50 protein-coding genes and 1 pseudogene (2 of these 51 cut by a window edge) are annotated in these 57,671 nt (G+C 62.5%); 22 read left to right on the plus strand and 29 right to left on the minus strand.

The annotated features are described in order from the left end of the window. The 3 genes from chlG to ACLGGT_RS00365 form a co-directional block, all read right to left on the minus strand. Nucleotides 1-289, minus strand: partial view of a chlorophyll synthase ChlG gene (gene chlG / locus ACLGGT_RS00355; protein ID WP_151979524.1) — the beginning only. 623 nt of this gene lie to the left of the window's left edge; the window shows 289 of its 912 coding nt (coding positions 1-289); the start codon lies at nt 287-289; its stop codon lies off the left edge, out of view. A 68-nt stretch (nt 290-357) separates the two neighbouring features. Continuing rightward, nucleotides 358-1,788: a transcriptional regulator PpsR gene (gene ppsR / locus ACLGGT_RS00360; protein WP_237183535.1), complete on the minus strand. Its 1,431-nt coding sequence runs from the start codon at nt 1,786-1,788 to the stop codon at nt 358-360. Between the two features lie 36 nt (nt 1,789-1,824). After that, nucleotides 1,825-2,619, minus strand: a complete 795-nt coding sequence (locus tag ACLGGT_RS00365; RefSeq protein ID WP_232279176.1) for a cobalamin B12-binding domain-containing protein — start codon at nt 2,617-2,619, stop codon at nt 1,825-1,827. Nucleotides 2,620-3,016: 397 nt separating this feature from the next. Between ACLGGT_RS00365 and bchF the strand changes: the two genes are divergently transcribed. From bchF to ACLGGT_RS00440, 15 genes are all read left to right on the plus strand, one after another. Next, nucleotides 3,017-3,505 (plus strand): 2-vinyl bacteriochlorophyllide hydratase, encoded by a 489-nt coding sequence (gene bchF, locus ACLGGT_RS00370; protein WP_008280366.1) that lies wholly within the window; start codon nt 3,017-3,019, stop codon nt 3,503-3,505. Then, entirely contained in the window at nt 3,502-4,782 is a 1,281-nt protein-coding gene (locus ACLGGT_RS00375; protein WP_437194800.1) for a ferredoxin:protochlorophyllide reductase (ATP-dependent) subunit N, read from the plus strand. The genes bchF and ACLGGT_RS00375 overlap by 4 nt, the downstream gene beginning before the upstream one ends. Next, a complete protein-coding gene (gene bchB, locus ACLGGT_RS00380; protein ID WP_437194801.1) occupies nt 4,779-6,311 on the plus strand; it encodes a ferredoxin:protochlorophyllide reductase (ATP-dependent) subunit B in 1,533 nt (510 codons plus the stop codon). Before ACLGGT_RS00375 ends, bchB begins: the two co-directional genes overlap by 4 nt. Continuing rightward, nucleotides 6,301-9,858, plus strand: a complete 3,558-nt coding sequence (locus ACLGGT_RS00385) for a magnesium chelatase subunit H (protein WP_437194802.1) — start codon at nt 6,301-6,303, stop codon at nt 9,856-9,858. Before bchB ends, ACLGGT_RS00385 begins: the two co-directional genes overlap by 11 nt. A gap of 112 nt (nt 9,859-9,970) precedes the next feature. After that, a complete protein-coding gene (gene bchL / locus ACLGGT_RS00390) occupies nt 9,971-10,867 on the plus strand; it encodes a ferredoxin:protochlorophyllide reductase (ATP-dependent) iron-sulfur ATP-binding protein (protein WP_037297426.1) in 897 nt (298 codons plus the stop codon). After that, entirely contained in the window at nt 10,867-11,589 is a 723-nt protein-coding gene (bchM, locus tag ACLGGT_RS00395) for a magnesium protoporphyrin IX methyltransferase (protein ID WP_151979528.1), read from the plus strand. Before bchL ends, bchM begins: the two co-directional genes overlap by 1 nt. A gap of 22 nt (nt 11,590-11,611) precedes the next feature. Next, on the plus strand, nt 11,612-13,027 hold the full coding sequence (locus tag ACLGGT_RS00400) for an MFS transporter (protein ID WP_081506580.1): 1,416 nt from the start codon (nt 11,612-11,614) through the stop codon (nt 13,025-13,027). 27 nt (nt 13,028-13,054) lie between these two features. After that, entirely contained in the window at nt 13,055-13,828 is a 774-nt protein-coding gene (gene puhA, locus ACLGGT_RS00405; RefSeq protein ID WP_008280373.1) for a photosynthetic reaction center subunit H, read from the plus strand. A gap of 15 nt (nt 13,829-13,843) precedes the next feature. Then, on the plus strand, nt 13,844-14,476 hold the full coding sequence (gene puhB, locus ACLGGT_RS00410; RefSeq protein ID WP_008280374.1) for a photosynthetic complex putative assembly protein PuhB: 633 nt from the start codon (nt 13,844-13,846) through the stop codon (nt 14,474-14,476). A 15-nt stretch (nt 14,477-14,491) separates the two neighbouring features. Then, nucleotides 14,492-14,959, plus strand: a complete 468-nt coding sequence (gene puhC / locus ACLGGT_RS00415; RefSeq protein WP_008280375.1) for a photosynthetic complex assembly protein PuhC — start codon at nt 14,492-14,494, stop codon at nt 14,957-14,959. Between the two features lie 15 nt (nt 14,960-14,974). Continuing rightward, the gene (locus ACLGGT_RS00420) at nt 14,975-15,271 is read left to right on the plus strand and encodes a hypothetical protein (protein WP_008280376.1); all 297 of its coding nucleotides are present in this window, start codon (nt 14,975-14,977) and stop codon (nt 15,269-15,271) included. Further along, a complete protein-coding gene (gene acsF / locus ACLGGT_RS00425) occupies nt 15,268-16,392 on the plus strand; it encodes a magnesium-protoporphyrin IX monomethyl ester (oxidative) cyclase (RefSeq protein WP_008280377.1) in 1,125 nt (374 codons plus the stop codon). Before ACLGGT_RS00420 ends, acsF begins: the two co-directional genes overlap by 4 nt. A gap of 62 nt (nt 16,393-16,454) precedes the next feature. Continuing rightward, on the plus strand, nt 16,455-17,267 hold the full coding sequence (puhE, locus tag ACLGGT_RS00430) for a putative photosynthetic complex assembly protein PuhE (protein WP_008280378.1): 813 nt from the start codon (nt 16,455-16,457) through the stop codon (nt 17,265-17,267). After that, the gene (gene hemA / locus ACLGGT_RS00435; RefSeq protein ID WP_008280379.1) at nt 17,257-18,471 is read left to right on the plus strand and encodes a 5-aminolevulinate synthase; all 1,215 of its coding nucleotides are present in this window, start codon (nt 17,257-17,259) and stop codon (nt 18,469-18,471) included. The genes puhE and hemA overlap by 11 nt, the downstream gene beginning before the upstream one ends. Nucleotides 18,472-18,598: 127 nt before the next feature. Then, nucleotides 18,599-19,045, plus strand: coding sequence for a c-type cytochrome (locus ACLGGT_RS00440; protein ID WP_437194803.1), 447 nt, complete (start codon nt 18,599-18,601; stop codon nt 19,043-19,045). A gap of 2 nt (nt 19,046-19,047) precedes the next feature. Here the strand turns inward: ACLGGT_RS00440 and dxs are convergent, their stop codons facing one another. The 14 genes and pseudogenes from dxs to ACLGGT_RS00510 form a co-directional block, all read right to left on the minus strand. Further along, complete coding sequence (gene dxs / locus ACLGGT_RS00445; RefSeq protein WP_151979530.1) at nt 19,048-20,976, minus strand: 1-deoxy-D-xylulose-5-phosphate synthase; 1,929 nt, start codon at nt 20,974-20,976, stop codon at nt 19,048-19,050. An 88-nt stretch (nt 20,977-21,064) separates the two neighbouring features. Then, nucleotides 21,065-22,159 carry a photosynthetic reaction center cytochrome PufC gene (gene pufC, locus ACLGGT_RS00450; protein WP_008280382.1) on the minus strand — a complete coding sequence of 365 codons (1,095 nt, stop codon included), beginning with the start codon at nt 22,157-22,159 and terminating at the stop codon, nt 21,065-21,067. Nucleotides 22,160-22,162: 3 nt separating this feature from the next. Continuing rightward, the gene (gene pufM / locus ACLGGT_RS00455; protein WP_008280383.1) at nt 22,163-23,152 is read right to left on the minus strand and encodes a photosynthetic reaction center subunit M; all 990 of its coding nucleotides are present in this window, start codon (nt 23,150-23,152) and stop codon (nt 22,163-22,165) included. Between the two features lie 3 nt (nt 23,153-23,155). Beyond that, nucleotides 23,156-23,995: a photosynthetic reaction center subunit L gene (gene pufL / locus ACLGGT_RS00460; protein WP_008280384.1), complete on the minus strand. Its 840-nt coding sequence runs from the start codon at nt 23,993-23,995 to the stop codon at nt 23,156-23,158. A 113-nt stretch (nt 23,996-24,108) separates the two neighbouring features. Next, nucleotides 24,109-24,270, minus strand: a complete 162-nt coding sequence (gene pufA, locus ACLGGT_RS00465; protein WP_008280385.1) for a light-harvesting antenna LH1, alpha subunit — start codon at nt 24,268-24,270, stop codon at nt 24,109-24,111. A gap of 15 nt (nt 24,271-24,285) precedes the next feature. Further along, on the minus strand, nt 24,286-24,435 hold the full coding sequence (pufB, locus tag ACLGGT_RS00470) for a light-harvesting antenna LH1, beta subunit (RefSeq protein WP_008280386.1): 150 nt from the start codon (nt 24,433-24,435) through the stop codon (nt 24,286-24,288). A gap of 124 nt (nt 24,436-24,559) precedes the next feature. Further along, the gene (pufQ, locus tag ACLGGT_RS00475; RefSeq protein WP_008280387.1) at nt 24,560-24,787 is read right to left on the minus strand and encodes a cytochrome PufQ; all 228 of its coding nucleotides are present in this window, start codon (nt 24,785-24,787) and stop codon (nt 24,560-24,562) included. A gap of 4 nt (nt 24,788-24,791) precedes the next feature. After that, nucleotides 24,792-26,266 (minus strand): annotated as a pseudogene (gene bchZ / locus ACLGGT_RS00480) (chlorophyllide a reductase subunit Z). After that, a complete protein-coding gene (gene bchY, locus ACLGGT_RS00485; protein ID WP_008280390.1) occupies nt 26,266-27,816 on the minus strand; it encodes a chlorophyllide a reductase subunit Y in 1,551 nt (516 codons plus the stop codon). Before bchY ends, bchZ begins: the two are co-directional and overlap by 1 nt. Continuing rightward, nucleotides 27,813-27,977, minus strand: a complete 165-nt coding sequence (locus tag ACLGGT_RS00490) for a hypothetical protein (protein WP_157132400.1) — start codon at nt 27,975-27,977, stop codon at nt 27,813-27,815. Before ACLGGT_RS00490 ends, bchY begins: the two co-directional genes overlap by 4 nt. Further along, nucleotides 27,964-28,968 (minus strand): chlorophyllide a reductase iron protein subunit X, encoded by a 1,005-nt coding sequence (locus ACLGGT_RS00495; protein ID WP_008280392.1) that lies wholly within the window; start codon nt 28,966-28,968, stop codon nt 27,964-27,966. The genes ACLGGT_RS00490 and ACLGGT_RS00495 overlap by 14 nt, the downstream gene beginning before the upstream one ends. After that, nucleotides 28,965-29,906: a chlorophyll synthesis pathway protein BchC gene (bchC, locus tag ACLGGT_RS00500; RefSeq protein ID WP_037297512.1), complete on the minus strand. Its 942-nt coding sequence runs from the start codon at nt 29,904-29,906 to the stop codon at nt 28,965-28,967. The genes ACLGGT_RS00495 and bchC overlap by 4 nt, the downstream gene beginning before the upstream one ends. A gap of 114 nt (nt 29,907-30,020) precedes the next feature. Then, nucleotides 30,021-31,154 carry a methyltransferase gene (locus ACLGGT_RS00505; protein WP_151979533.1) on the minus strand — a complete coding sequence of 378 codons (1,134 nt, stop codon included), beginning with the start codon at nt 31,152-31,154 and terminating at the stop codon, nt 30,021-30,023. 1 nt (nt 31,155) lies between these two features. After that, nucleotides 31,156-32,025: a polyprenyl synthetase family protein gene (locus tag ACLGGT_RS00510; protein WP_081506585.1), complete on the minus strand. Its 870-nt coding sequence runs from the start codon at nt 32,023-32,025 to the stop codon at nt 31,156-31,158. A gap of 93 nt (nt 32,026-32,118) precedes the next feature. On the opposite strand from ACLGGT_RS00510, the gene crtD reads away from it, so the two are divergent. After that, a complete protein-coding gene (gene crtD, locus ACLGGT_RS00515; protein WP_437194804.1) occupies nt 32,119-33,669 on the plus strand; it encodes a 1-hydroxycarotenoid 3,4-desaturase CrtD in 1,551 nt (516 codons plus the stop codon). Beyond that, complete coding sequence (gene crtC / locus ACLGGT_RS00520) at nt 33,666-34,547, plus strand: carotenoid 1,2-hydratase (RefSeq protein WP_437197382.1); 882 nt, start codon at nt 33,666-33,668, stop codon at nt 34,545-34,547. The genes crtD and crtC overlap by 4 nt, the downstream gene beginning before the upstream one ends. Nucleotides 34,548-34,571: 24 nt before the next feature. On the opposite strand, the gene lpdA is transcribed toward crtC, so the two are convergent. From lpdA to ACLGGT_RS00545, 5 genes are all read right to left on the minus strand, one after another. Then, nucleotides 34,572-35,966 carry a dihydrolipoyl dehydrogenase gene (gene lpdA / locus ACLGGT_RS00525; RefSeq protein ID WP_008280398.1) on the minus strand — a complete coding sequence of 465 codons (1,395 nt, stop codon included), beginning with the start codon at nt 35,964-35,966 and terminating at the stop codon, nt 34,572-34,574. A gap of 135 nt (nt 35,967-36,101) precedes the next feature. Then, complete coding sequence (locus ACLGGT_RS00530) at nt 36,102-36,680, minus strand: DUF924 family protein (protein ID WP_008280399.1); 579 nt, start codon at nt 36,678-36,680, stop codon at nt 36,102-36,104. 102 nt (nt 36,681-36,782) lie between these two features. Next, nucleotides 36,783-38,036, minus strand: a complete 1,254-nt coding sequence (locus ACLGGT_RS00535) for an MFS transporter (RefSeq protein ID WP_437194805.1) — start codon at nt 38,034-38,036, stop codon at nt 36,783-36,785. A 66-nt stretch (nt 38,037-38,102) separates the two neighbouring features. Next, nucleotides 38,103-39,191: a tRNA preQ1(34) S-adenosylmethionine ribosyltransferase-isomerase QueA gene (gene queA / locus ACLGGT_RS00540; RefSeq protein WP_437194806.1), complete on the minus strand. Its 1,089-nt coding sequence runs from the start codon at nt 39,189-39,191 to the stop codon at nt 38,103-38,105. Further along, a complete protein-coding gene (locus tag ACLGGT_RS00545) occupies nt 39,188-42,592 on the minus strand; it encodes a YhdP family protein (RefSeq protein WP_437194807.1) in 3,405 nt (1,134 codons plus the stop codon). The genes queA and ACLGGT_RS00545 overlap by 4 nt, the downstream gene beginning before the upstream one ends. A gap of 107 nt (nt 42,593-42,699) precedes the next feature. Between ACLGGT_RS00545 and ACLGGT_RS00550 the strand changes: the two genes are divergently transcribed. The 4 genes from ACLGGT_RS00550 (at nt 42,700) to ACLGGT_RS00565 (ending at nt 46,008) form a co-directional block, all read left to right on the plus strand. Beyond that, on the plus strand, nt 42,700-43,161 hold the full coding sequence (locus tag ACLGGT_RS00550; protein WP_437194808.1) for a peroxiredoxin: 462 nt from the start codon (nt 42,700-42,702) through the stop codon (nt 43,159-43,161). 20 nt (nt 43,162-43,181) lie between these two features. After that, on the plus strand, nt 43,182-43,985 hold the full coding sequence (locus ACLGGT_RS00555; RefSeq protein ID WP_437197383.1) for a ferritin-like domain-containing protein: 804 nt from the start codon (nt 43,182-43,184) through the stop codon (nt 43,983-43,985). 183 nt (nt 43,986-44,168) lie between these two features. Then, nucleotides 44,169-45,488 (plus strand): DUF5930 domain-containing protein, encoded by a 1,320-nt coding sequence (locus ACLGGT_RS00560; RefSeq protein ID WP_437194809.1) that lies wholly within the window; start codon nt 44,169-44,171, stop codon nt 45,486-45,488. Continuing rightward, nucleotides 45,478-46,008, plus strand: coding sequence for a bactofilin family protein (locus ACLGGT_RS00565; RefSeq protein ID WP_008280406.1), 531 nt, complete (start codon nt 45,478-45,480; stop codon nt 46,006-46,008). Before ACLGGT_RS00560 ends, ACLGGT_RS00565 begins: the two co-directional genes overlap by 11 nt. Before the next feature lie 195 nt (nt 46,009-46,203). Here ACLGGT_RS00565 and ACLGGT_RS00570 read toward each other — a convergent pair whose 3' ends face one another. From ACLGGT_RS00570 to ACLGGT_RS00590, 5 genes are all read right to left on the minus strand, one after another. Continuing rightward, complete coding sequence (locus ACLGGT_RS00570; protein WP_437194810.1) at nt 46,204-47,403, minus strand: HlyD family type I secretion periplasmic adaptor subunit; 1,200 nt, start codon at nt 47,401-47,403, stop codon at nt 46,204-46,206. Between the two features lies 1 nt (nt 47,404). Continuing rightward, complete coding sequence (locus ACLGGT_RS00575; RefSeq protein ID WP_437194811.1) at nt 47,405-49,621, minus strand: ATP-binding cassette domain-containing protein; 2,217 nt, start codon at nt 49,619-49,621, stop codon at nt 47,405-47,407. Beyond that, nucleotides 49,618-50,178 carry a TolC family protein gene (locus ACLGGT_RS00580; RefSeq protein WP_437194813.1) on the minus strand — a complete coding sequence of 187 codons (561 nt, stop codon included), beginning with the start codon at nt 50,176-50,178 and terminating at the stop codon, nt 49,618-49,620. Before ACLGGT_RS00580 ends, ACLGGT_RS00575 begins: the two co-directional genes overlap by 4 nt. After that, entirely contained in the window at nt 50,175-50,882 is a 708-nt protein-coding gene (locus ACLGGT_RS00585; protein ID WP_437194814.1) for a TolC family protein, read from the minus strand. Before ACLGGT_RS00585 ends, ACLGGT_RS00580 begins: the two co-directional genes overlap by 4 nt. 117 nt (nt 50,883-50,999) lie before the next feature. After that, nucleotides 51,000-54,770: an Ig-like domain-containing protein gene (locus tag ACLGGT_RS00590; protein WP_437194815.1), complete on the minus strand. Its 3,771-nt coding sequence runs from the start codon at nt 54,768-54,770 to the stop codon at nt 51,000-51,002. A 315-nt stretch (nt 54,771-55,085) separates the two neighbouring features. Here ACLGGT_RS00590 and argE point away from each other — a divergent pair, with 315 nt between their 5' ends. Beyond that, nucleotides 55,086-56,249 carry an acetylornithine deacetylase gene (gene argE / locus ACLGGT_RS00595; RefSeq protein ID WP_008280411.1) on the plus strand — a complete coding sequence of 388 codons (1,164 nt, stop codon included), beginning with the start codon at nt 55,086-55,088 and terminating at the stop codon, nt 56,247-56,249. 36 nt (nt 56,250-56,285) lie between these two features. On the opposite strand, the gene trmB is transcribed toward argE, so the two are convergent. Then, nucleotides 56,286-56,999: a tRNA (guanine(46)-N(7))-methyltransferase TrmB gene (trmB, locus tag ACLGGT_RS00600; RefSeq protein WP_008280412.1), complete on the minus strand. Its 714-nt coding sequence runs from the start codon at nt 56,997-56,999 to the stop codon at nt 56,286-56,288. 44 nt (nt 57,000-57,043) lie between these two features. Next, on the minus strand, nt 57,044-57,671 hold the 3' portion of the coding sequence (gene metK, locus ACLGGT_RS00605) for a methionine adenosyltransferase (protein WP_437194816.1). Its footprint extends 539 nt past the window's final position; 628 of the gene's 1,167 nt are visible here — the last part of the coding sequence; its start codon lies off the right edge, out of view; the stop codon is at nt 57,044-57,046.

The raw sequence follows: 57,671 nt of genomic DNA on the forward strand, positions 1-57,671 counted from the left end.
GCCCCGGCACCCGGCCAGAGGGAATCGGGCGATGCGGTTCGTTGATCGCATCCACATGCCGGTCACACCAGTCATTCGCCGCCTGGCTCATGCCACAGACAACCGGCCCCGCCAGCACCATGCCCAGGATCACCAGACCCCAGTTATTCAAAGGAGAAACGCCCGAAGAGATCACACCGCACAGGTAGGCCCAAATGGGCGGAAACCATGTGATCGGCTTGATCAAAGTCAGCAGGGCCCGAGGCTCTGGCAGGCGGCGCACGATGTGTAAGGACTCTGTGACACTCATAGTGTCAATTAAACTATACAATCCATCGCGAGGGAAGAGGATTCTCGAATGCAGGCGCGCAAATCGGCCTATTCATCATCCTGTGCGTTGATCAACCCGAACTTGCGCAGCTTGACATAGAGGCTCTGCCGCGACAGGCCCAGCATTTCGGCGGCGGCGACCCGGTTGTTGTTGGTCAGGCGCACAGCGGTTTCGATGCACATCTTTTCGACCACGTCCGAAGTGGCAGATACCAATTCCTTGAGCGAGGCTGTCCCGACAAGGTCCATCACATTGCGCATCGCTTCTTCGCTGACCACGGCCGAGGCTTCTTCGACATTGGGCAGATCGCGGGGGCTGGTATCGCGAATGATCAGGCCAACACCCAGATCAGCATTGCGCCCACGCAGGCGTGCGGCGGAAATATCCACGGACGTGCGCGTGCCAACGATGCTCTGGACCTGTGCGGCATAGCTGCGCATCCGGCCTGTCTTGCGGGTGTTATCCAGAATAAGCTTGAGATCGACACTGCCCCGCGACAGGAAATCCGCCATCGAACGGCCCTGCACATCCCGCAATTGCGCGGCATCGGACAGCACCAAAAAGCCCTCGTTCGCATCCCGAACCAAACCATTGGCATCCAGCAGCACGATTGCATCGCTCGCCGCTTCAAAGAGCGCCGTCAGCGATTGCGCAGACTCAGGGCGCGCCGCCTCTTCATCCTCGACCGGTGCCATGCGGCACAGCATCAGCACCTCGCCCGAGGCGCGAAAGAAATCCGGGCTCAGCTGCACCAGCCGCCCATTGCGCCGCGCCACAGCCTCTACCCCGGTGATTTCATCCGAGGCCGCCGCAGCGCGCAACTGATCCATGAACCCGCCCCGCCGCTGCCCTTCAAAGGCCTGCGCAAAAGCATTGCCCGCCAGCACATCCCGCTTGGACCCAAGCAACAGCGCCCCGGCGGAATTGATGTCACGAATGCGGCCCTGATCCGGCTCGACCAGAACCAGCGGCGTCTCGGACGCCTCTAGCACCACCCGGTAACAGGTCTCAATGCCGCGAAACTTTTCAAGCTCTCGCTCGCGCGCCATCTGCTCGCGCACCAGACGCTGCTGAATTTCCGCCAGCGGCTGCATATCGCGCCCCAGCAAAAGAACGCCACCACTGTCCGGATCACGATGCAACGTGTAGCGCACCGGGAATTCCCAATTGGCATTGTCTCGGTGATTCATCTCCAGCGGGCGCGGCAGGGCATCAGGATCAGCCCGCATCTCTAACAGACGGGCATCAAACTTGGTGCGGCTTTCAACCGTGAGGAAATTGCGGAAATCCCGCCCAACCCAATGCTCCAGACTGCCCAATTCAGGCAGGTCCGGGCTAACCGATATGGCGACCACAAGAGATTTGTCGTCAAGCATGACCGCGATGTCAGAGGCTTGCTCGATCAAGCGATCAACGCTCGATGATCCGGGCAATCCACCCGTTAGGGGCCGCTCAGACGTCCTGTTCTGCTTCGTCACGCTGCTATCCCAACTCTCGCGCGCAGGGCGCGCGGATTACGTATTCGCGTCGATTGATAACGGATCAACCACGGATGCAAGACCGCACAGCTCAATTGCTTCTCGTGCTGTCCGTACTGCAAAATCCGCGCCAGTCCGCTTTTCAACTTCTCTCGGCTTGTCCACCAACCGCCCTCCGATAACGATGGGCGGACAGCTGTCCAAATTAGAACGTAGGTAATCTATCAATTCCGTCAATTGTTCAAGCGTTTTCAGACTTCCCGCCGTGATACCGGCCATGGCGAACCTGCCAGACCCAAGCAGATGTTTCAGCTCCTCAACCTCCAGCCCGATGGCCATGTGGACCCAAATACCATGTCGGCGGAACTGATCCGCCGCGACAAAAGCGCCAATCGAGTGATCCTCAAAGGTTGGCACAATCATCAACACCGACTGACCAAGCGGAATACTGCGATCCATCCAGCCGCCCAGATCGGCCGCGTCCCGCGACCGGAACAGCGCCTGAAGCCGGGCCGCCCCAACAGTCACATCGACAAAGCTTGCCTTGTCCTGCACCCACATCTCTCCAAGAAAGCGCGCGGCGTCGGGAACATAAGTCTGATAGATCTCATTTGAGGAAATCCCGTTGGCCACCATCGAGGCGATGACCCGCTGATGCGCCGCTTCGGATTCGTCCGTAAGCGCGGCGCACAGCCGTGCAATCCACTCACCGCGGCTCTTGGGAATATCTCCGCCCTGCTTGTCGAGCGCCACCTTTCGCAAGGCGGATTCGACAAGAAACCGTATTCCTGATGCTTGCGGACCAGACCCGCTGTCGTCGGGTTCCCTCATGCGTTGCCCTCCCAGGCGACCCTACTATCCCGCGATCCTCTGCGTTTCACTATACTGCGAATCGCGCACGGGACAAAAGGGCGGCGCGTTTTCTGCTCCGTATACCTAGTGTGCGGGCGCAGAGGTCAAATGTCAAATTATCCTGACAGACCAAGGCAACAAATCTGCCCCGCGCGCGGAATCCATGCGTATCGGGGTAAAATTAGGCAAACCACACGCAGAATGGGCGATCAACCGCCTAAAAAAGCCGCTGAAGCCGCGCCGCAAAGCCGCCGCACGACACGCGTCCAGATTTCATTACAAGTTAACCGCGCCCAAAAGTGTAAATTATAATTGACACATTTAGCCCTCAGGTCGTAGCATCAGGACAGGCCAGAGACACGGGACCGGAGGGGATATGGCGCGGCAGGCGCATCATCAACAAGCGACCGGAGCGCTCTACACCGCCGCAGAGCGCGCGCGCCGCGATGCCACGGTCTGGACGCTTGTGCAGGGCATTCTCGCACCCGTGCAATTTCTTGTCTTTCTCATCTCGCTCGGCCTTGTGCTGCGTTACCTCATCACGGGTGACGGTTTCGCCGCGGCCACCTGGTCAATCGTAATCAAGACCGGCGTTCTTTATCTCATCATGGTCACGGGCGCCGTCTGGGAAAAGGTCGTGTTCGGCCAATACCTCTTTGCGCCTGCGTTCTTCTGGGAAGATGTGTTCAGCTTTGGCGTCATCGCCCTGCACACCGCCTATCTGTGGGCGCTCTGGACCCATGCCCTGACCCCTCACGCGCTGATGGGTCTCGCACTGGCGGCCTATGCGGCTTATGTCATCAACGCCGGACAATTCCTGTGGAAACTGCGCATGGCGCGCCTTCAAGCAGGAGAGGCGGCATGAGCTTTGACACCCCCCCAAGCACTGGCTGTCGCGAAGCCCCTGTTTTGCGTGAACGCGGTCAGCACGAGGTGTTTTGTGGTCTGACCGGCATCATCTGGCTGCATCGCAAAATGCAGGATGCCTTTTTTCTGGTGGTCGGCTCGCGCACCTGCGCGCATCTGCTGCAATCCGCCGCCGGCGTGATGATCTTTGCCGAGCCACGTTTCGGCACTGCCATTCTGGAAGAAACCGATCTTGCCGGTCTCGCCGATGCTCAGGTCGAACTTGAGCGCGAGGTTGGCCGCCTCATCGCGCGGCGTCCTGACATTCGCCAACTTTTCCTCGTCGGCTCTTGCCCCTCCGAGGTGATCAAGCTGGATCTCGCCCGCGCCGCCGAAAAGCTGAGCGTGCAGCACGCCCCACATGTGCGCGTGCTCAACTATTCCGGCTCAGGCATCGAGACCACCTTTACCCAAGGCGAGGATGCCTGTCTGGCCTCCATGGTGCCTTCCCTGCCCGAAACCGACGCACGCCAGTTGATGCTGGTGGGGGCCCTGCCCGATGTGGTCGAGGATCAGGCCCGTGATCTGCTGGCCCAGATGGGCATCACCGATGTGGCAATCCTGCCCGCGCGCCGGGCGGATGATCCGCTCAGCGTGGGATCAAACACTGTTTTTGCCCTGTTGCAACCGTTCCTTGGCGATACGCTGGCCGCATTAGAGCGGCGCGGCGCGCGGCACCTGCCCGCCCCTTTCCCCTTTGGCGCTGAGGGCACGACCGGCTGGTTGCGCGCCGTGGCCAATGAGTTTGGCGTCGATGACGCCACATTCGAGCGTGTCACCGCCGCCCCCCGCGCCCGCGCAACCCGCGCCGTGGCCCAGGCCGCCGAGAGCCTGAGCGGCAAGTCGATTTTCTTCTTTCCCGACAGCCAGCTGGAAATTCCACTGGCCCGGTTCCTGACCCGCGAATGCGGCATGCGCGCCATCGAAGTGGGCACGCCCTTCCTGCACAAGAACATCCTCGGCCCCGATCTCGATCTGCTCGAGGCAGGCCCGCAACTGACCGAAGGGCAGGATGTGGAACGGCAACTTGACCGCTGCCGCGCGGCACAGCCCGATCTGACCGTCTGCGGTCTGGGCCTTGCCAACCCGCTCGAGGCCGAGGGGCTTGCCACCAAATGGGCCATCGAACTGGTCTTTACCCCGGTGCATTTCTACGAACAGGCGGGCGATCTGGCGGGGCTCTTCTCACGCCCGATGCGCCGCCGTGCGGCCCTAAAACTGGGGGCGGCATCATGAAGCTCACCCTCTGGACCTATGAAGGCCCGCCGCATGTCGGCGCGATGCGTGTCGCCACCGCGATGAAGGGGCTGCATTACGTGCTCCACGCACCGCAGGGCGATACCTATGCCGACCTGCTTTTTACCATGATCGAGCGGCGCAATCACCGCCCCCCCGTGACCTACACCACCTTTCAGGCGCGCGACCTTGGGGCCGATACCGCCAATCTCTTCAAGACCGCCTGTCAGGCAGCCTATGACCGGTTCAAGCCCGAGGCGATGATTGTCGGCGCGTCCTGCACCGCAGAATTGATTCAGGACGACCCCGGCGGCATGGCCGAGATGATGGGCCTGCCCGTCCCGGTCATCGCGCTGGAACTGCCCAGCTATCAGCGCAAGGAAAACTTCGGCGCAGATGAAACCTTTTTCCAGATCACCCGCGCCTTGGCCAAGCCGGTCGAGAAAACCGCGCAGGTCAGCTGCAATCTGATCGGCCCGACCGCCCTTGGATTTCGGCACCGGGATGACATCACCGAACTGACCGGCATGCTGGCCGATATGGGCATTTCGGTGAATGTTTGCGCGCCCTATGGGGCCACGCCGTCTGACATCACCCGGCTGGGGGCCGCGCATTTCAACGTGCTGATGTACCCAGAGACGGGCGAGAGCGCCTGCCGCTGGATGGAGCGGGAACTGGGCCTGCCCTTTACCAAAACCGTTCCCATCGGCGTTGGCGCCACCCGCGATTTCATTCGCGAAGTCAGCGTCTTGGCCAATGTTCCTCAGGCAATGGATGAAGAGCGTTTGCGCCTGCCTTGGTATTCGGCCAGCGTCGACAGCACCTATCTTACGGGCAAGCGCGTGTTCATCTTTGGCGATGGCACCCATGCCGCCGCCGCCGCCCGCATCGCCCGCGACGAAATGGGGTTCGAGGTGGTGGGCCTTGGCTGCTACAACCGCGAAATGGCGCGGCCCATTCGCGCGCTGGCCAAAGAATACGGTCTGACCGCGCTGATCACGGACGACTATCTTGAGGTTGAGGCCGCGATCGAGGCCGCCGCGCCCGAGATGATCCTCGGCACCCAGATGGAGCGGATGATCGGCAAGCGGCTGGGCATTCCCTGCGCCGTGATCTCGGCCCCCGTCCATGTTCAGGATTTCCCGGCGCGCTATTCCCCCCAGATGGGGATCGAAGGCGCAAATGTGATCTTTGATACTTGGGTGCATCCGCTGGTGATGGGGCTGGAAGAGCATCTTTTGCATATGTTCCGCGACGATTTCGAATTCCACGATGCCGCCGGTGCCAGCCACCATGGCGGACAGCACACAGCCAAAGCCCCGGCAGAGACCCCGACCCCGACAGACACACCTGCCAAAACATCCGACGTGGTGGTCTGGCTGGCCGACGCCGAACGCGAACTCAAGAAGATCCCCTTCTTCGTGCGCGGCAAGGCCCGGCGCAACACCGAGATTTTCGCCTCGCAAAAGGGGCTGAACGAAATCGGCATCGACACGCTTTACGAGGCAAAGGCCCATTATGCGCGATGACGTGATCCCCCCGGCCGCAACGGCCCCCTACCGCGTCGTGATCCTGACGCTGGATGCCCATGCGGCGGGTGCCTGCGCCCGCGTGGCAGAGCGGATGGCGGCCGAATTCCCCGGTCTCACGCTCAAGGTGCATGCCGCTGCCGAATGGGGCGAAAACCCCACAGCACTCGAGGCAGCCCGTGCCGATATCGCGCGCGGCGACCTGATCCTCATCAGCCTGCTGTTTCTCGAAGATCACATCCGGGCAATCCTCCCCGACCTTCAGGCGCGGCGCGATCACTGTGACGCGATGATCGGCATCATTGCCGATGCCCAGATCGTGAAACTGACCCGCATGGGCACGCTCGATATGGCCGCCCCCGAAACCGGCGCACGCAAGCTGATCAAGCGGCTGCGCGGCACGGACAAGCCGTCGGCAGAATCGGGCGAGAAAAAGATGAAGATGCTGCGGCGCTTGCCGCGCATCCTGAAATACATCCCCGGCAAGGCGCAGGACCTGCGCGCGTGGTTTCTGGTCATGCAATATTGGCTGGGAACATCAGACGACAATATCGAAGCGATGCTGCGGTTCCTGATGTCGCGCTATGGCCACGAGGCCCGCTTTCGCGCGCTGCGCGCCCCGGCCCCGCAGGATTATCCCGAAGTGGGCCTTTACCATCCCGACCTGCCCGAGCGCATCACGACCGACCTCGCCCGCCTGCCCGCACCGCAAGAAACCACCGGCACTGTCGGCCTCTTGGTTATGCGCAGCTATGTTCTGTCGGGCGATCACGCCCATTATGACGCCGTGATCCGCGCGTTCGAGGCGCGCGGCCTCAAGGTGATCCCGGCCTTTGCTTCGGGTCTCGATGGCCGCCCGGCGGTCGAGCGGTTCTTCGAGGGGCGTGTCGACACGCTTGTCTCTCTGACCGGGTTCAGCCTTGTGGGCGGCCCCGCGTATAATGACAGCGCGGCGGCGGTTGATGTGCTCAGCCGCCTTGATGTGCCTTACGTCGCCGCCCATCCGCTCGAATTTCAGACCCTTGCACAATGGGCCGGATCGGCGGGCGGATTGGGCCCGATCGAGACGACGATGCTGGTGGCCCTGCCCGAAATCGACGGTGCCACAAATCCCACTGTCTTTGCCGGGCGCCATGGCGATACGGCCTGCGACGGCTGCGCGCGGCGCTGCACCGGTGATGGGGCCAAGGCGATGGCCCCCTGCCCCGAACGGATCGAGGTTCTGGCGGCGCGGGTCGCGCGGCTGGCGCATCTGCGCCGGCAAGAGGTGGCAACGCGCCGCGTGGGCATCGTGCTCTTTGGGTTTCCGCCCAATGCCGGTGCGGCAGGCACGGCGGCCTATCTCGATGTCTTTCAATCGCTGCACAACATGCTGCACGCCATGACCGCGCGCGGCTATGACCTGACCCCGCCCGCAACCGTCGAAGAGCTGCGCCGTGCCGTATTAGAGGGCAGCGCCCGCCAATATGGACAAGAGGCCAATATCGCGGCCCATGTCAGCGCCGACGATATCGTGGCCGGCACACCCTGGCTGCGCGAGATCGAGGCGCAATGGGGTGCTGCCCCCGGCAAGGTGCAATCGGACGGGCGTGGGGTGTTCATCCTTGGGGCGGAATTCGGCAATGTCTTTGTCGGGCTGCAACCGGCTTTTGGCTATGAGGGCGACCCGATGCGCCTGCTGTTCGAGCATGGCTTTGCCCCGACACATGCTTTCGCGCAATTCTACCTCTGGCTCAAGAACCGCTTTAACGCCGATGTTCTCTTGCATTTTGGCATGCATGGCGCGCTGGAATTCATGCCGGGCAAACAGGCCGGACCGGGCGCTGCCTGCTGGCCGGACCGCCTGATTGGCGACATGCCCAATGTCTACCTCTACCCGTCCAACAACCCGTCCGAGGCGAGCCTTGCCAAGCGCCGCTCCGGGGCCGTGACCGTCACACATCTGACCCCGCCGCTGGCGACCTCTGGCCTTTACAAGGGTCTTGCGGAACTCAAGGACAGCCTCAAGCGCTGGCGTGAAATGGCGGGCGATGCGCCCGAGCGCGAGGAATTGCGCGCCCTCATCGCCGAACAAGCCGTCACCGTCGACATGGGCGGGCGCGAGCCCGACACGCTCTGGCTCAAACTGCTTGAAACCGAAGACGCGTTGATCCCCGAAGGCCTGCACGTGCTGGGCCGCCCCATGAGCGCCGAAGCGCGCGCCGGGTATCTTGCGATCATGGACGGCACTGATGCCGAAACACGGGCGCGGGTCGATGCGCTCTTGCAGCAGGAAACCGAAATTGCGGCGCTCTTGCGGGCGCTTGGCGGGCACTTTACCCCGCCCGTCCCCGGCGGCGACTTGATCCGCTCGGCAGATATCCTGCCCACGGGCCGCAATATCCACGCCTTCGATCCCTTCCGCATGCCGACCGAATTCGCCTGCCGCGATGGCGCGCGCCAAGCGGCACGTCTGCTGGAAACGCACAAGAGCCTGCCACGCTCCATCGCGCTGGTGCTCTGGGGATCAGACAATATCAAGGCCGATGGCGCGCCCATGGCCCAAGCCTTGGCGCTGATGGGGGCCAAGCCGCGGTTTGATTCCTTTGGCCGCCTCTCGGGCGCAGACCTCATCCCGCTTGACGTGCTGGGCCGCCCGCGCATCGACGTGATGATGACGCTCTCCGGCATTTTCCGCGATCTGCTGCCGCTTCAGGTGCGGATGCTGGCCGAGGCGGCGCTGGTGGCGGCCGGGGCCGATGAACCCGACGAGATGAACTATATCCGCGCCCATGCCCGCGCACAGATGGCCAAGACCGGCTGCGATCTGGAAACGGCGGCGCTGCGTGTCTTCTCGAATGCCGAAGGCGCCTATGGCTCCAATGTCAATCAACTGGTCGATAGCTCTGCCTTTGACGACGAAGACGAGCTGGCCGATGCCTATCAGGCGCGCAAAGGCTTTGCGTATGGCATCAACGGCAAGGCACAGGCGCAAGGCGCGCTGTTGCAAGCGGCGCTGGAACGGGTCGAAGTGGCCTATCAAAACCTAGAGTCGGTCGAACTGGGTGTCACCACGGTCGACCATTACTTTGACACGCTGGGTGGGATTTCCCGCGCCGTGCGCCGCGCGCGCGGCGGCAAAGAGGCGGCGATCTATATCTCTGATACCACACGCGGCACCGGCACCGTACGCACGCTCGCCGATCAGGTCGCACTGGAAACCCGCGCCCGCTCGCTCAACCCGAAATTCCACGAGGGCCTTTTGCGCCACGGGGCCGAGGGTGTGCGCCAGATCGAGGCGCATGTCACCAATACGATGGGCTGGTCCGCCACCACCGGACAGGTAGAGCCGTGGATCTATCAGCGGATTTCCGAAACCTTTGTTCTGGATGAGGCGATGCGCAAGCGGTTGAGCGATCTCAACCCGGTGGCCTCCTCGCGGATGGCGAACCGCCTGCTTGAGGCACATGACCGCGCCTATTGGCAGACCGACGCCGCAACCCTCGCCGCGCTGCAATCAGCCGCCGCAGCGATGGAAGACCGGATGGAAGGGGTGGCCGCAGAATGACGACTGTTTGTGACTATGACCAGTGTCAGAGTGGGGGCCTGCCCCCACACCCCCGGAGTATTTCGGGGCCGATGAAACACAACATCACGGCGCAAGCCGATTGGAGGACCATATGAGCCCGCGCGACGACATTCCCAACTTGAGGGGACAGGACGGCGAGGGATCGGTGCAAGTGCATCAGGACGCCGATATGAAAATCGAAGGCGCCAAGGTCTTTTCGGTCTATGGCAAAGGCGGGATCGGCAAATCGACCACCTCGTCCAACCTTTCGGCGGCCTTTGCCGCCATGGGCAAACGGGTGTTGCAAATTGGCTGTGACCCCAAGCATGACAGCACCTTTACCCTGACAGGCCAGTTGCAGCCCACGGTGATCGACATTCTCAAGAGTGTGGATTTCCACGCCGAAGAATTGCGCCCCGAGGATTTCGTGACTGTGGGCTGGGGCGGCGTGAAATGCGTCGAGGCTGGCGGCCCGCCTGCGGGCACCGGCTGTGGTGGCTATGTGGTCGGCCAGACGGTCAAACTTCTGAAGCAGCATCACATGCTCGATGATGCCGATGTGGTGATCTTTGACGTGCTGGGGGATGTGGTCTGCGGTGGCTTTGCCGCCCCGCTGCAACATGCCGACCGGGCGCTGATCGTCACCGCCAATGATTTCGACAGCATCTATGCGATGAACCGGATCATCGCGGCCGTGCAGGCCAAATCCGCCAATTACAAGGTGCGGCTGGCGGGCTGCGTCGCCAACAGATCCAAGGACACCGACGAGGTGGATCGCTATTGCGACGTGGTGGGCTTTAACCGGATTGCCCATATGCCCGATATCGACGCCATCCGCCGCTCGCGCCTCAAGAAAAAGACACTGTTCGAGATGGAGCTGGATGAAGAGGTGCAGATGGTGCGCGATATCTACACCGGGCTCGCACAACATCTTTGGAATGGCACCGATCCGCTGGCCCCCGCGCCGATGGAAGACCGGGACATCTTTGAATTGCTAGGGTTCGATTGATGCGAGACTTCAGCGCACCTCCGGCCCTTGGGACCCCACAAGATGACTGGGCGCAGACGCGCGACCGGGTCGAAACCTATTTCGACCGTACCGCGACCCAGGTCTGGGAGCGGCTGACGAGTGATGCGCCGGTGTCAAAGATCCGCCAGACCGTCCGCGTGGGCCGTGACCGGATGCGCGCGCAGATGCTGGCGCGCCTGCCGCAAGACATGCGCGGGCTGCGCGTGCTCGATGCGGGCTGTGGTGCCGGACAAATGACAGCAGAGCTGGCCGCGCGCGGGGCCGAGGTGATGGCGGTGGATATTTCCCCCGCCCTCATCGACGTGGCGCGGCGGCGCTTGCCAGAGGCGCTCGCCCCGCTGGTCAGCTTTCACGCAGGCGATATGCTCGATCCTGCCCTTGGCCGGTTTGATCACGTCATGGCGATGGACAGCCTGATTTATTACACCGAATCCGACCTCGCGCGCGCGCTTGATGCGCTGGCCGCGCGCACCACCGCAACGGTGGTCTTTACCGTAGCGCCGCGCACGCCGCTTTTGATGGCGATGTGGCGCATGGGCAAACTTTTCCCGCGCGCCGACCGCTCGCCCAGCATGGTGCCCCATTCCGCCAAACGGCTACAACGGGCGCTGCGCTATGCCGGCAGCACCGCCACCCTGCGTCCGCTGACCCGCGTGACCTCAGGCTTTTACATCTCTCAGGCGATGGAGGTTCACAGATGAGCACGCGCCGCCCCTCCCCCTGATGGCGTTGACCACGCGCTGGCTGCCCTTTGCCGATGCGGCAAGCGAGGGTCTGCCACTTGGGCAACTGTTGCGCCTGTCGCTCTTTCAGGTGTCGGTGGGGATGGCGACGGTGCTTCTGTTGGGCACCCTCAACCGGGTGATGATCGTGGAACTCTCCGTGCCGGCCCTTGTGGTTGCGGCGATGATCGCCCTGCCGGTGCTGATCGCGCCGTTCCGGGCCCTGATGGGATTCCGGTCAGACACACACCGCTCCGCCTTGGGGTGGAAGCGTATCCCCTATCTCTGGTTCGGCTCGCTCTGGCAGATGGGCGGCCTTGCCGTCATGCCCTTCGCGCTTTTGGTTCTGTCGGGCCAACAAGAGGTGGGGCCGACATGGGCAGGCGAGGTGCTGGCGGCGCTGGCCTTCCTGATGACCGGCCTTGGCCTGCATATGACCCAGACCGCCGGTCTGGCCTTGGCCAGCGACCGCGCAACCGATGAAACGCGGCCCCGCGTCGTGGCGCTGCTCTACGTCATGTTCCTGTTGGGCATGGCGATTTCGGCCATTGTGATCGGCTGGCTCTTGCGGGATTTCGCACCTTTCACACTGGTGCGCGTGGTGCAGGGGGCGGCCTTGGCAGGCATCCTGCTCAACCTTGTGGCACTCTGGAAACAGGAAAAACTCAATCCCATGAGCCGGGAAGAGCGCGAGGCCCCGCGCCCCGAATTCCGCGCCGCTTGGGCGGATCTTATGGCGGGGGGCACAGCGGGGCGGCTGCTGGCGGTCGTATTCCTTGGCACCATGGCCTTTAACATGCAGGACGTGCTGCTCGAACCCTATGGCGGCGAAGTTCTGGGGCTGTCGGTCTCCTCCACCACGATGCTCACCTCGGTCTGGGCGATTGGCGCACTCTTGGGCTTTGGTCTTGCGGGCCGCGCGCTCTTGCGGGGGGCAAATGCCTACCGGATGGCGGGTACGGGCCTTTTGGTCGGGATCGTCGCGTTTTCAACCGTGATCTTTGCGGCGCCGATGCAGGCGCCTGCCCTGTTTTTCGCCGGGGCTGGCCTGATTGGTCTTGGCGGCGGGCTTTTCGCAGTCTCGACGCTTACGGCGGCCATGGCGCTGGCCGCAGGCGGCGTTGCCGGGCATGGCCTGGCGCTTGGGGCCTGGGGGGCCGCACAGGCCACCGCGGCGGGTCTCTCGATTGCCATCGGCGGCGGCGTGCGCGACGTGGTCAATCATCTCGCCCTTTCTGGTCAGATGGGCGAGGCGCTCAGCACGCCCGCCACTGGCTATTCCGTCGTCTATCACGGGGAAATTGCCCTTTTGTTCATTACCCTTGCCGTCCTTGGCCCGCTGGTGCGGTTCAAACAGGCCGGCAGCACAACTCACTCCGGGGGCGGCCGCATCGGGCTGGCCGATTTCCCCACATGACCTGCGATCGCTCGAAAGGAGTCTGATATGACCGAGCCGTTCTTTGGAAATTTTGATCTCGCAAGCCTCTCACTCTGGCTGTTTTACGGATTCTTTGCCCTGCTGATTTTCTACATTCAGCGCGAAAACATGCGCGAGGGCTATCCGCTCGAGGATGACGATGGCAAGCTGTCGGCCAATCAGGGCCTGTTTCCGCTGCCAAGCGACAAGACCTTCAAGCTGCCGCATGGCCGGGGTGAATTGACAGTACCCTCGGGCCAAAACCCCGAGCGTACCGATCTGGCGCTGGAAAAGACCGCGGCTGGCAATGGCTTCCCCTTTGCGCCCACCGGCAATCCGATGGTTGATGGGGTTGGTCCCGCCTCTTGGGCACCGCGCCGCGATGTGCCGGAACTGGACGGCCACGGCCATCCCAAAATCGTGCCGATGGCCGCAACCGAGCATTTCGTGGTGGCCGCAGGGCGTGATCCGCGTGGCCTGCCGGTGATGGCCGGTGATGGCGAAATCGTCGGCAAGATCAGCGACATGTGGATCGACGAGCCCGAGCAACTGGTCCGTTACCTGGAAATCGAGCTGGCCGCACCGCATGGCGAGGGCAAGCGTCTGGTGCCGATCACCTTTGCCCGGATCAAGTCGGACCGCGTCAACGTCCGCTCGATCTTTGGCCCGCATTTCGCAGGCGTTCCGCAACATGCCTCACCGCGACAGGTCACCCTGCTCGAGGAAGACAAGATCAGCGGCTATTACGGCGGCGGCACACTCTATGCCAGCACCGCGCGGCAAGAGCCACTGCTGGGATAAGAAGGAGCCAAGACCATGAGCCACGACGATTTTGCCGTTGAACCCGTAAGGGGCCTGCCCGAAACCCCGCCCGAGGGCGAGCGTATCCTCTGGCAGGGAGCGCCCGATTGGTGGCGGTTGAGCGTCGAGGCGCTCAGCCTGCCATGGGTGGCAGGCTATTTCGTCGTGCTCGCGGTCTGGCGGTTCATCACCATGATGGACCAGATGCCACTTGTCACAGCCATCGCGGCCGCCCTGCCGCTGGTGATCATGGGGATCGTGGTCTGCCTTATGCTGATGCTGGTCGGCTATATTCAGGCCCGCGCCACGGTCTACACGATCACCAACCGCCGCGTGGCCATGCGCATCGGCGCGGCGCTCACAGTCACGCTCAACCTGCCCTATACGCAGGTCGGGCGCGCCGATCTCAAACTGACCAAAGGCGGAACCGGCACCATCGTGCTCGACCTCATGGGCGACACGCGCCTCAGCTACCTCGTGTGCTGGCCGCATGTGCGCCCTTGGGTCATGCGCCGCACCCAACCTGCGCTGCGCTGCATCCCAGAGGCGGCCAAGGTCGCGCATCTTCTGGCCGAGGCGGCAGAGACCCGCGTTGCCACACCCAAAATCGCCCGCAGCGCCCCGCAGCACGCCCTCGCGGCAGAATGAACAGGAGCGGATAAGATGACCGATACAAGCGCCCCCCGTTACAAGGCCCCAGCAGATCGCGAACTTGTGCCGCGCGTGATGATCCGCGCGATGCTGGGTCTGGTGCTGGCGGTGCTGGCGCTGGTCACTTATGCGCGCCTCACCGATGCTCCGCTGGTCGCCACCCCGCCGGACAGCGAAATCGTGCTGGAGCGCCATGTGTTCCTCAGCGGCGATATGAGCGGTGCCGCCAAGGTTCTCGATGCCAATGGCGCACTGATCGCCACGCTCTCGCCCGAAGAGGGCGGCTTTATCGCCGGCGTATCGCGCGTTCTCGACCGCGAGCGCGCCAAGCATGGCGTGCCCCTCACCGGCCCTGTCACCATCATCGCCCGCAAGGATGGCCGCCTCTCGGTCTACGACCCCTCGACCGGATGGGGTGCCGATCTGATGGGCTTTGGCCAGACCAATTCGATGGCTTTCACCAAACTTTTGACCCGCTAGGAAAGGATCACCACAATGGGACTTCTGACACGCGAAGTTGAACGCGCCCCCTGCACGGTCGAAATCAGCCACTGTTTCGATAGCTTGCACGCGCATGTGCGTTTCAACAACGGCACCACCGTCTATCCCGGCGACAGCGTCAAGGTGCATGGCCCCGAAATCATGGCCCCCTACGGCATGGTCGTGAGTGAGGATCGCGAGGCCACCATCATCCGCGCCAGCGCCCTCGAACGTCTCTGGACCCGCTGGACCGGCGATTTCGAAGTGATGGAACTCTGTGAATTCTCCTTTTCCGACGAGGTGACGCTATGAATATCGCCGTCAAACATTCCGCCGACGCCACCACCGTCGAAGAGGGCCTGGCCATTCAAGAGGCGAATGCCAAGTTCGACAGCAAGGCCGCCACAGAACTGGCAATGCAGAACACCCTGCTCACACCGCGCTTTTACACCACCGATTTCGATGAGCTTGACGCGGTCGACGTCTCTTCGGTGCGCGAAGACTGGGACAAACTGATTGATCAGATGGAGGCCGACCCCAACAAGGGCCACTTCAAGAAAAACGAAGATTGGGACCATGTCGATTGGGACGGGATGGAGCCGAAGCTCAAGAAAGAATTCATCGACTTTCTGGTCTCAAGCTGCACCGCCGAATTCTCGGGCTGCGTGCTCTACAAAGAGATGAAGCGGCGCGGCAACAACAAGGACATCACCCAGCTCTTTCAACTCATGGCGCGCGACGAGGCCCGGCATGCCGGCTTCATCAACGACGCGCTGCGCGAAGCGGGCGTGGCGGTGAACCTCGGGTTCCTGACCCAGCAAAAGAAATACACCTATTTCCGGCCCAAGTTCATCTATTACGCCACCTATCTGAGCGAAAAGATCGGCTATGCCCGCTATATCACGATCTTTCGCCATCTCGAGGCGCATCCCGAACACCGCTTTCATCCGATTTTCAAATGGTTTCAGGAATGGTGCAACGACGAGTTCAGCCATGGCGAGGCCTTTGCGCTTCTGATGAAGACCGACCCCAAACTGACCTCCGGCAAGAATGTGCTGTGGATCAAGTTCTTCCTGACGGCGGTCTATGCGACCATGTATGTGCGCGACCATCAGCGGCCCGCGTTTCATAACGCGCTTGGCGTTGATCCCGATTGGTATGCGCATGAGGTCTTCACCAAGACATCCGACATCAGCAAACAGATCTTCCCGATCACCCTCGATATCGAGCATCCGCGCTGGCAAACCGGGTTGGTGAAGCTGCAAAAGGCGAATGCCGATCTGGCAGTGGCCCGCACGCAGGGCGGCCTGAGCGGGCGCTTGCGGTCGCTGGGCGCACAGATGCGCGCGGCGGCGGCCTTTGTCGGGCTCTACACCATTCCGGCGAAAAAGCACGCCTTGCCCGCTTCGACCCGGATGGAACCGGCCTATTGACCCAAGTGGGGGGCCAGCCCCCCATGCCCCCGAGGTATTTAAAGCCAGATGAAAGGACAGTCGTGACAAGCCCCTGGATCGCAGCGCTGATGGCGGTTTTTCTCTGGTGGTTCGCCACCGGGGCGATCCTCATTGTCGTGCGGCTCTGCGAACGGCGGGGGGCTGCGGCACGGCGGCGGGCGGTGCTGATGGCGCTGCCCGTACTCGCACTGGGTATCTGGGGCTACGAGACGACCTTGGGGCAAACCGGCACCGGCGCGGCCTGTGGGGCATTCCTGGCGGCATTGGCGATCTGGGGTTGGATCGAGCTCAGCTTTCTCACCGGGGCGATCACCGGACCCAACCAGCGCCCCTGCCCCGCGCATATCGTCGGGTGGGAGCGGTTCATCCGCGCCTGGGGCACGGTCGCCTATCACGAAATGCTGCTGACGGGCGTGCTGATCCTGCTCTGGCTCTATGCCACCGATGCGGTCAACACCGTTGGTCTCTGGACCTTCAGCATCCTCTATTTCGCCCGGATCAGCGCCAAGCTGAACCTCTATTTCGGCGTGCCCAAGATCAATACCGAATTCCTGCCTGCGCAACTGGCGCATCTGGCCAGCCATTTCCGCATGGCCCCCGTGGGCTGGTTCTTTCCACTCACGGTCTCGGCGCTTAGCTTTGCCGTGGCCTGCTGGCTCGAGCGGCTGTGGTCCGCGCCCACACCCGAGACAGCCGTTGGCTTTGCCCTGCTGGCGGCTATCACGGCGCTGGCCCTTCTCGAACACTGGTTGATGGTGCTGCCATTGCCGGATGCGAAACTCTGGCGCTGGATGCTGCCCGCGCCCAAACCCACACCTGAAAAATCAAGACCGGAGGGACATCATGGATTTTGATGCCATGTTCACGGCGCAACTCGACGCGCTGAAAAAGGAAGGCAATTACCGCATTTTCGCAGAGCTGGAGCGGCAATGCGGCGCCTTTCCCAAGGCCAAGAGCCATGATGCAGACGCACCCGAAGAGGTCACGGTCTGGTGTTCCAACGACTATCTCGGCATGGGACAGCATCCCGTGGTCCGCCAAGCGATGAAAGACGCGATCGACGCCTGCGGCACCGGCGCGGGCGGCACGCGCAACATCTCAGGCACAGCCCATCACCATCTGGTGCTGGAGCGCGAATTGGCCGATCTGCATGGCAAAGAGGCGGCGCTGCTCTTTACCTCGGGCTATGTCTCGAACTGGGCCGCGCTCTCGACCCTTGGCGCGCGCCTGCCCGATGCGGTGATCCTGTCGGACGAGTTGAACCACGCCAGCATGATCGAAGGCATCCGCCACAGCCGCGCCAAAAAAGTGATCTGGCGGCATAACGACCCCGAGGATCTGGATCGCAAACTGGCCGCCCTGCCCGCCAATGCGCCCAAGATCGTCGCCTTCGAGAGCGTCTATTCCATGGATGGTGACATCAGCCCGATGGAAGAAATCGTCGAAGTGGCCGAGAAACATGGCGCGATGACCTATCTTGACGAGGTGCATGCCGTCGGCCTCTACGGCCCGCGCGGTGGTGGCGTGTCCGAGGAACGCGGCCTTGCGCATCGGATCACCCTGATCGAAGGCACACTGGGCAAGGCCTATGGCTGCATGGGCGGCTATGTCACCGGCTCTGCCGCGATGTGCGACTTTATCCGCTCTTTCGCCAGCGGCTTTATCTTTACCACGGCCCTGCCCCCGGCAGTAGCTGCGGCGGCGACGGCCAGCATCCGCCACCTCAAGGAATCGCAAACAGAGCGGCAGGCGCAGCGCGCGCAAGTGGCGCGGTTGCGCAGCTTGCTGGACCGGGTGGGCATTCCGCATCTGGACAATGACAGCCATATCATCCCGGTGATGATCAAGGACCCGGTCAAATGCCGGATGCTGGCTGACATCCTGATGCGCGACTATGGCATTTATGTGCAGCCCATCAACTATCCCACAGTGCCCAAGGGAACCGAACGCCTGCGCTTTACCCCCGGCCCGCTGCATACCGACGCCGATCTCGACCACCTCGTGCGGGCCCTGACCGTGCTCTGGAAGCAATGCGCCCTGGCGCATGCCGTGGCGTGATATTTCTGGCCGTCAAACGCATAGCGCACGCGGTGTGACAACCGCGTGATCTGCCCGCCCCGCTGATTGACCTGACATCAAGACCGCCCACCTAATAACGGGAAAGCGGAGGCGAGGAGGTCTCAGCATGCGCAACCTTTGCGCGACTTTGATTCTTGGGCTTTTGATTCCTGGGCTGTCGGGACTTGGCACCGCGACGCTCGCCGCCGATGCACAGCGGGGCGAGGCGCTTTTCAAGGATTGCCGGGCCTGCCATTCAATCATCGACGAGACAGAAACGCCGGTGGTGCGCGGTGGGCGCACCGGCCCCAATCTCTATGGCGTGATCGGGCGGCACGCGGGCAGCGTGCCGGGCTTCAATTATTCCCGCTCGATGGTGGCGGCGGGTACATCCGGCCTACGCTGGAACGAAGAGGGCTTCGTAAGCTACATCCGCGATGCCACGGCATTTTTGCGCACCTACCTTGATGATCCGCAGGCACGCGGCAAGATGGCCTATCAATTGCGCGATGTGCAAATGGCACAGGATGTCTGGGCCTATCTTCAGACCGTCACGCGCCCGCCTGCGCCGTAGATTCAGCGCACCTGCCGCAATGGCACCACTTCCGCCCGCCCTGCCACAGCGGCACGGATCGAATGGGCAATATCCGTGGCCGACAGGCCCGCATCGGCATACATATCTGCAGGGTCCGCCTGATCTATGAACCGATCCGGCAAGCAGAGCGTGCGCAGGATCAGCCCCTTGTCAAACGCGCCACGCCGCGCCAACTCGTGCAGAACCATGCTGCCAAAGCCCCCCATCGCCCCCTGTTCCACCGTGATGAGCGCACGGTGATGACTGACAAGCTGCATCAAGAGGTCTGTGTCGAGCGGTTTGGCAAAGCGGGCATCGGCCACGGTCACGGTAATCCCGTCATCCGCCACCATATCGGCCGCGACCTGACATTCAAAAAGATGCGCGCCAAAGCTGAGGATCGCCACATCGGTGCCCTCCTCGATGACGCGGCCCTTGCCAATGGCCAGCGGCTTGCCCCGTTCTGGCAGCGCAACGCCCGTGCCGGATCCACGCGGATAGCGAAAGGCAATCGGCCCTGCATCATGCGCGGCAGCAGTGGCGACCATATGGACCAGTTCCGCTTCATCGGCCGCCGCCATCAGGGTCATGCCCGGCAGATTGCCGAGATACCCGATGTCGAACGCGCCCGCATGGGTGGCACCATCGGCCCCCACCAGCCCCGCGCGGTCAATGGCAAATCGCACCGGCAGCCCTTGCAGGGCCACATCATGCACAACCTGATCATAGGCGCGTTGCAGGAAGGTAGAGTAGATCGTGCAAAACGGCTTCAATCCGCTTGCCGCCATCCCGGCGGCAAAGGTCACAGCGTGTTGCTCGGCAATGCCTACATCGAACACCCGCGCCGGAAACCGCTCGGCCATTTTGGTCAGGCCGGTGCCATCAGGCATCGCGGCGGTCACGGCAACGATGCGATCATCGCGCGCCGCTTCATCGACCAGCGCTTGTCCGAATACGCCCGTGTAGGACGGCGCACCGGGTTTCGATTTCGCCTGAGCGCCGGTGGCCGGGTCGAATTTCGACACGCCATGGCCCTTGTCCGCCGCCCCCTCAGCCGGGGCATAGCCCTTACCCTTGACGGTGCAGACATGGATCAGAACCGGCCCGGTCGCCCGCGTGCGCGCAGCGCGCAGCACCGAGAGAAGTTGCCCCATGTCATGGCCATCAATCGGCCCGACATATTGAAATCCCAGCTCTTCAAACAGCGTGCCAGAGCCCGTGAGCCCCGTCACCAATTGCCGCGCGCGCTTGGCGCTTTCCCGCAACGGCGTCGGCAGTGCCGCCTCGAACCCTTCGGCGAGAGACGCCATACGCGCCAGAGGCTCGCTGGCATACATGCGGCTGAGATAGGACGACATCGCCCCAACCGGCGGCGCGATACTCATTTCGTTGTCGTTGAGAATGACAAACAACCGCCGGCCCTCGGCCCCAGCGTTGTTAAGCGCCTCATAGGCCATGCCGGCGCTGATTGATCCGTCACCAATCACGGCAATCGCATCGCCCGTCGCCTGCCCCATGTCGCGCCCGACAGCAAAGCCAAGCGCGGCACTGATCGAGGTCGAGGAATGCGCCGCGCCAAACGGATCGTAGATCGACTCGCTGCGCTTGGTGAACCCCGACAGCCCATCCTTTTGCCGCAGCGTGCGGATACGGTCGCGGCGGCCGGTCAAAATCTTGTGGGGATAGCATTGATGGCCCACGTCCCAGATCAGCTTGTCCATCGGCGTGCTGAACACCGCATGAATGGCCACTGTCAATTCGACCACGCCCAGAGATGATCCCAGATGCCCGCCGGTTTCCGACACGGCGGAAATCACCTCGGCGCGCAATTCATCGGCAAGGGCGGCCAATTGCCGGTCCGGCATCTGGCGCAGATCCGATGGCCCGGCGATACGGTCCAGAAGCGGTGTGTTGGGTCTGGTGTGGGTCATGGCGGCCTCCTCCCCGGTGGCTCTGATGCCACCCGCGCGAGGGGCGGCAAAGGGCAACGGGGGCGCATCATAGCGCCCCCGTGCAGTGTCAGTTGCTGTAATCCGGCTCGCCGCTTGTCGTGGCAAGCTCGGGCCAGTCGCCGATCACATTGGTGCCTTGCAGAGGCTGCTGGTATCCCTTGTGACAGGTCTTGCAGGCGGCCTTGGGCGCGTCAGCATAGACAGGTCCCAGCCGGTTTTCGGGCAAGAGGCCCTCAAGCGGCACGAGATAGGTATTGTTCAACTCCAACACCATTTCGATCCCGAGGATTTCCGTGCCCCACTGCGGCGTGACCTGCGCCCCATCATAGAAGGCGCGGGAATTGTGGCAGAACACACAGTTCACCCCAAGCGAATTGCTGACATAATTCATCAGCGAATAGGTCCGCTCGGCCTGCTGGATACCCGGATAATCATCCGTGCCCGGCACACCCGCCACACGGGATTCAAGATCATGCACCTTGATGCTCTCGCCATCGAGCAGGTATTTCTCCAGCGCGTCCGAGGGCAACGAGGTGTATTGCGACTGCACGGTCACCCGGTTCTGATTGGCCGACCAACCCTCGACGGCCTCATTGACCGGGCTGATCTTGTACCAGATGTCCGAGGGCACCGGCTGACCACGGTGACAGGTGTAACAGGTCACACCCACCTCCTTGTTGGCGTTGACGTGACCGGACCATTCCTCGTTGAGGTTCTGGGTCATGCCGATCATGACATGGCCCACAGAGGTTTGGTAATTGTCCGGGCTCTCGAAAAGATCGGGAATTCCGGTCCAGACACGCATCGCGGTCAGCAAGCGGTCATAGTTCTCAACCGTGAGGTTTTCCAACCCCGGCGGCACGTTCTCACGGGCCTCACCGGCGGTCTGCTCGCCCCCTTGTGGCACAACGGGTGCCGAGGTTGAGGCAAGGAAGCTCTCGATCGAGGGATCGGGCTTGGCCAGATCCACCTTGAACTCGGGCACCGACATGCCCGTGCCGCGTGGGCCGGTCTGCATACTCTCGGTGGCATAGGGCTGGCCCCATGTCACCAAGAGAGCTGCCACAAAGACCGCGCCGCCCACTGTGCCGATGGCCACCGCCGGACCAAAGATATTGGTCGGATTGTCACGGTTCCATTTGTCAAACCATTTGGGAAACATGGCTTACTCTCCTTTTCCGATAAAGGCCTCGTAAGAGCCATAAGCCTCGTAGCCATAAGACCCGTCGTACATCGGCGCAAAGTTGTGCTCTTGTGCCCAGATGAACCAGTTGTCCACGACCGTGCCGGTCAGCAGGATGCCGATACCACCCGTGATCGGGGTGAGAACCGCAAACCACCAGGCCCAGCGGTGAATCCCCTCCATCGTCGCGTTGAACCCCATGGTCCAGCGCCAGAAGAGGGCCGCACGCTCAGACGCCGTGCCGCGGTCGACGATCTGTTCCAACTCCCGGTCGCCGCCAAAGCGGGTCACAGCCAGAATGGTCGCCCCGTGCATCGCAAACAGCAGCACCGAGCCATAGAGGAACACGATCGAGAGACAGTGGAACGGGTTGTAGTAGAGGTTGCCGTAGCGGATCGAGAACGCCGTGGTCCAGTCAAGGTGCGGGAAGATACCGTAAGGCACCGCCTCGGACCAAGACCCCATCAGGATCGGCCGGAAGAGGCCCAGCACCAGAAAGAGCCAGATGGCAGAGGCAAAGGCCCAGGCGACATGTTTGCCCATCTTGTGGCTTGCGGCCAGTTGATAGGTGCGCAACCACCAGGCACAGACCGCCACCAGCAGAAAGAACGAGCTGATGATATACCAACCGCCATCATTGAGCGGCGGCATCGACAGCCCATGCTCCGGCCCCGGCGGCTCCAGCGCCAGCCAGAAGAGTTGGCGCAGAAACTCGGGCAAAGACCAGCCCACCTGCGCCAGCATATTGAGGCCGACGATAAAGAACCACATGAATCCGCTGATCAGGCTGACCACACCCAGCATGCCGAGGTTGATCGGCCCGATCTGCGCGTTGCCAAGCCAACCGACGAGGGTCGAGAAGAAGGGCTTGCCGGCGCGTTCGGCCGTCAGCCGCCCGCCGGTGTCGTCCATGCCCATCTCGGGCGTGCCCTGCACCTGAACTTGGGTGAAAATGTTCTGATATTCAATCATGGTTCACATCCCTACCTGAGAGGGCCAGATCGGCAGGTCGAGCCACCAGTTCCACCACTCGGGCCAGCCTTTGGTCCAGACCGGGCCGGAAATGATGATACAGACCGCCGAAAAGAAGACCGCATTGATCGCCAGAAGAAAGCCAACGCGGTGGATGCCCAGCGTGCCGACAGAATAGCCAATGAAGTCGCGAAAGAAGGTGTCCTCGTGATCGGGCGTCTTCATCTCTTCGCCCTTCTCGGGGTTGGCCGCCGACAGGATCAGGCCGCCATGCAGCGCCAGAGCAAAGGTGGTGGTAAAGAACAGAGTCACCGCCAGCATATGCGCCGGATTGTAGTGGAAGTGCAGATAGGCATATCCGGTATTCGAGACCCAATCGAGGTGACTGAAGATCCCATATGGAAACCCGTGCCCCCAGGCCCCCATCAGAAGCGGGCGAAAGATCACCAGCGTCACATAGGCCAGGATCGCGAAACTAAAGGCAAAGGGCACATGATAGCCCATCCCCAGTTTGCGACAGATTTCCACCTCGCGCAGCGCCCAGCTGATAAAGGCCCCGGTGGCGCAGAAGGTGATGATTTGCCACAACCCTCCCTCCATCAGCGGTGCCAGACCAAGACCGTAGCTCAGGTCAGGTGGCGCGATGTTGATGAGCCATGGGTTGAACGTCCCCTGTTGCGACGCTCCCCAGAAAATCAGGATCGTGCCAAGGGCTGCGAAAAATGCGGTCGTGACCCCGAAGAAGCCGACATAGAAGGGCCCGACCCAAAAATCGAACAGATCGCCGCCAATCAGCGTTCCTCCGCGGACACGGTACTTTCTTTCAAAACTGAGCAAAGCCATCTCGTGGTCCCCGCGTTGTCCGGCCGTCGCGGGTGCCCGCTCAGCCGTTTCGTTTCGTTAGGTAGCCGCGGGCGGCGTTGGCCCCGCCCGCAGCGATCATTGGGACAGTGAAATCACTGACCATACTTGGCAGCGGCGATTTCAAACCAGTTGAAACCGTCGGTGCTGAGCAGCACGAGATGGATCATCGCGGCCAGAAGGAACAGGAACGCGCCCTGCGCCACGAAAACGCGGCGGGGGTCGAAAATGAGCCAGATCTTGTAGAACTTTGCCATGTCTATCCCCTATCCTTAAAACCACGGGAACCAGATGAAGGTTGCAATGTGTGCAACCACTGCAAGTGCCGTGAACAGCCAAAGGCCACTCATGTACACAGAATGCAGCTCCTGGGCCTGCTCGTCGGTGAGACCTGTGAACGACAGGTCAGATTTATCAGCCATGAACTTTCCTCCGGAACGTTATGCTGACGTCGCGTGCCCCGCGACCGGGTCCTTCGGGGCCTGCATGGCCCCGCAGGGTTCTGTCCGCCCCATCATGGAGCAGGCAGCTCGTGATCTCGGCCTATCAGGCCGAGAAAATCAGTGGCGTTGTGCGATCCGCCTCGGCCCAGGCACGCGCCAAGGGTCCGCGCAGATCAAGCGTGCGATACTGCACCACTTCGCGCATCCAGCGCAGAGTGGCGAAGGGCAGCGCCAACGCAAAAATCAGAGCAAAATAGAGCTGAAACTCCAGACCACGGCGGCGCGCCTGACGGCTGCGCACTCGGGGCGGGTTTGATGTCATGTCAGTCATCGTCTCAGTCCTCCTCTCGAACTGGAACCCCGGTCATACGGGGGGAAATCGCTTGAACGGTTTGCAACACGACCCGTTCGTCGCCCTGCCGCAACGCCGCGTCTTCGGCGGCATCGCGCAATGTCTTGGCCGCGGAAATCCGCGTCAGTACCGGATGTTCGGCCACGATCCGCTCCAACTCGCGGGCGGCATCGGCATCCCATGGGAAATCCCGGCGCAGCGGTGTGGGCGTAGCCTGCACAGCGTCCATTTCGGTGGCCAACGGCAGGATGTGAAAGAGCGCATCAAAAAGCCCGTTGCACACTTCCTGCAAAAGCCACGTGGCCCCGGCATAGCCCATCACTGGCGTCCCTGTGGCGCGCCGGATGGCCGCCCCCGGAAAGCTCATGGGCAGGAATACCGGCTGCGGGCCAAATCCGGCGCGCGTCTCGGCCAGATAGATCTTTTCGTTGATCGACCCCATCAGGATAAGCGGCCGCTTGGTATGAACCAGACTGCGCACTTCCTCGTTGTTGGTCTTCTTGCCCGCACAGCGCGCCACCGCAAAGGCGCAGGGCAGGCCAAGATCGCCCTCAAGATAAAGCCGGATACCTCGGGCATAGGTCTCGTTCGCCACGATCCCGAAATTCGCGGTGGCAAAGAAATCCTGCGTCACAGAGCGCCACAGATCCCAGACCGGCTTTAGCGTCGAATGTTTCTCACGTTCGATGAATGGTTCCGGGTCAAGCCCCAGCATCTCGCCCAGCTTGCGCAGGAACAGCGTCGTGCTCTCTACGCCAATGGGCGCTTGCAGATAGGGCTTGCCCAGAACCTCGGCCAAACCCCGGCCAAACTCGCGATACATAACGACATTGACGTCGGCGTTGACCAGATTGCGCATCTCGGCCAGATGCGCGCCCAAGGGCATCACCATATTCACCTCGGCCCCGATCCCCTCGACCAGACGCCGGATTTCGTGCAGGTCCGACGGCATGTTGAACGTGCCATACATCGGCCCAAGGATATTGACGCGGGGGGCGGCCCCCTCCTCACGCGGCTTTTCGGGGGCATCCGCCCCTTGGTCATGCCGAATTCGGTGAAAATCCACGTCATCGCCCGATCCGCCGACTGCCATTGATCCTCGTCAATGGTGCGCGGCAAAAAGCGTTGAATATTCGTGCCTTGCGGCGTCACACCGCCGCCGATCATCTCGGCGATCGAGCCGGTCACAACCACCGCAGGCAGCGCCGGATCAAGCGTGCCCCAGGCGCGCTTCATCGCCTCTTCGGTGCCAGACCCCATCTCGCCTTCGCCCAAGCCCGTCACCACGATGGGCAACTCATGCGGCGGCAGCGCGTCGGTGTAATGCAGCACAGAGGTCACCGGCAGGTTCTCGCAGCCCACGGGGCCGTCGATCACCACCTGCAATCCCTTGACGGCGCAGAAGGCATAGACCGCCCCCCAATACCCGCCCGCGCGATCATGATCCTGAATAAGCATCAGATCATCTCCTGCGCTTTGGCGGCACGCGCCTGTTTATCGAGCTTTTTCTGATGCTGCGCGCGGAAATCGGGGCGCAGATTTGGGCTGCCTTCCCAGATACCGGCGGTGTCGCCTTCGCCCACCCCGGCAAAGAACTCGCGCATGCTGTCCATACGGGCCTTGTTGCCCATGGCCGCATTGACCACCTCGGCCAGGCTTCCCGCCCCCGCCGGGCCCATCAAGGGCCGCGCCGAGATAAGATTGGTGAAATAAAGCGATGGAATGCCCTTGGCCTTGGCCTTTTGCACAACGGGCGTTGTGCCAATCGCCAAATCAGGCTGAACCGCTTCCATCGCCGCGCAGTCATCTTCCAGCGAGGCGCGGAATTTGACCTTGACGCCCTTGGACACCAGCCATTCAGCATCCGCCGCCGACCACGGTGTTTTGGGGCAGGCCGTGCCGACATAAGGCACATGCGCTCCGCTTTCGATCAACAACCGCGCCACCAGCAATTCGCTGCCTTCATAACCCGAAAGGGTGATCGTGCCCTTGATCGGCGCATTGGCCAGAGCCCCTTTGATCGCGGGCAAAAAGGCGTTCTGCGCCGCCGCAACCTTCTCTGACGAGAGACCAAAGGCATCGCCAATACCCGCCAACCACGCGGCGGTGCCATCATGGCCCACCGGTGCCGAACCCACGATGGGGCGGCCTGCGGCCTCGAATTCGCGGATTGCAGCGGTATAGAACGGATGGATCGCCGCCACCGCGCCGCAATCCAGCGCGGCATAAAGCTCGCGCCATTCGCGGCAGGGCACGACCGGCCCGGCGGCAAGGCCCATGGGTGCCAGCATCGCGCCGATCATCATCGGGTCCGCCGGAAACATCTCGCCCAGCAATGTCACGGTCGGGCGATCAGACTTGCCGCCCGCAGGGGCCGCGACCGGCCCCGCCATCACTTCTTTGCGGGCGTAATTCAGCATCGCCCCCGCCAACACATCCTTAGCCTCGGCATGGGTCGGGATACCGAACCCGGGCACATCAATGCCCACAATCCGCACACCGTTGATTTCACTGGGCAACAGGCGCAGCGGCACGCCGCTTGCCGTCGGCACACAGAGGTTGGTCACGACAATGGCATCGAACCGCTCCGGATCAGCCATTTCATGCACGCTCTCGCGGATGTCTTCGAATAGCTTGCCGGTAACAAGTGTCTCGGAATTGAACGGCACATAGCCCACCGAGCGGCGCGCGCCGTAGAAATGCGACACGAAAGTCAGACCATAGACGCAGCAGGCCGAGCCAGACAGCACCGTCGCCACCCGCTTCATCCGCAGGCCCACGCGCAAGCTGCCAAAGGCCGGGCACATGCTCTGCGGCTGGTCATGCGGCCCTTTGGGATAATCGCGGGCGTATTGATCCAGCAATTCCGATTGCCCCGCCAGACGCGCAGCCTTTTCCATCTCTGCCCCGGAATGGCAGCCGCCCGCCAGGTCAGGCGCGGTCTCAACGGCGGTGCCGGTGATCACGCGGGCCTCTGCGGCCCCGTCATATGTGACTTCATCGCTCATGACACCCGCCTTTGGGGGGATGCGTGCTCATCCCGGTTGGTCATCTGCTGAACGGCCTGAATATCGGCCAAGAGGCGGCGCAATTGATCGGGGCGCGCGCGCGCCAGCAGGCGCTGCACCTCGGCCAATGTCTCGCGGCGGGGTTCCTCACGCATCGTCATAAACCACCTCCAAAGAGGCTTTGGGCGCTGCGTATTTGCCGCGCATATCCTCATCTGTCGCCGGTTCCAGCACATAGTCGCCGCCCGTGTCCTTGCTGTCGAACAGCGCCAAAAGCCCGTCCTGATCCAGCGGATTGGGTCGCACCGGCGGCGCAACAGAGACCGCATCGGCCAGCTCGGCAAAAAGATCGCCCCACTGGCTCGCCGCCGTGCCAACGATCTGATAATTCGCGGATTTCTTGCGCAGATCGTCATCCTGCGGGATCGCGGCCAGCACCGGGATATTCACCGATTTGGCAAAGGCTTGTGCCTCGCCAGAGTGGTCATCCTTGTTGATGACCAAACCCGCCACACCGACATTGCCGCCCAATTTGCGGAAGTATTCCACCGCCGAGCAGACATTGTTCGCCACATAAAGTGACTGCAGATCGTTTGACGCCACCAGAATGACCTTTTGCGCCATGTCCCGCGCAATCGGCAAACCGAACCCGCCACACACCACGTCTCCAAGGAAATCCAACAAGACATAGTCGAAATCCCAGTCATGGAATCCGAGCTTTTCGAGAAGCTCAAACCCGTGAATGATCCCGCGTCCGCCACAGCCCCGGCCCACTTCTGGTCCGCCCAATTCCATCGCGAACACGCCGCCGCGCTTGAAACAAACATCGCCGATCTTGACCGGCTCGCCTGCCAGATTCTTGCGGGTCGAGGTCTCGATGATCGTGGGGCACGCTTTGCCGCCAAAAAGCAGGCTGGTGGTATCGGATTTCGGATCGCACCCGATCAGCAACACGCGCTTGCCCATCTCGGCCATCATGTGGCTCAGATTGGCCAGCGTAAAGGATTTGCCGATGCCGCCCTTGCCGTAAATCGCGATGATCTGCGTCTTGGACTTGGGTTCGCCTTGCGGAATTTCGAGGGTGGGCTCTTCATGCGCCTCGTCGCGCAGCCGCTGGTCGAAATCCTTGAGATTCGGTACTTCGTCCTTCATGCCGCGTCCTTCCAGTTGAGTATCATTTTCAGGCAATCGGGATCGCTGAACGCGGTCCGATAGGCCTGCGGCGCGGCATTTGCCGATGCCTGATGTGTGATCAGCCCACTCAGGCTAAGCACACCCGATTCGACGAGCGCGCGGGTCGCGGTCAGGTCGTCATGGACCCATTCCGCCGCCACGCGCAGCCGCGCTTCCTTCATGAACGCCATGGGAAAGGCAAAGCTGAGCGCCTGGGGATAGAACCCCGCCAGCACCACCTCGCCACCCTTGGCCAGACGCCCGATCAGCGTATTCAGGATCGCGGGATCGCCCGAGGCATCGTAAATCGCGCGGTAGTCGCGGCGCGTGTCCGTATCGGGATGGATCACCGAATAGCCCTGCGCCCCGGTGCTGCGCCCCGCCTGCGTTTCCCAGACGGTCGGCGCAGGTGCGCCCGCCGCAATGGTCAAACGCGCCAACAAGCGCCCCAGAACGCCGTGCCCTACGATGAGGTCCGGCACTGCCTTGTCCAGCCCTGCCATCGCATGCCGCGCCGTCGCCGCCAGCGCCAAAAGCGCGCCCTCGGCCCCGAAACCCGCATCGATTCGGCACACCCGCGACGCCTTGGTCACAAGCCGCGCAGAGGCACCACCAAAGAGACCAAAGGCCCCCTCGTAGCAATCAGCACCGGGCACGAACACATGATCGCCGGGCTTATAACCGGTGCCGGGTGCGGCCTCGACCACCTCACCGGCAGCCTCGTAACCGGGCACCAGCGGATAGCCCATACCGGGAAACGGCGGCATCTGACCGGACCAGAACAGTTTTTCCGTGCCGGTGGAAATGCCCGAATGGGTCACGTCAACCACCAGATCTCCGGCCCCCGGCGCTTTGAGCGTCAGGCTATCAACCGAGAGGTCTTCTGGTCCTCTGAGATGAACGGCGCGGGTTTCGATGGTGGCCTCCTGTCCGTTGTCTGACACTGTCAGATTTTGGATTCCCCTTGTCTGTAAGTGTAACGGGACAGGCCAAAGTGTCAACTCTTCTTTACACTGTCAGAATTATTTTCGTCAGCCGTTCTTTACACAGCTCAAAGCACTGGTAACGAAGGGGCGCGGGCTGCGCGGGATGCGAATATCCGCAAACCCCGCCGCGCGGCACAGCTCGGCAATACGCGCCGCAGAGCGCGCGCGCCCAGTGCCCATCGCCATGGTATAAAAGGCAAAATAGACGTCACCCGCCCGCTCGGGGCTGGCACCACCGGCCATCGGTTCTGCCACAATCAGCCGCCCACCGGGGGGCAAGGCAGCATGCACCTTGGCCAAAAGCGCCGTCACCGTGGCGTCGTCATGGTCATAAAGAACCCGGATGAGCGAGATGGTATCAGCCCCCTCAGGCAGCGGATCACTGCGAAAAGAGCCTGGAAAAAGTGTCAACCGCCCAGTTAGACCAGCCTGTGTCAATCGCCCCTGCGCCGCAGGAATAACCTCTGGCAGATCAAAAAGGCTGAGACGCAGATCGGGATAGCGGGCGGCAACCGCAGCCAGAAACGCCCCGCTCCCGCCACCAATATCCAGCAGATGCCTGCTCTCGCGAAAGGGCACCATCCGCAGCACATCCTGCGCCACAAGCCCCTGAGACTGCGCCATAAGATCGGAATAGCGCCGCGCGACCTCTGGCTCCATCTCGGCCGCTGCGCCGAATACATAGGGCCAGAACCGCGCCAATTCCGTGTCGCCCTGCCCGCGCAACAGCGCCACAGGATCGGCCATATCGGCGTAAAAGGCGCTGTGGTGACGAATCATCGCCTCCAGCCCCGGCACCCCGAGAATCGCCGCGCCCTTGCGAGCCAGCGCAAAACGCCCGTCGCGCCGCCGCTTGAAAAGCTCCAAGGCAGCACCCGCCTGAAGCAGAATCGCCATGCGGTCTTCGGCCATGCCGGCCCGTCGAGCAAGGACAGTTGGTGCCTCCGGCCCGTCGGCCAGATGATGCAATAGATCCAGCTCAACGATCGCTGAGAGCACCTGCGATTGCACGAAGCCTTGAACAATATCGAAAATCTCGGCCCCGTCGCGCCGCGCAATGCCGCGCGTCAGGGGAAAGCCGCTGGCCCACTGCTGAAAGCGCGGATTGGCGATCAGCCGTGTCACCCAACCACCGCGCCGCCGCTCTCGGCGCTCGGGCAAATCGCCCGCCACGGTCATGTCAGGCCCGCATGCGCGCAGGCAGCACCGAGATAATGCGCTCGGCCTGCATCTGCACCATCTTGGCCAGCCGCGCCTCGCCGGGACAGGACGGAATCGACGAAATCGCCCCTGCCAGAATATCCTTGAGCCGCGTCACAGCCCCGGCCACACCCAATTCCGATACGGCATTGGGCCGCCCGTGCAGATCATCCTGCCCCACCGGCTTGCCCAAGGTTTCGGCATCCAAAAGCGCATCGCGCAGATCATCCGCCACCTGAAACGCGGCGCCAATGCGCGCGCCCAGTTCATACCACGGCTCGGGCTCGTGCCCCGCCGCGATGGCCCCCATCTGCGTGGCGGCAATAAAAAGCGCGCCGGTCTTAGAACGGTGATAGGCCTCCAGATCAACGGTCGGCTCACTCTCCCAACCCTGCCCGGCACAAATGCCGTTTGGCATGCCACTGCGCCGCGCCAGCGCCAGAATCAGCGCATTGGCACGTGCCGCATCGCACTCTGCCACTCGGGCAAGAATTTCAAACGACATGATGATAAGCGCATCACCCGCCAGCACCGCCAGCGGTTCGGAATAGGCGCGATGCACCGAAGGCTTGCCGCGCCGCAAATCGGCATCATCGAAACAGGGCAAATCGTCATGCACAAGGCTTGCACAATGCATGATTTCCAGCGCGGCAGCGGCGGCATCGCTCAATTCAGGGCGATCATCGCCGCAGGCCAGCGCCACAGACATGAGAATCGTCGGACGTATGCGCGCGCCGCCGGGGCTGGTGGAATAATCGAGGGCATCCGCCAATCGGGCCGGGGTCTGCCCCGCCTGCCCCCGCGCAATTGCCTGCGCTATGGCCGCTTCAATGCGGGTCTCAATGGGCATGGCCGCTCCTTTTTCGAGGGATGTATCATTATTCTGACACACCATGTGTAAATCATACTGGACACATTGCTCGCGCGAGTCAACAATCGCGTTATGAAATCAGACACGCCCCCTCTGAAAACGCGCGACAGGGTTGTGATTGTCGGCGCCGGGATCGCGGGGCTGGCTGCGGCACTGCGCCTTGCGCATGCGGGGCTTGCCGTCACCGTGCTGGAACGCCACGCAGGCCCCGGCGGCAAAATGCGTGCCCTGCCCTCGGATGCGGGGCCCGTCGATGCCGGACCCACCGTTCTGACGATGCGGGCGGTGTTCGACGCGCTCTTTGCAAGTGTCGGCGCGCGTCTTGAGGATCACATTGACCTCGTACGCCAAGACGTCCTCGCCCGGCATTTCTGGCCCGATGGCAGCCGCCTAGACCTTTTCGCCGACGAAACCCGCAGCCGCGCCGCGATCCATGATTTCGCGGGCAACAAATCCGCCCGGCAGTTCACGAAGTTTTGCGCCCGTGCCCGTCGCCTCTTTTCGGCCTTCGACGCACCGATGATGCAGGCGGCATCACCCTCTGCACTGGGCCTCGCGGCAACTGTCGCCCGACAACCGGCCCTGCTTCACGCCATGTCCCCACTCTCAACCCTGGCACAAAGCCTTGCGCGCCAGTTCGATGATCCCCGCCTGAGACAGCTCTTTGGCCGCTATGCCACCTATGTCGGCGGCTCGCCCTACCAATCCCCCGCCCTTCTGTCGCTCATCTGGCAGGCCGAGGCCGCTGGCGTTTGGGTGGTGCGGGGCGGCATGCACCGCCTTGCGCAAAGCCTCGAGGCGCTGGCCCGCGCCCATGGCGCAGACTTTCACTACGGCGCTCATGTCGCGCGGATCGAGACCGAGGGCGCACAGATCCGCGGTGTTACCCTTGGCGATGGCACGCGGCTTGCGGCGGATTACATCGTGTTCAACGGCGATCCGCGCGCCCTTGCCCTTGGTGCTCTTGGGCCCACCACAACCTCGGTTGCCTCCCAAACGCTGAAACTGCCGCGCAGCCTGTCGGCGCAGGTCTGGGCCTTTGCCGCCACGCCCTCGGGCCTTGATCTGGCACATCACAACGTGTTCTTCGCCACGGATGCCCGCAGCGAATTCGATGATTTGAACGCCGGGCGCTGCCCGCGCGACCCTACGATCTATATCTGCGCACAGGATCGTGGCCTCTCGGAACACCCGCCCCACCGCGAGCGGTTCGAGATCATTCTCAACGCGCCACCACTCGATGGCCTCACCCAAACAGCCGAGGATTTCGCCTCATGTCACACCCGGACCTTTCAGACCCTCGCGGGTTTTGGCCTGCGCTTCAGTCCCTTGCCGGGCGAGGGGGCGCTGACGACACCGGCGCGCTTCGACCGGATGTTTCCCGCCTCTCTCGGATCGCTCTACGGGCAGAGCCCGCACGGCATGACGGCGGGCCTGAAACGGCCCACGGCGCGCACACCGATCCGGGGGCTCTACCTCGCGGGGGGCGGGGCCCATCCGGGGGCAGGGGTGCCGATGGCCACGCTCTCCGCCCGGCACGCGGCAGAGGCGATCTTGAGCGACCGAACTTTGACCTCGACGTGCCCTCAAACGGCTACGCCTGGTGGTATATCGACGGCCTGAGCGATGATGGCGGGCGCGCCGTCAGCGTGATTGCCTTTATCGGTTCGGTGTTCTCGCCGTGGTATGCATGGTCAGGCCGCCGCAACCCGGCCAATCACGTCTGCATCAACGTCGCCACCTACGGCCCCGGTGGCCGCTTTACCATGACCGACCGGGGCACATCGGCCCTGCGCCAGAGCCGCGATTGCCTGACCGTCGGCCCCTCCTCGGTGCGCTGGGAAGATGGCTGCCTGATCATCGAGATCAATGAAATCTCCTCGCCCCCTCTCATTTCGCGCGTGCGCGGGCGCATCACCGTGACCCCAACGGCGCTCACACAAGTGGAACTCCCGCTCACCCCCGAGGGCACCCATATCTGGCGGCCCTTTGGCCCCACCTCGACGATCGAGGTCGATCTCGACGCGCCCGGCTGGCAATGGACGGGCCATGGCTATTTCGATGCCAATTTCGGCACCCGCGCTCTGGAACAGGATTTCAGATACTGGACATGGGGGCGCTACCCGGTGCGGGGCGGCTCAACCTGCTTTTATGACGCGGTGCGGATGGATGGCTCATCGCTCGCTGCGGCGGTGCATTTCGATGCAGACGGGCAGGCGCAGACCATCCCCCTGCCGCCCAAAGCCAAGATGCGCCGCAGTCTCTGGCAAGTGGCGCGCGATACCCGCGCCGATGCCGGGTATCAGCCACATCAGGTGAAACCCATGCTCGACGCGCCGTTTTACAGCCGCTCAGCGGTCAAAACTCAGCTCGATGGCGAAGAAACCGTGGGCGTGCATGAGGCGCTCGACCTCACCCGCTTTCGCATGGGCCTGCTCAAGCCCATGCTCGCGGTGCGCGTGCCCCGCCGTGCGCGGTGGCATTTCAACGACGCGCCCTGATCCGGGCGCGTCAGCGTTACTGCTTTAGATGTGGATCACCCGATCATAGGCATCGAGCACACTTTCATGCATCATCTCGCTCAGCGTGGGATGCGGGAAGACCGTGTTCATCAGGTCTTCTTCGGTGGTCTCCAACTGACGGCCCACCACATAGCCTTGGATCAACTCTGTCACCTCGGCACCCACCATATGCGCGCCCAAAAGCTCCCCCGTCTTGGCATCGAACACCGTCTTGATCATGCCCTCCGGCTCGCCCAGCGCAATCGCCTTGCCGTTGCCGATGAACGGGAAACGGCCCACTTTGACAGCATAGCCCTTTTCCTTGGCCTTGGCTTCCGTCAGGCCAACGCTTGCCACCTGCGGATGGCAATAGGTGCAGCCCGCGATGCTCTCGGGCTTCACCGGATGCGGATGCCCGCCTGCGATCAATTCGGCGACCATAACGCCCTCATGGCTGGCCTTGTGCGCCAGCCACGGCGCGCCCGCGATATCGCCGATGGCATAAAGGCCCTCCACCCCGGTGCGGCAATACTCATCCGTCACCACATGGGTGCGGTCGATCTTGACGCCCAACGCCTCTAGGCCCAGCCCCTCGACATTGCCGACAATTCCCACAGCGGAAATTACCGTGTCAAACTCGTGCTTTTCAACCTTGCCGCCCATCTCGATATGCGCGGTCACGGTGCCCTTGCCCCGATCCAATTGCTTGACCATGGCCTTTTCCATGATCTTCATCTTTTGCTTGGTAAACGCCTTTTTGGCGAAAGCAGAAATCTCGGCATCCTCCACCGGCAGAATACGGTCCATCACCTCGACCACGGTCGTATCAGCGCCCAAGGTATTGTAGAAACTGGCAAACTCGATCCCAATGGCCCCCGACCCAATCACCAAAAGCTTTTTGGGCATGCGGGATGGCACCAGCGCGTGCTTATAGGTCCATACCAGATCACCGTCGGCCTCTAGCCCCGGCAATTCACGGGCCCGCGCGCCAGTGGCCAGAATGATGTGCTTGGCCTCCAGCTCTTCGACGCCCTTCTCGGTCTTGACGCTGACCTTACCCTTGGCGGGCAAACTCGCAGCCCCCATCACCACCGTGACCTTGTTTTTCTTCATCAGATGTGCGACGCCGCCGCTCAGCTGCTTGGCCACCCCCCGCGAACGTTTGACCACCGCATCAAGATCATAGCCGATCCCCTCGGCCTTCAGGCCAAACTCCTTGGCGCGGTGCATCAGGTGAAACACCTCGGACGAACGCAGCATCGCCTTGGTCGGGATACAGCCCCAGTTCAGGCAAATGCCGCCCATATGCTCGCGCTCGACAATCGCCACCTTGAGGCCCAGTTGCGCGCCCCGGATTGCGGCCACATAGCCGCCCGGACCCGCCCCGATTACAATCATATCATAGGTAGTCGACGCCATGTGGCCCTCCGTTTCCAAATTTAGTTTGCCATTAAACTATTTTACACCAAATCGCAACGCGACATGATTGACCGATTGAACAAACAATCGCCCCGCGCGTTTTTCCAACAATTCGGAACACAGTAAAAGGGCAGATCACGCCGCCTGCATGATCCGCCGCAAGGTGCCGCCATAGCCACCCTCAGACTCGAACGCCCGTTCAGACGCCGTGGATGGCCGCGCCAACGCAGCATTGCGATAGGGAAAACGACCAAATTGCCGGATCACCTCGCGATGCGCCCGCGCATGCGTCAGGTTCTCGGCCCCGTGCTCGGGCATACGCTCGCACATCAGGCGCACACAGCGTTCCTGATCACAGAGGTTTTCGGAATGCATAAGCGGCAGGTAAAAGAACTGCCGCGCCGGTTCGTCGACCCGCATATCCCATCCGCGGTTGATGGCCGCCTTGCCCGCCGCCAGCGCCTGTTGGTCGGTGGCAAAGGCCCGCGCGTCATCCCGGAACATATTGCGCGGAAACTGATCGGTCAGGATCACATAGGCCAGCATGCCATTGGGATAGGTCAGCCAAAGACCGCACGCCCCCTCTCGGGCATTCTCCCATGCCGCCAAAAACCGCTCCCGCACTTCGGCATCCAGCGCCTCGGATGTCTTGTACCACCCCGCCGGTCCGACCTCATCAAGCCAGAACCGCAGCACGTCGTCGGGTGTGACCATAGGGGGACTCCTCAATATCCTATGACGTTTTTAAGACGGTAACGGGATTTTAGCCCGTTCCACAGTAACATAATGCTACAGAAAGGATATAATTTCCCGATTTCAATCCTCTTTCGCCTCTTGCGCGCTCTCAATGGCATATTCTTGCGCAAATTCTACCGCCATCGGCGAAGAAGACGGCGAAACCGGCATATACCGGTCGGTTTCGCGCACCGTCGGGGCTTTGCGCTGCGTCATCCGATAGATGGCATAGGCGACCATCGCAAACATCAGTATCGCGATATATAGAAAATAGCCCCCCGGCCCTATCACCCCCATCATCCAGCCAACCATCAGCGGTCCGGCAATCGCCCCCAAGCCGTTGATGAACACCATGCCACCGGCCGCCGCCGCCATATCCTCATGCGCGAGAAAGTCGTTGGTATAGGCAATCAGCAGCGAATAAAGCGGGTTCGACGTGCCCCCGACGATAAAGGCCGCCAGCATCAGAAACCAGAAATTCTCCCCCAGCAGCATACCGACCACCGCGCCGATACCCGTGCCCAGCGATACCGCCGCAATCAGCTTGCGCCGGTCCATCCGGTCAGACAGCCACCCAAGCGGATATTGCGCCACCACCGCAGCCACGTAAAACGACGCGACAAAAGCCGAGATTTGCCCCACGCTCAGCCCCGCTTCGGCACCGTAAACCGCCGCCATCCCGAATTGCGCCGCAAAGACCCCCCCGGTCAGCAGCATCCCGACACAGCCCAGAGGCGAGATTTTCATGATCTGCCTGAGCGAGAGCGGCTTGGTCGTGCCAAATGCAGGTGTCGGGCTGACCGAAAGAAGAATGGGCGCAAAGGCCAGCGACACCAGAACCGACGGGATGACGAACAGAACATAGCCCGACGGGTCCGCCAGCACCATCAACCCCTGCGCCGACACGATGCCGATCATCTGCACGATCATATAGAGCGATAGCGCCTTGCCACGCGTGGCATTGGTTGCGGAATTGTTCAGCCAGCTTTCGGCGGTCACATACACGCCAGAAAAGCAGAATCCGATCAACACCCGCCCAATCGACCAGGCCCAAGGCTCTGTAATCGTGGGATAAAGGATCAGAACCGCCGAAATCATCGAGCCAAGGGCCGCAAAGACCCGCACATGCCCGACCCGGCGGATCATATCCGGCGCCATCCGCGACCCAAACAGAAAGCCCACGAAATAAGACGACATGACCACCGACATCTCGTAGGTCGAAAACCCTTCAAGAGCGCCCCGAACCCCCAGAAGCGTGCCCTGCATGCCATTGCCAACCTGCAACAACATCATGCCCAGCAAGAGGGCCCACGCCCCCGACAGCACCTGAAACATCGCGCTCTCCTTATTCTTCGGGACCAGCCTAACAGATGCAAGACGGTGCGGCACCCCAAAGACGACTTACTCTGTCCCTTGCGCGCCCCGCCTGTCAGCCTTTGCCGCAGGGATCAATAGCGACGCATCCCCATAAGAGAAAAAGCGATAGCGCGCCGCCACCGCATGGGCATAGATCCGCCGGATCGTATCCTGCCCCATCAGCGCGGACACCAGCATCATCAATGTCGACTTCGGCAGGTGAAAATTGGTCATCAAGGCATCGGCAACGCGGAATTCAAAACCGGGATAGATGAAAATATCCGTATCCCCTGACCAGGCCGCGATTTCGCCAGTGGCCCGCGCCGCCGTCTCGATCAATCGCAGCGCGGTGGTGCCCACCGGAATGATGCGCCCGCCCGCCGCGCGCGTCGCGGCCATCTCGGCGGCAGCCTTGGCACTGACTTCGCCCCATTCGGCATGCATCCGGTGGGTGGTCACATCCTCGACCTTGACCGGCAAAAACGTCCCCGCCCCCACATGCAGCGTGACATGGCTAAACCCCACGCCCAGCGCCGCCAGTTCCGCAAGCAGCGCCTCATCAAAGTGCAACGAGGCCGTCGGTGCCGCCACCGCCCCCGGTGCCCGTGCCCAAACAGTCTGATAATCCACCTTGTCCTGTTCATCCGCAGGTCGGCGCGCGGCAATATAGGGCGGCAGCGGCATTGCCCCGGCCTCTGCCAGCGCCGCATCGAAATCGTCGCCCACAAGGTTGAACCGCAGCCGCCCCTGCCCCTCTTCCTTGGCCAAAAGCACCGCCGAGAGTCGCCCGGAAAACACAATCTCCTCGCCCTCGCTCACCTTTTTCAACGGCTTGATCAGCGCACCCCAGCTGCCATCCGCCCCCGGCTCCAGCAGCGTGACCTCGATCTTCGCCGCCGTGTCCCCCTGCGCGCCAGAGCGATGGCGCAAACCCGACAGCCGCGCCGGGATCACCCGCGTGTCATTCAGGACCAACCGATCACCGGGCCGCAGCCAGCGCCCCAGATCAGCCACCCCCGCATCGGTGATCCCCTCACCCTCGGCCACCAGCAACCGCGCCGCACGTCGGGGCCTTGCGGGGCGCGTGGCAATCAGCGCCTCCGGCAGGTCAAAATCAAAATCCGATAGCTTCATCTGTCCTGTCTTCGGTGAATGTCCTGCGCCTCGCGCTCTTGCGGCTTTTCGACCTGACCCGAGGTGGCTGCCCGCCCCGTGCCCACCGTGGGCGCAGGCCGCCGGAACATCTCGCGCAGGAATCCCGGCGCAAGCGCCGACAACGGATTGACCGACACCGCCGGGTCCGAAGATGGCCCCTTGAGCGTATAGTTCATCCCGATAAGCCCCTCACCGGGCCGGGTAAAGGCCTCTCCGATGCCATTGAGCAGATAGACGGGCGAGACCACGCCTTGCATATCCATCTGCTTCTCGGCCAGACCATAATAGCCATCCATCGAAATTCCGACCGAGGCCCCCACCGCACTGCCCTCCAACAGGATCAGCCGCTCCGGCGTCAGCCGAAACCGCGCATCGACCCGACCAAAATGCAGCCCCTGCCCATAGAACTGCTCCAAAAGCCCAACCACACTGACCGTATTCAGCAGCGCCGCCAGCGCCGGGGCTTCCTTTATGCGAACCTGATCAATGCCCAATACCCCGTCATAGCTCCCGGGTTCCGGCGCGGGCGTCAGCACCAGTTCGAGCGCTCCCTCGCGCGCTTGCCGCAACAACCCCGCCGCCTTGAGAACGCCACCGGCATCGTCAGATCTGATCCGAAAGGCACTGCGCCCCCCCACCGGCACCACCTGCCCGCTGATCGGCGCGATATCATTCAAAAGCCCCGTAAAGCTTCCACTTGCGCCGCCTGTGGTATCCAGATCGGCGCTAAACCGGGTCAACGCCAACCCTTCCGAGATTTGCAACCGCTCCAACCGCAAGGCAATCGGCACCCCACCGCCGCCGCCGCCGTCACGCGCGCCAGTGCCCGCACCGCCCAGCGATGTCTGCCGCAGATCAACCGTTCCGCCCGTCACCTCGACACGCGGTGCCACGCCCACCCCACGCCCGACCAGCGCCACCGGCGCATCAAGCCATCCGCCCAGCGTGACCCGGCTGAACTCGGCCCGGTCCAGCCCGCCGCCTGCGTTCAGGCTCACCCGCCCGCGCGCCTCTAACCCGGCACCGCTCAGGCCCAGCGCCGTGATCTCGGGCACAGAACCCAGACGGCCCGTCACATCCAGCCGCCCAAGCTGCGCCTCTCCCAATGCCCAATCCAGTTGCGGCAACCGCAAACCGACGCCCGCCAGATCGGAACTCAGCGCAAACTCCGGCGCCTGTCCCTTGGCAAAGCCGATTTCCATCACCCCCTGCCCGGCCCCCGTCACACTGCCCGGCGGCAGCCCGATCTTGAACTCCTCCAGAAACCGCTGCGACAGCTCGATCTGCCCGCGCACGCGGCTTTCGCCTTGCGGGTTGCCACCAATCGCGATCTCCCAACTGCCCCGCACCGGCACGTCGCCAACCTGCGCCGCGCCGCCAATCTCCAAACCTGTGTTACTCGCCTCGATCTCCAGCGTCTCCGCCGCAAGCCGCCGCCCCTTGAGCAGCGTGTCGCTTTGCACAGCGCTCAATGTGCCGGTCACGTCAAAGGCCACCTCTTCCGCCGTCAGTTGCTTTTTCAAGAGGAACACCAACTGCCCCCCCAACTCGGCTTGCCCCTCGGCGACCGTCACCGGCTGCCCGGCCTTTTGCAAAAACCGGAAGGGCGGCGAATCAAGCAGCGACAGCGCCGCCGTGATCGTGCTTCGGCTTTGCAGCATAACCTCAGCCGGGCTTTCCTTGACGCGCACATCCGGGATGATGAAACTGGTCCCCGCAACATTCAGGAACCCGCCCTCTTCCGCTTCGACATGCCCGCGCTCGGCATGAATGACAAAGCGATGGTCATAAAGCGACGCCCGCCCAGAGGCCCCGGAAAGGGCCGGCACGTCACGGATATAGACCGTCTCCAGATCCGCGAAATCAAACCCAATGTAGAATTCGGGCCGATGGTTTGGCCGCAACTGCAAGGCCAGTTGGATATCTCGCAGATCCGCCGTCTTCACGTTCTGATCAATCCAGTTACGGGTATTGGCCAGCGCCGCACGTGGCCAGAGCGCCATCAGACGTTCTGGGGCCAACCCGTCCATTTCCCCCTCAAACGAGATATCCCACCCCGCCTCGCTGCCCCGCGCTTCGCCACGCGCCCGCAGATACTGACCCTGATCGCTCAGGGTCAACGCGCCTAGGGTCAGCACGAATGGATCAAGCCGCAATCGCAGCGCCACCTGCGCCTCTTCGAACCGGATCGGTTCGGGATAAAGATCGGCGGGGTCCGCGACCACATCGCTCACCCGGATCTGTGCCTGCAATTCGCGCGGCCACCCGGCCTCCATCCCCACCAGCCGCGCCGTGCCCTCGGCCCGCGCCTGCCCCCAGGCGCTATCGACCGACAATTCGGTAAACCGGATTTCCTGCACCATGGGATCATAGGTGAAATAGCTGCGCGCCGAGCGAAACTTGATCGGGGCCGTGGCGGCTGTAGGCTGAAGCACACCCGCCCCAATCTGCAACGTGGCGTTGAGCGGGCCCAGCCGCCCCTCGGCGTCCACCTCCGCCCGCAGCGCCCCGGAAATGGGCGCTTGCAACGCCCCCAGCCACGCCAGCGCTGGCGACTGTCCGGCAATGTCACCTGCGGGCATATCCTCAAAAGTAGCGCCAAACTCTGCCACCTTGCTGCCAATCCGGCCCGTGTAGTTCACCGCCAGCGTTGTTGCATAATCGCGCGCCCCCAAAAGCGCCACGTCGCCCCGCAAGGTCAGATCATCGCCTGCGCGCGTCAACTCCAACCGCCCGCCATCCGCACTCCAGGCGCGGCCCGCGCGCGCATCCTCATAGCGCAGCGTCAGGTTATCCGCCGTCACACGGGACAGCGCATCCAGTTGCGGTCGGGCAAAGAGCGCATCCATCTGCTCATTGAATGTCCCGTTCTGCCCCGTGCCCTCGAACATGATCGCGAACTCGCCCGACGCCATCCGCCGCAGCCCCAAACGCGCCCCCGACAGATGCACCGCCTTGGGCTGCACCTCGCCGCGCAAAAGCGGCGCGGGCGCCACCGTGACCGCAAGCGATCCCAGCGTGACCAGCGGCACCCCGTCCAGATTGGCCAGCACCACATCGCGCAGCGCCACACGCGGCACCAGATCCTCACCTACCACCAAAGACATCTCGCCAAAACGAAGGGCATACCCCGGCACGCTTGCATCAATCCGCGTGGCGATGCGTTCCTGCAACCAACCGGGCGCGCGCAGGCTTGCGCCTATGCTCATCGCCACACCTAGGCCCAGAACCACAACCAGCACCGCGCAGGAAAAGAAAAACTGCATGACATGCCGCAGCGCACGCCGACCCTGACGCCGCGTGCGGGGGCGCGCGGTCGGGTTTGCGACAGGCTCTGACGTTTCCGCCGCGCCCTGCTCTTGTGTTGGCTGCGTGCTCATCCTATCCGTTCGGGCGCGTCTTGCGCCTCTCTTCTGCCCCGTGGCTTTATTCTGGTCTCTTGCGTCCTAATATGGAATTCACAATTTTTCATCCCAGAGGATACCCCATGCCCGATACATCCGAAATGGCCCCCGATTTCACCCTGCCGCGCACCGGGGGCGAAAGTACTACGCTCTCGGCCCTGCGTCCCGGCGCAGTTGTCCTGTTTTTCTATCCCCGCGATGACACTTCGGGCTGCACAAAAGAGGCGGTGGCCTTTTCCACCCTCAAGGATCAGTTCGACGCCGCTGGTGTGACGGTCATGGGCATCTCCAAAGACAGCCTCGCAAGCCACGAAAAATTCGCATCGAAACATGCGCTTACTGTGCCTCTCCTGTCTGACGAACATACGGATGTTTGCGAAGCCTACGGCGTCTGGGCGGAAAAGAGCATGTATGGCAAGAAATACTTTGGCATCGAACGCTCGACCTTCCTGATTGATGGCGAGGGTCGCATCGCGCGTGTCTGGCGCAAGGTCAAGGTGCCCGGCCACGCCGAAGAGGTGCTGGACGCGGTCAAGGCCCTGTGACCCCCCAAACCCTGACAGACATGGCCGTCGCGGTGCTCTCTACCCACGACGGCCGCACCAAAACGGCGCTGTCGCGCGCTCATGCCGCCACATGGTTCGCCGCGCGCGCGGCAGGGCACGACATTCCTTTGGGGCGTGCGCAACCGCCCCTGCGTCCTGCCCGGCCCGCCAAGCCCGAACTGCTCGACCCGCGCGACGTGCCGCGCCGCCGCCCCGGTTCGGTGCAGGGCCGCATCGCGCTTCTTCATGCCGTGGCCCATATCGAACTCAACGCCGTCGATCTGCATTGGGATATCATCGCACGCTTTGCAGATATCCCAATGCCGCTTGGCTTTTACGATGATTGGGTCAAATCCGCTGATGAGGAATCCAAGCATTTCAACATGATATGCGACTGTCTTGAAGCGATGGGCAGCCATTATGGCGCTCTGCCCGCCCATGCAGGCATGTGGCGCGCCGCCGAAGATACGGCGCAGGATTTCATGGGTCGGCTTGCCGTCGTGCCCATGGTGCTCGAGGCGCGTGGCCTTGATGTCACCCCCGGCATGATCGAAGTGTTCGACCGCGCAGGAGAGTCCGCCGCCGTCGCCGCCATGCAGGTGATCTATGCCGAAGAGGTGCATCACGTCGCCTATGGCTCCAAATGGTTCCACTTTCTGTGCGGTCGCCATGACCTCGACCCCAAGACCACCTTCCACGACCTCGTACGCCGCTACTTCCACGGCGCGCTGAAACCGCCCTTTAACAAGGAAAAACGGGCCGAAGCAGGCATTCCACCCGATTTTTACTGGCCTTTAAGCGAGGCTGGCTCAATTCAAGGTTGAAATTCAGGCCGCAGTATCGGCGAATTTCCGCCACTCGGGCAAGAAACAGCCCAGCCTCGCCCCCTGATTGGTCAAAAATCTTGCCCAAAGCCCGACCGCTGGCTAATCACGGTTCATTACGGTGCCTGCAATCAATGCGGCATCCTTCAGGACTACGGCAGGGGCAACAGGGACAATGAGCGCGTGAGAACAAGACTTGCGATAAAAATCCATGCGATCCTTGAAAGGTATTTTCCCGAACGTCGGGTCTTTTTGCGATCCGACAATGATACGCGGTTCATTCGCCTGCGCCCCTCAACACAGCTTTTCGCCTTTCTCGGGGCCTCGGCGATCATAGCTTGGTCAATTATCGCCACCTCTATCCTCGTGATGGACAATATCGGGGCCGGCAACTTCCGCGAACAGGCCAAGCGCGATCAGCGCACCTATGAAAACCGCCTCAACGCCCTGTCCTCCGAACGCGACAAGCGCGCGCAAGAGGCGATTGCCGCACAAGAGCGGTTCTCTTCCGCGCTCGAACAGATTTCGCTGATGCAGTCCGAATTGCTGGCGTCCGAAACCCGCCGCCGCGAATTGGAAACCGGCATCGAGGTGATCCAATCCACCCTGCGCCGCACCATGTCAGAGCGCGAAGAAGCGCGCGACGAGGTCGAGCAATTGGCTCTCTCCCTCGAGACAGAAGGCGGCACCGGCGTCGGGCCGACGGCCGACGCAGGCTCTGATGCCACCGTCGATTTCCTGACTGCCGCACTCGAGGATGCCGCAGAGGAACGCGATACAACCATCGCCAATGCCCAGGATGCCCTCCTCAAAGCCGAAGAGATGGCTTTGGAACTGGACCTGCTCAAGGATCAGAACGACCAGATCTTCAGCCAGCTAGAGGATGCGATGGCGATCTCTGTCGAACCGCTCGACAAGATGTTTCGTGCCGCAGGGCTGAACACCGATTCTTTGCTTGATACTGTGCGCCGGGGCTATTCCGGCCAAGGCGGCCCGCTGATGCCGCTGTCCTTCTCTACCCGTGGCGAAGAACCCTCCGTCGATGCCGAGCGCGCAAACCGCATCCTTGGCCGGATGGACGAGCTGAACCTCTACCCCATTGCCGCGCAAAAGGCGCCCTTTGCCCTGCCCGTCAAAAGCGCATTCCGCTACACATCGGGCTATGGCATGCGCTGGGGCCGGATGCACCAAGGCACCGATTTCGCCGCCCCTCATGGCACGCCGATCTATTCCACCGCCGATGGCGTCGTGACCCATGCGGGCTGGCTGTCGGGCTATGGCCGCCTGATCAAGATCCAGCACGCCTTTGGCATCGAAACCCGCTACGCGCATCTGTCGCAAATCCGTGTCAACGTCGGGCAAAGGGTCTCGCGCGGGGAACGGATTGGTGATATGGGCAACTCTGGACGTTCTACGGGCACACATCTACACTACGAGGTCCGCGTCGGCGACAAGTCCGTCAACCCCATGATATATATCAAGGCTGCAAACAATGTTTTCTAAGAGCAAAATCAACGAACCCGCGCAAAAGCCTGCAGAGGCCAAACCGGCTGCCTCCGAGAACCGGCTCGATTCGGCGCGGCCTGACGCGCTGAATACGGAATTCAAGGCCTCCGCCCCCAAGGCCAAGCCGCCCGCCTCTGTGCTGTCCTCGGACCTGCACGTGACCGGCAACCTCAAGACCACCGGCGATATTCAGGTCGAGGGATCTATCGAGGGCGATATCCGCGCGCATCTGCTGACCGTGGGCGAAGGCGCCACCATCAAGGGCGAAGTGATCGCAGATGACGTGGTGATCAACGGTCGTATCGTGGGCCGCGTGCGTGGCCTCAAGGTGCGCCTGACCTCGACCGCCCGCGTCGAGGGGGACATCATCCACAAGACCATCGCCATCGAAAGCGGCGCGCATTTCGAAGGCTCGGTGCAGCGTCAGGACGATCCTCTGACCGGCAACAAGAACGCCCCCAAGCCCGCGGCCCCCGCCGCCGCAGCCCCCGCGGCACCCAAGCCCGCCGAAGGCTAAGCCAGGCACAGAACCAAAAAGGCGGCGTGGCCCCGTGCCATCGCCGCCTTTTTCATGCCCATTGCCCTGCCTCTATGGCGTGTTGCGCCCCATCGCCCCCCCCGTCCCGGGCTTGACCCGGGACCTCTCAGAGGCAGCGTCGTAGCCCCGGCTCGGGGACCGGGGCGATATGCCCCCGATCAGACGCAACGTGCCTTACGGCTCGCGCAGCGCCTGTTGGCTCTTGTAGAGCGGTTTCAGCAAGTACTGCAGCACGGTCTTTTCGCCCGTGTGCAACTCCACCTCGGCCTGCATACCGGGCCTGATCTCTATCCCCGCCTGCCGGGGTGTCAGCGCGCTCATATCCACCCGCAGCGATACTTTGTAATGCGGATCACCATCCGCCTCACGCGCCCGCTCATCCTTGAACGTATCGGCGGAAATGAAATCCACCCGGCCCTTTAGCGTGCCATAAATCGTATAGTCATAGGCGGTCAGTTTGATCGTCGCCTCCTGCCCGCGCCGGATATTGGCGATATTGCGTGGCTCGACCCGTGCCTCGACAAACATCTCTTCATCCAGCGGGATGATCTCCAGAATCTCTTCGCCGGGGCGCACCACACCGCCAATCGTCGTCACGCTCAGATTGTTGACCACCCCGCGCAATGGGCTCAGCAGCACCGTCCGGTTCAACTGATCCTGACTGGCCCGCAAATTCTGGCGCAGCGTCGCCAATTCCTTGAGGGTCTCGGAATAGGCCTCTGCCCGCTCCAACTCGGCTTGGGTGATGATCTCATCATAGCGTTTCTCGGCATCCGCATGCGCCTTGCGGGCGCGCGTAACCTCAATCAGCGCAACGATCTTTTTCTCCAGCAATCCTTCCAACAGCCGCTTTTCCTCGGCGGATTGCTGCATCACGCGCTTGGCCCCTTCGCTGCGCTTGACGAAATCCTCTTGCCGCGCCTTCAAAAGCGCGCGCTCCGAGGCGACCATTTCCCCCGCCTGCCCCGCCAGCCCGTCGGGCACCGTAAAATCGAACTGCCCCGCCAATTCCGCCTCAAGCCGCAGTTGCCGCACCTCAAGCCCCGCGATCTGGTCCTGGAGATCCGCCACTTCGGAATTGAACCGCGTATCGTGCAGCCGCGCCAGAACATCGCCGCGCGCCACCACATCCCCCTCCTGCACCAGCAATTCCGCCAGAATACCCCCTTCAAGATTCTGGATGATCTGCGGCCGCGAGGTGGAAATAAACTCGCCCGGCGCGCGCACGATCTCGTCGATCCAGGCAAACGCCGCCCAGAGGATGAAAATCCACACGCTCGCCGCACAAAGCCAAACCATCAGGCTCGGCCCGCGCAAGCTCCCGTTCAATTCCGCCAGAATGCTGGCCGTACTGCGCGCGCCAACGTCGCTCATCTCATGCCCCTCCCGGCCCGGTGCCTGCCGCCTGCGCCAGATGCGCCAGCACCTGATCGCGCGGCCCGTCCACCGCCATCCGCCCGGCTTGCAGAATAAGTGTCCGGCTTGTCAGGCTCAGGATCGGCATCCGGTGCGTCGCGATCACCGCCGTGCGCCCCTTCAGCCATGTCTCCAACCGGCTGACCAGCGTGCGCTCCAGCGTCTGATCCAGCGCCGCCGTCGGCTCGTCCAACAGGCACACCGCCGGGTCCTGCAACCATAGCCGCGCCCAGCCAATGCTCTGCCGCTGCCCTTGGCTCAGCCCTTGACCGCCGTCCAGTATCTCTAGGTCCAACCCCTTGGGATGCCCGCGCACAAAGGGCCCCAAACCGGCAAAATCCAGCGCCTGCATCAACCGCGCGTCATCGCGCTCCAGCAAGGTCAAGTTCAGGTTCTCGCGCAGGCTGCCGGTGAACAGCCGCACATCCTGTCCCAGATAGCCGATCATCCGCCGCAAATCGCGCGGCGCGATCTGCCCCATATCGGTGCCATCCAGCATCAATCGCCCCCGGCTTGGGGCATAAAGGCCCGACAAGAGCTTGAGAAAGGTCGATTTTCCAGACCCGTTGGTGCCCAGCACCGCCACCACCTGACCGGGTTGAATGATCAACCCCGGAATATCCAGCACCGGCGCACCGCCTGCGTCATAGGCAAACTGCACCTCGCGCAGCTCATAGGCGCCGGTCAACGCCGTGCGCCGCAAATAGCTGCGCCCCTCGCCCTCGTCCTGATCCGCCAGCGCAATCGCATCCAGCCCCACCAGCGCCGATTTCACATTGCCCCAGCGTGCCAGCGTGCTCGAAAGCTGCGTCAGCGGCCCCAGTGTGCGGCTGGTCAGAATCCCCACGGCGATGATCGAACCCACAGTAAATTCGCCCGCGAACACCAGATAAGAGCCAAGGATCACCGCCACGATATAGGTCGCCTGCTGCACCGCCTGCGCCCAGAAACTCAGCACTGATCCCAGCCGCCGCTGCTCGCTCGACTTGATCGCCTGAAGCGCCGTCAACTCGCCCCAAATCCGGCGAAACCGGTCCTCGGCGCGCTGCGTCTTGAGCGTATCCAACTCGAATATCGCCTCATGCAACAGCCGCGCCCCCCGCGCGCTCGCCCCCTGCATCTCTTGCGTCAGCCGCATCATCCGGCGTTGCAGCAGGAAACCGGGCAGAACCATGATCACCCCGCCCAGTATCAAGACCCAAACCACATTGCCCGCAATCGACGCCACCAGCGCCAGAAACACCACGATGAACGGCAAATCCGTCAGCGTGCCAATGGTCGAGGCGGTAAAGAATTCACGCACTGATCCGAATTCCCGCATCGCCGAGAATATCTGCGACGGGCTCTTGCTCGCAATCTCGGACCGCATCCCAAGAATACGGTCCATCAGAATTCGCTGCACATTGAGTTCGATCTGCCGCCCGGCCCCGTCCATCAACTGCGCCCGCGCAATTTTCAGCGCGGCTTCCATCACCAGCGCAAGACCAGCCCCCGCCGCCAATACCCACAGCGTCGCCTCGGATTGATGCGGGATCACCCGGTCGTAAACCTGAAGCGCAAAAAGCGCGACCGCCACCGCCAGAATATTGGCCACGAAAGAGCCAAGCGCCACTTCTGCGATATGCCGCCGGAACCCGGCAAACTGGCTCCAGAACCAATGCGGCGCGGCCTCGGGCGCATCATGCGCGCGGCTCAGGCTTTGCACCGGGGCATCGGCCCGCACCACAAGGCCGGTAAAGAACGGCTCGAACTCGGCCAGCGGCACCTCGGCGCGCTGATCGGCGCAGGTGGTGTCGTGGATCGTCAACACGCTGCCCGCCTGTGACAGCACCAGCACGAATTGCCCGCTCGTCATCTGCGCCAGCGCCGGCCATTGATCGGGATGCGGATGCGCCACCGGCTCGACCCGCGCCATCAGCCCCGCCGCCTCCAACCCATCGGCCAGGGCGCGCGGTTGCGGCTGGTCAGTAGGGCCACCCCCCGCCTTGCTGGCGATCATCGCCTCCAGAATATCGCGCTCGACCGCTTCGATACCCAAAAGCGCGGCATAGGCCACCCCCAGTTTCGCCCGCGCCACAACCCGCTCACCAAACCGCGCTGGCGCAGGTTGTGGGCCACTTGCCTCACCCCCGCGCGCGCCGGTCGTGATCGTCAGGGCGACGGGGGCCTTGGTCAAATCCGGCTCCCCTCCGCCAGCACGCCCAAATGCCGCGCCAGTTCCAGCCGCGCCAGCGCCAGCTCGTATTTCAGGGCCAGCGCGCGCGCTTGCCGCTGGGCAAAGGTCTCATAGACACCAACCACATCCATGACATCACGCTGCCCGGCATCGTATTGCGCTTGGAAAAGATCAAGATTCGCCTTGGCAGTATCGCGCAGCGTGCTTGCCTCGCCCACCTGCCGCGACAGGGCGCTCAACTGCCCCTCCAGCCGCTGCACAACCCGGTTGCTATCCTCATCCGCCTGCGCGCGGCGGCGCTTGGCGGCTTCTTTATCGGCGTCCACCGCCTTCAATTGCGCCCCGGTGCCCAAACCCAGCAATTGTTCGGACCGCAGGTTCAGCCCAAAACTCGTGTCGCCATTGCCAACCGTGCCCCCCGCCGTCAATCCGGGCAAGAAACCCGCCCGCGCCATCACCGCCTCAGCGGTGTCGCGTTCGGCCTCGGCCATGGCGCGCAGAACGTCCAAGGATTGCACAGACCCCGCGTCAACCGGCACCTCCGACAGGCCCGTCACCCCCCAAGGGGCCGCGCCGCCATGGCGTTCAATTCTGCCAGCGCCGTGGCTTCGGCCTCTTGCTGCCCAGCCATCACCTCGCGGATTTCCGCCAGACGCGAGCGCAGGATATTGAGGTCAGACATATCCGATACGCCGCCCTTGACCCGCTCCGACATGATCCATTCAAAATGGCTCATATCCTCCAGCGTGCGCCGTTCCAGCACCAGCCGCTCGCGCGCCTGTGCTGCATCCAGATAGAGCGAGAGCGCCTCGAACACGCGCCCGTTCACATCCTCGGCCAGCGTCACGGCGGCCACCTCGACATCGGCCTTGGCAAAATCGCGCTCCGCCTTTTTGCGGCCGTTGTCGAACAACACCTGCTCGACGATCAACTGGCTGACCAGATCGCTCAGACTGGTCAGGCTGATATTGGGCCCAACGCGCGGCAACCAGTTCTTGGATGCCGCCTCGGCGCGCAACCGCGCACTCAGCAAATCCGCTTCGGCACTGCGGCTATAGGCGGCCAAAACCGATCCAGCGACCTGATCAAAACTGCTGCCCGACGCCAAAACCGATCGGCGCGCCTGCAAATCGCGGATGATCTCGGAACCTGCGGCCTCTTTGGCCCGCGCCACCTCATCCGGGCGAAGGTCTGGCCCTGCGGCGGCGCGTGACACTTCGGCATCGCTACCGTCGTCGCGCCAACACCCTGCAAGCGCCAAACAGACCCCCGCAAGCAAAAAACCCCTCGTTACAGTCCCCATACATAGTCCTCCGACCGTTCCGGCCTTGTCTTTGGAGACGCGCACCCCGGCACGGGCGCGCGTCCCTGTCCGGCATCAGGTGACGATCTGGATATCCTCATCCACCACGACCGTGGCATCATTGCCCAGCGTGTAGATGTCATAGGTCTGACCGTCGATCTGTGTGCGGCCTGCGGCCTCGGCCCCGGTCAGCGTCACGCGGTCATCCGCGCCCCCTTGAACCAGAACCGTATCGCTATTGCCCGAAAGCGCCAGAACCTGTGCTTCGGTCAGGCTCAATTGCGCCTGATCGCCAAACCGCAGATCAATCGTCTCGATGTCAAAGGCGCTAAGATTGGGATTGGCGATGTTCACAACCGATGTGCTGGTCTCATCCAGTACGACATAGGTGCTTGCGGTATTGCCCCCGGTATCTGTGCTCGTCACCACCAATTGCGAGCCATCCGATACCGGTGCCAACTGGCCTGCCCCGTTGAGAAAGAAGTAATCCGTCTCGCCGGTGAATTGGTTGGCCTGCTCACCCAGTGCCAATTCGCGCACATTGCCGCCCGCATCGACCTGATGAATACTCACATCGTCCGCGCTCGTTTCCACCGTGGCATTGCGATAGCCGTCGCCCTGCCGGAAATAGCCCACGATCCCCGGCGTCTCAGGCGCGACCATATCCAGCGTCAGGCTGCTCGTGATCTGACGCGTATTGCCTGCCCCGTCGGTCGCAAAAACCACCATCGGGGCTTGACCATCCTGCCGGGGAATATCCGCAGTGGGCAAGCTCACAGACCAGTTGCCTGCCGCATCGACCACCGCCTGATAGGTCCGACCAAAAACCCGCACCTCGGCGCTTGATCCCGGCTCCACCTGCCCGGTCAGGGTGACACCTGCTGCCGCCTCAGAGATGTTGATGATGTTGTCTGGCGTGACCGGCCCATCCTGGCTCAGCTCATTGACCAAGGTATCGACCCGCACCGTATCGGTGAGGAATGCGATATTGCCCGCCGGATCGGTCACATCGACCCGCAACGCAACGTCGCGCTCGCCGGGTGCAATCTCATTGGGGCCAAAGCGTGCCACCCAATTTCCATTGGCCGCCACCTGCGCCTCGTGCTGCACCCCGTCGATGGTGACAAATACCCGGCTGCCCGGCTCGATCGTGCCGGTGACGTTGAAACCACCCGTCGCGATGTCATTATTGATGACATCGCGCCCATCGGCCCCAATCGCAAGGTTCAGATCGCTGAGGCTAAGGTTGTCGACCTGCGTATCCACGCGCACCGTCGCCTCGACCTCGGTCGGATTGCCTGCCGCATCGACCGTGCGCGCGCTCACCTCGGGCACATGCGTGCCGCGCGTGATCTCGGCGCTTTCATAGCGGCTCTGCCAACGACCTGCGCCATCGGCCTGCACCGTATGCTCAACACCGTCGAGGCTGACAATCACGGTTGCCCCGGCATCAGCCGTGCCGGTGACCAGCACGCCGGCATCCGCCTCGGCCCCATTGATCACGCCGTCGCCACCAATCGCCCCCGCGTTCAGCGTCAAAAGACCGGCCTCAGTATCCACACTGACCGCTTGACGCAATTCGCTAACGTTGCCTGCGGCATCCGTGGCGACCGCCACGATATCACCGGTATAGGTGCCGCCCGCGATCTGCGCGCCGGTGAATGTCGCGGTCCAGCGGCCATCCGCCGCCACCGCCGCATCCACCACCGCCGTGCCAAAGGTCAGGCGCACCGTCGAGCCCGGCTCGACCGTGCCACTCATCGTAAAGCCATCGCCCTGCTCAGCAGCGTTGATCACACCATCGGCCCCACCGGGCGTGCCGGTCATGCCGAAATCGCGCACTTCGGTGTCAACAAGCACCGAACCGCTTACATCGGCGCGATTGCCCGCTGCATCGACAGATACGGCCGTGACCGGCGCATCATAGGTTCCCGCCGCCAGCGCGCTGCCCGCGACAGTGGCCACCCAAGCGCCCGACGCATTGGCAACCACATCCTGCGTCACGCCTGCGAATGTGACGGTCACTGTCGCCCCCGGCGTGGCAGTGCCGGTGATCGCCACCTGCCCGCCCGTTTCGACAAGGTTCACCGTGCCGTCGCCCCCGACCGTATCGGTCGCAAGGCTCAGATCATTGGCCTCGGTATCCACACTCACCGCTTGGCGCAATTCGCTGACGTTGCCTGCGGCATCCGTGGCGACCGCCACGATATCACCGGTATAGGTGCCGCCCGCAATCTGCGCGCCCGTAAAGGTCGCGGTCCAGCGGCCATCCGCCGCCACCACGGCATCCACCACCGCCGTGCCAAAGGTCAGGCGCACCGTCGAGCCCGGCTCGACCGTGCCGCTCATCGTAAAGCCATCGCCCTGCTCAGCGGCGTTGATCACACCATCGGCCCCACCGGGCGCACCGGTCATGCCGAAATCGCGCACTTCAGTGTCAACGCGGAATGTCCCTGTGGTGCTGCTGGCATTGCCCGCCGCATCAACAGTGGTTGCCGTCACCACAGTCTCATATTGCCCACCGGGCAAGGTGCCCGGATCAAATTCTGCTCGCCAGGTGCCATCTTCGCCCACGAGCACATCGCGGGATACACCCTCGACCGTCACCGTGACAGTGGCCCCCGGCGTCGAACTGCCGGTGATTGCCACACCGGCCCCCTCTTCCACCAGATTGACAACACCATCGCCCCCAACCTCAGACGCGTTGATCACAATCGGATGCGGCACCGTATCAATGGCTACAACATCCGTGACCACGGTCGAATTGCCAAACGCATCCGTCGCGGTGATCACCACCGCCACCTCGCGCTCGCCCCCGGGAATATCGGCAGGATCAAACACCACCTCCCACTGACCATCCTCACCGATGACCGTGGTTTCGGTGACACCCTCGATCACAACGGAAATCTCGGCCCCCGGCTCGCCGCTGCCGGTGATCTCGATGCCGTCCTCATAGTCGTCGGCATTGACGATATCGTCGGTCGACACCACACCATCCTCGATCACCACCTCGGGCGGGGTGGTGTCGATCACCACCACCGGCCCTTCTAGCGTGGTCTCGGTGCCGTCAGGCTCTGTGACGACGACAACCACATCATGCTCGCCATCTTCGGGGAAGGTCTCGTCTTCGAACACGACCTCCCATTTCCCGTCTTCGTCAGCCTCAGTGGTGACCGTCTGATCGCCGATGGTCACATCCACCTCGGATCCCGGTTCGGCATCGCCGGTGATTGTGATCTTGGGATCATCCTGATCCCCGCCAATCGTGATCGTGCCATCCTCATTGACCGTGGGCTCGATCCGACCGCGGCCACCGCCACCATCGCCGCCACCGCTACCGGCGACAACCGCTGCCGCAGCCCCCGCAGCCCCGACGCCGCCCAACCCCAAGAGACCACCGCCCCCCAAAAAGGCCGCCCCCAGCATTGACACTTCGTCATCCTCGACCGGCCCCGTCACCTCGTTGCCGCCCAAAAAGATCAGCTCTTCATCCGGGCTCCATTTGGCCCAATTTTCGGTCGGGCCATACTGTGCATAGACCGGCCCATCGCCGCCCTCGCTCAGCGTCACCTCATTGAGATAACCGTCGGCGCTGATGAACAGCCGGCTCACAGGCGCCCCGGTTGCGGAGTAATATCCCTCCAGCACAACCACCCTGCCATCTGACAGGTTGATCACAAGGTTAGAGCCATCTCGGGCATAACCCTGAATGTCCATTTGCCGAAGATTAAGAGAAATTTCTTGTCCGTTGCCCGCCGGAATGATGCTTACGCCATCTTGCCCCGGAATTGACCCACGCTGCGAATTGCCCGCATCTGTGCGAGCGACAAAATCAATCGCTTTCATAACACCACCACTCTGACCTCAGGGTTCGGCACTTTGGTGTGCCGATTTGTTTTATTGTGTCTTAATTATCTTTTTTCCGCCGCAATCGCTAGATGTTTTTGATCCCGCCCCCCCAAAATACGCCGCTTTTCCATAGATATGGACAGACTGAGTCTCTTTGGGCACGCCCCACCACACGGCTGAGACGATCAGAAACCCCACAACACAATCAAACCGGACATAGCGCAGGCTGCTCCAAGACGGGGGGTTGACGGGCCGCGCGGCGATCCACACTGTCGGGCAGTTGTTCATTTTGCCATCACAGGACCCTTCCCCGTGACCACTCAGCTTTCCGATACCGTTGGCCTCCTGCGCGAGTTGATCGCGTTTCCCACGATTTCCGAACTCAGCAATCTCGACATGATCGCCTATCTCGGGCACCGCCTCGAATCCGCAGGCGCGCGCGTCGACATCTTTCACGACGATATCGGCCACAAGGCCAATCTCTTTGCCACCATCGGGCCAGAGGTGGACGGCGGCATCGTGCTGTCAGGCCATTCCGATGTGGTGCCGGTGGCCGAACAGGATTGGGCCTCAGACCCGTTCGAACTGACCGAACACGAGGGACGGCTCTATGGGCGCGGCACCTGCGACATGAAAGGCTTTATCGCGGCGGCCACCGCCATGGCCCCCTATTTCGCAGAGCGGGTGCGCGACCGTCCCATTCACTTTGCCTTCACCTATGACGAGGAAGTCGGCTGTTTCGGTGCGCAGGCCTTGGTCGAAAGCCTGCGCGCCCGCAACCTGCGCCCCGGCGTGGCCATCATCGGCGAACCCACGATGATGCGCGTGATCGAAGGGCACAAGGGCTGCTATGAATACACCACCCATTTCTGCGGTTTGGCCGGGCACGGCTCTGCCCCGGACCGGGGCGTGAACGCGGTGGAATACGCGGTGCGCTACGTCAACCGCCTTCTGGAACTCAAAGAGGCGCTGCGCGCCCGCGCCCCCAAAGACAGCCGCTTCGATCCGCCTTGGACCACAATCAACACCGGCTCGCTCAAGGGCGGCGTGGCGCATAACGTCATCGCCTCCAACGCCACCATTGAATGGGAGATGCGCCCCGTTCAGGCCGCCGATGCCAATTTCGTCAAAGAGGACCTGCGCCGCTATTGCGAAGAAATGCTGCTCCCCCGCATGCGCGAGATTTGCCCCGATGCCAGCGTCGTCACCGAAATCATCGGCGAGGTGGACGGGCTCGAACCCACCGATCTGAACGAAGCCCGCGATATCATGATGGAACTCACCGGCGCCAATGGCGCAGATCTCGTGCCCTTCGGCACCGAGGCGGGGCTGTTCCAAAGCTATGGCATGTCGGCGGTCGTCTGCGGCCCCGGCTCGATTGATCAGGCGCACAAGCCCGACGAATACCTCTCGCTCGACCAACTCCAGCAATGTCTCGACATGTTGGGGCGCTTGGGCGATCGGCTTGGGCGCTGAGGGGCGCTCGTTGATCTGCGCGGCGCGCCGCCGCGCTTAAACCCGCCGAAACGTCAGGTAATGCGGCACGCGCCCTTCGCGCAGCGCCTTTTGCTCGTAGCGCGTCGAAATCCAATCCCCCCAAGGATTGCGCCAATCCGCAGGCCCCTCTGCCAGCCACTCAAAGCCCGCGCGCGGCACTTCCTCTAGGGTCTGGCGCACATAATCGGGAATATCCGTGGCCACACGGAAAATCGCACCCTTTTTCAACACCTTGGCCAGCGGTTCCAGATGCTCTTGCGTCACAAAGCGCCGCCTGTGGTGGCGCGCCTTGGGCCAGGGATCAGGATAAAGCAAAAACGCCCGTGACACCGACGCCTCGGGCAAAACATCAAACATATTGCGGACATCGCCGGGATATACCGCGACATTCTGTGTCTCTGCCGCCCGGATTTTCCCCAAGAGCATCGCCACACCGTTGATGAACGGCTCACAGCCGATGATCCCGACCTGCGGATTTTGCGCGGCCTGATGCACCATATGCTCGCCGCCGCCAAACCCGATCTCAAGCCAGATCTCGCGGTCGCCGAAAAGCGACGGCAAATCAATTTCTTGCCGCTCGGGGTTCACATCCCAATCGACGGCACCCGGTGACAATTTCGCTAGATCTTCGTCCAGATAGGTCTCTTGGCTTGGCCGCAGGGTCTTACCCTTGAAGCGGCCATAAAAATTGCGCCAAGGCGCGCCTGTCGGATGTCTGTCTTGGCTCATACAAACTTAAACTGGCGCGTGAAGATCACGCGCCAGCCCTCTGATCAAACAGCTTTTTTCAGAGCGTCAACCAGATCGGTCCGCTCCCAGCTAAAGCCGCCATCGGCCTCGGGCGCACGCCCGAAATGGCCATAGGCTGCGGTGCGCGCATAGATCGGCCGTGTCAGCGACAGATGCTCACGAATACCGCGCGGCGTCAGGTCCATGCACTGTGCCACGGCCTTTTCAATGGCACTTTCATGCACTTGGCCGGTGCCATGCGTATCGACATAGATCGACAGCGGCTTGGCCACACCAATGGCATAGCTCAGTTGCAGCGTGCAGCGCTGCGCCAGACCGGCCGCGACCACGTTCTTGGCCAGATAGCGCGCGGCATAGGCCGCCGAACGGTCCACCTTAGTCGGATCTTTGCCCGAAAACGCACCACCACCATGCGGGGCCGCGCCACCATAGGTATCCACGATGATCTTGCGCCCCGTCAGGCCCGCATCCCCATCCGGCCCGCCGATCACAAAGGTGCCGGTGGGGTTCACATGCCACTCGGTCTCATCGCTCAGCCAACCTGCAGGCAGAACCTCGCGGATATAGGGCTCTACAATCGCGCGGATGTCATCGCTGGTTTGGCTCTCATCCGCATGCTGCGTTGAAAGCACAAGTTGCGTCACCGCCACC

This window comes from Roseovarius sp. MS2 (assembly GCF_051447875.1).
GTDB lineage: Bacteria > Pseudomonadota > Alphaproteobacteria > Rhodobacterales > Rhodobacteraceae > Roseovarius > Roseovarius mucosus_A.

What these genes read in the sequence shown, in the direction of transcription:
- ACLGGT_RS00365 (WP_232279176.1), bottom strand. Translation starts at nt 2,619, where the DNA reads ATGAGGGAACCCGACGACAGCGGGTCTGGTCCGCAAGCATCAGGAATA.
- bchF (WP_008280366.1), top strand. Translation starts at nt 3,017, where the DNA reads ATGGCGCGGCAGGCGCATCATCAACAAGCGACCGGAGCGCTCTACACC.
- ACLGGT_RS00375 (WP_437194800.1), top strand. Translation starts at nt 3,502, where the DNA reads ATGAGCTTTGACACCCCCCCAAGCACTGGCTGTCGCGAAGCCCCTGTT.
- bchB (WP_437194801.1), top strand. Translation starts at nt 4,779, where the DNA reads ATGAAGCTCACCCTCTGGACCTATGAAGGCCCGCCGCATGTCGGCGCG.
- ACLGGT_RS00385 (WP_437194802.1), top strand. Translation starts at nt 6,301, where the DNA reads ATGCGCGATGACGTGATCCCCCCGGCCGCAACGGCCCCCTACCGCGTC.
- bchL (WP_037297426.1), top strand. Translation starts at nt 9,971, where the DNA reads ATGAGCCCGCGCGACGACATTCCCAACTTGAGGGGACAGGACGGCGAG.
- bchM (WP_151979528.1), top strand. Translation starts at nt 10,867, where the DNA reads ATGCGAGACTTCAGCGCACCTCCGGCCCTTGGGACCCCACAAGATGAC.
- ACLGGT_RS00400 (WP_081506580.1), top strand. Translation starts at nt 11,612, where the DNA reads ATGGCGTTGACCACGCGCTGGCTGCCCTTTGCCGATGCGGCAAGCGAG.
- puhA (WP_008280373.1), top strand. Translation starts at nt 13,055, where the DNA reads ATGACCGAGCCGTTCTTTGGAAATTTTGATCTCGCAAGCCTCTCACTC.
- puhB (WP_008280374.1), top strand. Translation starts at nt 13,844, where the DNA reads ATGAGCCACGACGATTTTGCCGTTGAACCCGTAAGGGGCCTGCCCGAA.
- puhC (WP_008280375.1), top strand. Translation starts at nt 14,492, where the DNA reads ATGACCGATACAAGCGCCCCCCGTTACAAGGCCCCAGCAGATCGCGAA.
- ACLGGT_RS00420 (WP_008280376.1), top strand. Translation starts at nt 14,975, where the DNA reads ATGGGACTTCTGACACGCGAAGTTGAACGCGCCCCCTGCACGGTCGAA.
- acsF (WP_008280377.1), top strand. Translation starts at nt 15,268, where the DNA reads ATGAATATCGCCGTCAAACATTCCGCCGACGCCACCACCGTCGAAGAG.
- hemA (WP_008280379.1), top strand. Translation starts at nt 17,257, where the DNA reads ATGGATTTTGATGCCATGTTCACGGCGCAACTCGACGCGCTGAAAAAG.
- ACLGGT_RS00440 (WP_437194803.1), top strand. Translation starts at nt 18,599, where the DNA reads ATGCGCAACCTTTGCGCGACTTTGATTCTTGGGCTTTTGATTCCTGGG.
- dxs (WP_151979530.1), bottom strand. Translation starts at nt 20,976, where the DNA reads ATGACCCACACCAGACCCAACACACCGCTTCTGGACCGTATCGCCGGG.
- pufC (WP_008280382.1), bottom strand. Translation starts at nt 22,159, where the DNA reads ATGTTTCCCAAATGGTTTGACAAATGGAACCGTGACAATCCGACCAAT.
- pufM (WP_008280383.1), bottom strand. Translation starts at nt 23,152, where the DNA reads ATGATTGAATATCAGAACATTTTCACCCAAGTTCAGGTGCAGGGCACG.
- pufL (WP_008280384.1), bottom strand. Translation starts at nt 23,995, where the DNA reads ATGGCTTTGCTCAGTTTTGAAAGAAAGTACCGTGTCCGCGGAGGAACG.
- pufA (WP_008280385.1), bottom strand. Translation starts at nt 24,270, where the DNA reads ATGGCAAAGTTCTACAAGATCTGGCTCATTTTCGACCCCCGCCGCGTT.
- pufB (WP_008280386.1), bottom strand. Translation starts at nt 24,435, where the DNA reads ATGGCTGATAAATCTGACCTGTCGTTCACAGGTCTCACCGACGAGCAG.
- pufQ (WP_008280387.1), bottom strand. Translation starts at nt 24,787, where the DNA reads ATGACTGACATGACATCAAACCCGCCCCGAGTGCGCAGCCGTCAGGCG.
- bchY (WP_008280390.1), bottom strand. Translation starts at nt 27,816, where the DNA reads ATGAGCGATGAAGTCACATATGACGGGGCCGCAGAGGCCCGCGTGATC.
- ACLGGT_RS00490 (WP_157132400.1), bottom strand. Translation starts at nt 27,977, where the DNA reads ATGACGATGCGTGAGGAACCCCGCCGCGAGACATTGGCCGAGGTGCAG.
- ACLGGT_RS00495 (WP_008280392.1), bottom strand. Translation starts at nt 28,968, where the DNA reads ATGAAGGACGAAGTACCGAATCTCAAGGATTTCGACCAGCGGCTGCGC.
- ACLGGT_RS00505 (WP_151979533.1), bottom strand. Translation starts at nt 31,154, where the DNA reads ATGACCGTGGCGGGCGATTTGCCCGAGCGCCGAGAGCGGCGGCGCGGT.
- ACLGGT_RS00510 (WP_081506585.1), bottom strand. Translation starts at nt 32,025, where the DNA reads ATGCCCATTGAGACCCGCATTGAAGCGGCCATAGCGCAGGCAATTGCG.
- crtD (WP_437194804.1), top strand. Translation starts at nt 32,119, where the DNA reads ATGAAATCAGACACGCCCCCTCTGAAAACGCGCGACAGGGTTGTGATT.
- lpdA (WP_008280398.1), bottom strand. Translation starts at nt 35,966, where the DNA reads ATGGCGTCGACTACCTATGATATGATTGTAATCGGGGCGGGTCCGGGC.
- ACLGGT_RS00530 (WP_008280399.1), bottom strand. Translation starts at nt 36,680, where the DNA reads ATGGTCACACCCGACGACGTGCTGCGGTTCTGGCTTGATGAGGTCGGA.
- ACLGGT_RS00535 (WP_437194805.1), bottom strand. Translation starts at nt 38,036, where the DNA reads ATGTTTCAGGTGCTGTCGGGGGCGTGGGCCCTCTTGCTGGGCATGATG.
- queA (WP_437194806.1), bottom strand. Translation starts at nt 39,191, where the DNA reads ATGAAGCTATCGGATTTTGATTTTGACCTGCCGGAGGCGCTGATTGCC.
- ACLGGT_RS00545 (WP_437194807.1), bottom strand. Translation starts at nt 42,592, where the DNA reads ATGAGCACGCAGCCAACACAAGAGCAGGGCGCGGCGGAAACGTCAGAG.
- ACLGGT_RS00550 (WP_437194808.1), top strand. Translation starts at nt 42,700, where the DNA reads ATGCCCGATACATCCGAAATGGCCCCCGATTTCACCCTGCCGCGCACC.
- ACLGGT_RS00555 (WP_437197383.1), top strand. Translation starts at nt 43,182, where the DNA reads ATGGCCGTCGCGGTGCTCTCTACCCACGACGGCCGCACCAAAACGGCG.
- ACLGGT_RS00565 (WP_008280406.1), top strand. Translation starts at nt 45,478, where the DNA reads ATGTTTTCTAAGAGCAAAATCAACGAACCCGCGCAAAAGCCTGCAGAG.
- ACLGGT_RS00570 (WP_437194810.1), bottom strand. Translation starts at nt 47,403, where the DNA reads ATGAGCGACGTTGGCGCGCGCAGTACGGCCAGCATTCTGGCGGAATTG.
- ACLGGT_RS00590 (WP_437194815.1), bottom strand. Translation starts at nt 54,770, where the DNA reads ATGAAAGCGATTGATTTTGTCGCTCGCACAGATGCGGGCAATTCGCAG.
- trmB (WP_008280412.1), bottom strand. Translation starts at nt 56,999, where the DNA reads ATGAGCCAAGACAGACATCCGACAGGCGCGCCTTGGCGCAATTTTTAT.